General features: G+C 42.1%; 39 protein-coding genes (1 of these 39 cut by a window edge). 26 read left to right on the top strand and 13 right to left on the bottom strand.

Annotated elements, in window-relative coordinates; all coding sequences use genetic code 11:
• The first annotated feature begins 30 nt into the window (after window positions 1–30).
• From lpxC to SALWKB2_RS11460, 5 genes are all read left to right on the top strand, one after another.
• Window positions 31–948, top strand: coding sequence for a UDP-3-O-acyl-N-acetylglucosamine deacetylase (gene lpxC, locus SALWKB2_RS11480; RefSeq protein WP_025331817.1), 918 nt, complete (start codon window positions 31–33; stop codon window positions 946–948).
• A gap of 102 nt (window positions 949–1,050) precedes the next feature.
• Window positions 1,051–1,410 (top strand): hypothetical protein, encoded by a 360-nt coding sequence (locus tag SALWKB2_RS11475; protein ID WP_025331816.1) that lies wholly within the window; start codon window positions 1,051–1,053, stop codon window positions 1,408–1,410.
• Between the two features lie 766 nt (window positions 1,411–2,176).
• Window positions 2,177–12,838: an ESPR-type extended signal peptide-containing protein gene (locus SALWKB2_RS11470; protein WP_025331815.1), complete on the top strand. Its 10,662-nt coding sequence runs from the start codon at window positions 2,177–2,179 to the stop codon at window positions 12,836–12,838.
• A gap of 728 nt (window positions 12,839–13,566) precedes the next feature.
• A complete protein-coding gene (locus SALWKB2_RS11465; RefSeq protein WP_038649888.1) occupies window positions 13,567–14,433 on the top strand; it encodes a patatin-like phospholipase family protein in 867 nt (288 codons plus the stop codon).
• Between the two features lie 42 nt (window positions 14,434–14,475).
• Window positions 14,476–15,681: a CynX/NimT family MFS transporter gene (locus SALWKB2_RS11460; protein ID WP_025331813.1), complete on the top strand. Its 1,206-nt coding sequence runs from the start codon at window positions 14,476–14,478 to the stop codon at window positions 15,679–15,681.
• 14 nt (window positions 15,682–15,695) lie between these two features.
• On the opposite strand, the gene SALWKB2_RS11455 is transcribed toward SALWKB2_RS11460, so the two are convergent.
• A complete protein-coding gene (locus tag SALWKB2_RS11455) occupies window positions 15,696–16,469 on the bottom strand; it encodes a HesA/MoeB/ThiF family protein (protein WP_099048795.1) in 774 nt (257 codons plus the stop codon).
• 100 nt (window positions 16,470–16,569) lie between these two features.
• Here SALWKB2_RS11455 and SALWKB2_RS11450 point away from each other — a divergent pair, with 100 nt between their 5' ends.
• Window positions 16,570–17,139, top strand: coding sequence for an L-threonylcarbamoyladenylate synthase (locus SALWKB2_RS11450; protein WP_038649107.1), 570 nt, complete (start codon window positions 16,570–16,572; stop codon window positions 17,137–17,139).
• 107 nt (window positions 17,140–17,246) lie between these two features.
• On the opposite strand, the gene SALWKB2_RS11445 is transcribed toward SALWKB2_RS11450, so the two are convergent.
• Both SALWKB2_RS11445 and SALWKB2_RS11440 read right to left on the bottom strand, forming a co-directional pair.
• A complete protein-coding gene (locus SALWKB2_RS11445; protein WP_025331810.1) occupies window positions 17,247–18,143 on the bottom strand; it encodes a polyprenyl synthetase family protein in 897 nt (298 codons plus the stop codon).
• Entirely contained in the window at window positions 18,127–18,354 is a 228-nt protein-coding gene (locus SALWKB2_RS11440; protein WP_025331809.1) for an exodeoxyribonuclease VII small subunit, read from the bottom strand. Before SALWKB2_RS11440 ends, SALWKB2_RS11445 begins: the two co-directional genes overlap by 17 nt.
• Window positions 18,355–19,261: 907 nt before the next feature.
• Here SALWKB2_RS11440 and SALWKB2_RS11435 point away from each other — a divergent pair.
• Window positions 19,262–21,151 (top strand): ribonuclease catalytic domain-containing protein, encoded by a 1,890-nt coding sequence (locus tag SALWKB2_RS11435; RefSeq protein WP_038649104.1) that lies wholly within the window; start codon window positions 19,262–19,264, stop codon window positions 21,149–21,151.
• Between the two features lie 280 nt (window positions 21,152–21,431).
• Window positions 21,432–22,544 (top strand): molecular chaperone DnaJ, encoded by a 1,113-nt coding sequence (dnaJ, locus tag SALWKB2_RS11430; RefSeq protein WP_038649101.1) that lies wholly within the window; start codon window positions 21,432–21,434, stop codon window positions 22,542–22,544.
• 536 nt (window positions 22,545–23,080) lie between these two features.
• Here dnaJ and SALWKB2_RS11425 read toward each other — a convergent pair.
• The 3 genes from SALWKB2_RS11425 to SALWKB2_RS11415 form a co-directional block, all read right to left on the bottom strand.
• On the bottom strand, window positions 23,081–23,500 hold the full coding sequence (locus tag SALWKB2_RS11425) for an HIT family protein (RefSeq protein WP_025331807.1): 420 nt from the start codon (window positions 23,498–23,500) through the stop codon (window positions 23,081–23,083).
• Window positions 23,501–23,550: 50 nt separating this feature from the next.
• Entirely contained in the window at window positions 23,551–25,770 is a 2,220-nt protein-coding gene (locus SALWKB2_RS11420) for a UvrD-helicase domain-containing protein (RefSeq protein ID WP_025331806.1), read from the bottom strand.
• Window positions 25,771–26,003: 233 nt separating this feature from the next.
• A complete protein-coding gene (locus SALWKB2_RS11415) occupies window positions 26,004–26,936 on the bottom strand; it encodes a LysR family transcriptional regulator (protein ID WP_025331805.1) in 933 nt (310 codons plus the stop codon).
• Window positions 26,937–27,236: 300 nt separating this feature from the next.
• Between SALWKB2_RS11415 and metE the strand changes: the two genes are divergently transcribed.
• From metE to SALWKB2_RS11760, 9 genes are all read left to right on the top strand, one after another.
• The gene (gene metE / locus SALWKB2_RS11410; RefSeq protein WP_025331804.1) at window positions 27,237–29,510 is read left to right on the top strand and encodes a 5-methyltetrahydropteroyltriglutamate--homocysteine S-methyltransferase; all 2,274 of its coding nucleotides are present in this window, start codon (window positions 27,237–27,239) and stop codon (window positions 29,508–29,510) included.
• 404 nt (window positions 29,511–29,914) lie between these two features.
• Window positions 29,915–30,409, top strand: a complete 495-nt coding sequence (locus SALWKB2_RS12230) for a PAAR domain-containing protein (protein ID WP_025331803.1) — start codon at window positions 29,915–29,917, stop codon at window positions 30,407–30,409.
• A 2-nt stretch (window positions 30,410–30,411) separates the two neighbouring features.
• On the top strand, window positions 30,412–31,272 hold the full coding sequence (locus tag SALWKB2_RS11400) for a DUF6402 family protein (RefSeq protein WP_025331802.1): 861 nt from the start codon (window positions 30,412–30,414) through the stop codon (window positions 31,270–31,272).
• Between the two features lie 292 nt (window positions 31,273–31,564).
• Window positions 31,565–32,008, top strand: coding sequence for a DUF6201 family protein (locus SALWKB2_RS11395; RefSeq protein WP_025331801.1), 444 nt, complete (start codon window positions 31,565–31,567; stop codon window positions 32,006–32,008).
• Between the two features lie 42 nt (window positions 32,009–32,050).
• Window positions 32,051–32,461, top strand: coding sequence for a DUF6201 family protein (locus SALWKB2_RS11770; RefSeq protein WP_144353301.1), 411 nt, complete (start codon window positions 32,051–32,053; stop codon window positions 32,459–32,461).
• A gap of 325 nt (window positions 32,462–32,786) precedes the next feature.
• On the top strand, window positions 32,787–33,230 hold the full coding sequence (locus tag SALWKB2_RS11385) for a DUF6201 family protein (RefSeq protein WP_025331799.1): 444 nt from the start codon (window positions 32,787–32,789) through the stop codon (window positions 33,228–33,230).
• A 42-nt stretch (window positions 33,231–33,272) separates the two neighbouring features.
• Window positions 33,273–33,683, top strand: a complete 411-nt coding sequence (locus SALWKB2_RS11765) for a DUF6201 family protein (RefSeq protein ID WP_143558005.1) — start codon at window positions 33,273–33,275, stop codon at window positions 33,681–33,683.
• Between the two features lie 324 nt (window positions 33,684–34,007).
• Entirely contained in the window at window positions 34,008–34,421 is a 414-nt protein-coding gene (locus tag SALWKB2_RS11375; RefSeq protein WP_025331797.1) for a DUF6201 family protein, read from the top strand.
• 67 nt (window positions 34,422–34,488) lie between these two features.
• Window positions 34,489–34,896, top strand: coding sequence for a DUF6201 family protein (locus SALWKB2_RS11760; protein ID WP_025331796.1), 408 nt, complete (start codon window positions 34,489–34,491; stop codon window positions 34,894–34,896).
• 254 nt (window positions 34,897–35,150) lie between these two features.
• Here SALWKB2_RS11760 and SALWKB2_RS11365 read toward each other — a convergent pair whose 3' ends face one another.
• A complete protein-coding gene (locus SALWKB2_RS11365) occupies window positions 35,151–36,023 on the bottom strand; it encodes a LysR family transcriptional regulator (protein ID WP_051506518.1) in 873 nt (290 codons plus the stop codon).
• 120 nt (window positions 36,024–36,143) lie between these two features.
• On the opposite strand from SALWKB2_RS11365, the gene SALWKB2_RS11360 reads away from it, so the two are divergent.
• Window positions 36,144–36,803 (top strand): NADPH-dependent F420 reductase, encoded by a 660-nt coding sequence (locus tag SALWKB2_RS11360; protein ID WP_025331794.1) that lies wholly within the window; start codon window positions 36,144–36,146, stop codon window positions 36,801–36,803.
• Window positions 36,804–37,096: 293 nt separating this feature from the next.
• Here SALWKB2_RS11360 and SALWKB2_RS11355 read toward each other — a convergent pair whose 3' ends face one another.
• From SALWKB2_RS11355 to bioH, 3 genes are read right to left on the bottom strand one after another with little or no spacing between them, the layout of a single operon-like run.
• On the bottom strand, window positions 37,097–37,987 hold the full coding sequence (locus tag SALWKB2_RS11355) for a patatin-like phospholipase family protein (protein ID WP_025331793.1): 891 nt from the start codon (window positions 37,985–37,987) through the stop codon (window positions 37,097–37,099).
• 23 nt (window positions 37,988–38,010) lie between these two features.
• Window positions 38,011–38,811 (bottom strand): methyltransferase domain-containing protein, encoded by an 801-nt coding sequence (locus SALWKB2_RS11350; protein WP_025331792.1) that lies wholly within the window; start codon window positions 38,809–38,811, stop codon window positions 38,011–38,013.
• On the bottom strand, window positions 38,808–39,560 hold the full coding sequence (bioH, locus tag SALWKB2_RS11345; protein WP_025331791.1) for a pimeloyl-ACP methyl ester esterase BioH: 753 nt from the start codon (window positions 39,558–39,560) through the stop codon (window positions 38,808–38,810). The genes SALWKB2_RS11350 and bioH overlap by 4 nt, the downstream gene beginning before the upstream one ends.
• Between bioH and SALWKB2_RS12605 the strand changes: the two genes are divergently transcribed.
• The 7 genes from SALWKB2_RS12605 to SALWKB2_RS11310 all read left to right on the top strand — a co-directional run bounded on the left by SALWKB2_RS12605 (window position 39,559) and on the right by SALWKB2_RS11310 (window position 45,523).
• A complete protein-coding gene (locus SALWKB2_RS12605) occupies window positions 39,559–40,269 on the top strand; it encodes a ComF family protein (RefSeq protein ID WP_232335960.1) in 711 nt (236 codons plus the stop codon). The genes bioH and SALWKB2_RS12605 overlap by 2 nt on opposite strands.
• Window positions 40,270–40,595: 326 nt before the next feature.
• Window positions 40,596–41,345, top strand: coding sequence for a septal ring lytic transglycosylase RlpA family protein (locus tag SALWKB2_RS11335; protein WP_269146745.1), 750 nt, complete (start codon window positions 40,596–40,598; stop codon window positions 41,343–41,345).
• A 77-nt stretch (window positions 41,346–41,422) separates the two neighbouring features.
• On the top strand, window positions 41,423–42,004 hold the full coding sequence (ruvA, locus tag SALWKB2_RS11330; protein WP_025331789.1) for a Holliday junction branch migration protein RuvA: 582 nt from the start codon (window positions 41,423–41,425) through the stop codon (window positions 42,002–42,004).
• A gap of 43 nt (window positions 42,005–42,047) precedes the next feature.
• Window positions 42,048–42,599: a 5' nucleotidase, NT5C type gene (locus SALWKB2_RS11325; RefSeq protein ID WP_038649096.1), complete on the top strand. Its 552-nt coding sequence runs from the start codon at window positions 42,048–42,050 to the stop codon at window positions 42,597–42,599.
• A 44-nt stretch (window positions 42,600–42,643) separates the two neighbouring features.
• On the top strand, window positions 42,644–43,258 hold the full coding sequence (locus SALWKB2_RS11320) for a Type 1 glutamine amidotransferase-like domain-containing protein (RefSeq protein WP_038649093.1): 615 nt from the start codon (window positions 42,644–42,646) through the stop codon (window positions 43,256–43,258).
• Window positions 43,259–43,473: 215 nt separating this feature from the next.
• Window positions 43,474–44,769 (top strand): signal recognition particle-docking protein FtsY, encoded by a 1,296-nt coding sequence (gene ftsY / locus SALWKB2_RS11315; protein WP_025331787.1) that lies wholly within the window; start codon window positions 43,474–43,476, stop codon window positions 44,767–44,769.
• A gap of 220 nt (window positions 44,770–44,989) precedes the next feature.
• Complete coding sequence (locus SALWKB2_RS11310) at window positions 44,990–45,523, top strand: hypothetical protein (RefSeq protein ID WP_025331786.1); 534 nt, start codon at window positions 44,990–44,992, stop codon at window positions 45,521–45,523.
• Window positions 45,524–45,557: 34 nt separating this feature from the next.
• On the opposite strand, the gene SALWKB2_RS11305 is transcribed toward SALWKB2_RS11310, so the two are convergent.
• From SALWKB2_RS11305 to SALWKB2_RS11295, 3 genes are all read right to left on the bottom strand, one after another.
• The gene (locus SALWKB2_RS11305; RefSeq protein WP_025331785.1) at window positions 45,558–46,670 is read right to left on the bottom strand and encodes a 5-methylcytosine restriction system specificity protein McrC; all 1,113 of its coding nucleotides are present in this window, start codon (window positions 46,668–46,670) and stop codon (window positions 45,558–45,560) included.
• A gap of 13 nt (window positions 46,671–46,683) precedes the next feature.
• Complete coding sequence (locus SALWKB2_RS11300; protein ID WP_025331784.1) at window positions 46,684–48,381, bottom strand: McrB family protein; 1,698 nt, start codon at window positions 48,379–48,381, stop codon at window positions 46,684–46,686.
• A gap of 306 nt (window positions 48,382–48,687) precedes the next feature.
• A complete protein-coding gene (locus tag SALWKB2_RS11295; protein ID WP_025331783.1) occupies window positions 48,688–50,787 on the bottom strand; it encodes a M3 family metallopeptidase in 2,100 nt (699 codons plus the stop codon).
• Window positions 50,788–50,916: 129 nt separating this feature from the next.
• On the opposite strand from SALWKB2_RS11295, the gene SALWKB2_RS11290 reads away from it, so the two are divergent.
• Window positions 50,917–51,346 carry the 5' portion of a gamma carbonic anhydrase family protein gene (locus SALWKB2_RS11290; RefSeq protein ID WP_025331782.1) on the top strand. 98 nt of this gene lie beyond the right edge of the window, so only the first 430 of its 528 coding nucleotides appear in the window; its start codon is at window positions 50,917–50,919; its stop codon lies beyond the right edge, outside the window.

Below are 51,346 nucleotides of genomic sequence, written 5' to 3'. Positions count from 1 at the left end.
TTGCATTATCGGATTGATCAGGAACAGAATATGTTGCAGCGCACATTAGCAAAAAGTATCAGTGTTACCGGAGTGGGTTTGCATTCCGGAGAGCGGGTAAGATTGAGTTTGCATCCGGCTGCATCTGATAGTGGTATCCGTTTTCGCCGCACTGATCTGAACGGAGAACTTGGCCGTATTGTGCCGCTGACTCCTGAACTGATTAACGATACCCGTTTATCTTCTACAGTTGTTACTCCAGACGGTATTCGTATCGGCACCATTGAGCATATTATGTCGGCATTCGCTGCCTATGGAATCGACAATATCATTGTTGAGCTCAATGCACCGGAAATTCCCATTATGGATGGTTCCAGCCTGCCTTTTATTTATCTTTTGCAAGATGCGGGTGTTATTGATCAGCCTGCTGAAAAAAAATTCTTACGTATTAAACAGCCGGTAATGCTGTCGCAAGAAGATAAATGGGTAAAATTTGCTCCGTATGAGGGGTTTCAGGTTACTTTAACCATAGATTTTGATCATCCGGTATTCAATCGCAGTAATCAGACTTTCACGATAGATTTTGCTGGACAGTCGTATGTTGATGAAATTTCCCGCGCACGGACATTTGGTTTTATGCAGGAAGTAGAACTGATGCGCAGCCATAATCTGGGGCTGGGCGGAAATCTGAGCAATGCAATTGTAATTGATGATACAGATGTGCTTAATCCTGAAGGCTTACGTTATCCTGATGAATTCGTACGCCATAAAATTCTGGATGCAATTGGCGATCTTTATACACTCGGACATCCGATTATCGGCGCTTTTGAAGGTCATAAATCCGGCCATGCGATTAATAATGCATTATTGCGGCAATTACTGGCACAGCCCGAAACGTATGAATGGGTAACATTTCCGCATGACCGGCAGCTGCCTTCTGCCTTCCATCATCTGCCTCAGGCTGCCTGATATTTGCGTACAGATTATGTTATACTATTTTAACAATACTATCAGATTAACCGACCGGACAATTATTCTCCGGTTTAATTAACTATTCCGGGATATAAAAGAATGGACTATCAAGCTGTTGTAGCGCAATTACTTAACGTAGAAGGTGCACTGGCGGCGGCAGTGGTTGATTACGATAATGGTATGCTGATGGCTGGCAATGCTATCAATAAAATTGATCTGGAAATTGCTGCTGCCAGCAGTACCGAAGTTATCCGCTCTAAAATTAAAACTATGCAGATGCTGGAGCTGAATGACGAAATTGAAGATATACTGATTACCCTCGGGCAGCAGTATCATCTGATCCGGCCGCTGAAAAAACTTGGCAGCCTGTTTTTGTATTCTGTACTTGATAACAGCAGGGCTAATCTGGCTTTATCCCGCCGGGCTCTGATTGATGTTGAAAAACAAATGGAACAATAGAATTATTTTAATAATTTTAATTAGAAAATCAAAATATTATAATTAAAATTGTTAGTTTATTTACTATTGATGGCGTGTTTTTTGTAACTCAGATATATCATTATGCTGAGAATTATTATATTGTTTATAATTACAAATATATTAACACTGCATTTTGTTTTTAGAGTAAATACATTTGCCAAACTGAACGTTGTTAATAAAATCTATATTTTATTTACTTCCAGTATAAGCAAAAAAATAATGTGTACTTGATAAATAAAAAATGAAATCATTTTTTAATTACATTGCATATAATTGTAAATAAAATTTCTGTTTCAGTAATATAAAAAAGTAACTGATACCAGATAAAGAAAATATAACTATTAACTTAAGTTTCAAACATGAAATGCTAATTTTTGTATTATTCTAATTAAATTTATTCTTTGTTCAGAAAATTTTATTTAAAATAATTCATATTTGCTCTTTCAGACAAACTGCAACTATTATTGTTGTGGTGTTAATAAGACAATAATAATATCTAAACAAAGTATTTAATAAACATACATATATAAAATTAAAAAAAATAATCTGATAAAAATTCAATTGCTTACTCATAAAAAAAAATCATAAGCCAACAGTTTTGTTAAGTGTTTTTCTATGTTGTTTACTACATGCAAACAAATATTTATGTTATATTACTTAAAGATTTATCTTAATTTTTAACTTAACTTTATTAAGTTATCCAAAATTTGTTTTACGGCATGATTTCTAAATCAGGAGTAACCAATTGAATAAAATATATCGTGCTATATGGAATGAAACGACCCAGACTTGGGTGGCAGCTTCCGAACTAGCTAAAAGCAAAACCAAGTCTGATGCAGTCTCTTCTTTACCTGCTAAAGGTATAGTAAGCAGAAAATCCAGATTTAGTTCTATTTTTAAACTGAGTCTTATAGCTTCAGTTTTAAATATGTCTTTATTAATACCTAATTCTTATGCTTCGAATTCAGGTTTGGTTGGTGGTAAAAATGTTGGTAGTGGTGGCGCAGATCAACCGAATTATCCTGGCGAAGCAAGCCATGGTACAGTCATTTTTACTGGTTCAGCTGATGCTTGCGGAGCTGATGAAGTTACAGGCAGAGGGAAACCTGGTCGAACTATAGTCGGAGAGGAAGTAAGTGCTTTAGAAGAATACTTGCGCTTTGCTACAGATCAACCTTTTAGTGGTAAAAATCCTTACGGAATAACCAATGGCAGTGTTTCTCAAACTGCGGCTGCACAGCAAGGTACCAGTACAGGAGGTAATCCAAATAAATTGCCTGTTGCTTATGGTGTTTATTCTTTTGCTTCAGGTTGTGGTTCATATACAACTGGTAACTACTCAACGGCTTTTGGTACTAATGCTACAGCTACAGCTGGTGGTGCGATGGCTATCGGCACAGCAGCACTGGCTTCGGGACGCGCATCAATTGCTTTTGGTGTCAGTGCACAGGCTACCGGTGTATCCAGTGTGGCTTTGGGTTCAGTAGCTTCATCTGAAGGAGTAGGCAGTGTGGCTGCCGGTCTGATGTCTCAGGCCAGTGCAGACGGAACTGTAGCATTGGGTGTACAGACACAGGCTAAAGGACATTCTGCCATTGCTATTGGTAATTCTGCTCAGGCAACTGGTCAACAGGGTATAAGTATTGGTTCAGCCAATAATGTAACCGGGAAAGCCTCAGGTGCCATTGGCGGTTCTGCAGCAACTACTTTGTATAATAGTAAAGATGGTACTCAGACAAAAGCAGCTAGCGGTGCTACTATAGTATCCGGTGATAATACCTACTCTTTTGGTAATCAGAATGGAACGATTACTGCTGATAATACAGGTATATTTGGTAATCAGAATACAATTGAGACAGATCCTGCCGGTTCTGATAAAGCCAATGATATAAGAATACTGGGTAACAATAATACTGTTTCCGCAAACGGTACAGGTGCTATGATAGTGGGTAATGCTGCTAAAGTTAGTGCTGCAAATGCCTTAGCACTTGGTAATAGTACCCAGATTAGCGGAGCCAATGGTGTAGCTATTGGTTATAATGCCAACGCCAGTATTGATGATGGTGTAGCTTTAGGTAAAGATTCTGTTGCCTCTACTAAAAAAGGAGTAACCGGATATGATCCTGTTACTGGTACACAAGCAAAGGATGTCACTTCATCTGCTTGGAACAGTAAAGCGGGTTCTGTCGCTGTTGGTAATGGTTCAACTGTAACCAGACAAATTACAGGTCTGGCGGCCGGTACTTTAGATACTGATGCAGTTAATGTGGCGCAGTTAAAAAGTGCGCAGAGTTTTGTATCAAGCAGTTTATCTACTCTGACAGACTCAACATCCACATCAATATTTAACCTTAATAGCAGTTTATCATCGCTAAATACTTCTACCAGTACATATATTAATAACACAGAACAGAATTACCAAACTTTATCTACTTCTGTGGATAATCGGTTTTCCATAGCTGATACTAATTACAATAATTTAAGTACGACAACTGCTACTAATATTTCAATTTTGCAGGAAGATGCATTACAGTGGAATTCAAAGGCACAGGCTTATGATGCATCTCATTTAGGAAAAGGACCTGCAAAAATTCTAAATGTTATGGCCGGTGATGATAGTGCGCCGGGATCAACTGATGCTGTTAACGGCGGACAGTTATATACTACAAATTCGTTATTAAGTTCTTTATCTAGTACATCAATAGGTTCTATTAGTAGTGCAATCTTTAAATTTGAAACAGTTTCCGGATCTGTCAGCTCAGTACTGTCTTCTACGACTGAAAAATTCAGTCAGTTGTCTACCGCTACTGCTTCCAGCATTACTCAGTTAAACCGTGATGCATTGCAGTTGAAAAATGGTATCTATGATGCCAGCCGTGATGGACAAGCGCAGAAAATTACCAATATAGCTGCTGGTGATACTAGTTCAGCCACATCTACGGATGTGGTTAACGGCGGACAACTGTTTAATACTAAATCCGATATCAACAGCCTGTCTACTATGACCAGTACTAGTCTGAAAGACGCAGATAATAAGAGAATAGCTGTTTCTCAGTCTGTATCAAATGCTATTGGTATTACTAATAAAGCTATTTCATCACTGGCTATATCAACCAGTGACTCTATTGCACATCTCAGCGACGTAACTTTACAGCTGAAAGGTGATGTTTATGATGCCAGTTATGCTGGCACGAACCGTAAAGTAACTAATGTTGCGGCTGCTGATATAAGTAAGGCTACATCCAGTGATCTGGTTATTGGCGGGCAGTTATATACAACTAATAAAAATCTTGATAATTTAACATCAACAACAGCAGAGCAATTATCAAAGGCAGGTTCTGATTTAACAAGCATATCAACAGGTATTGACTCTAATATTAAGACTGTGTCTAAACAGCTTACTGACAATATCAATACTACAGAAACTGATACTACTAACAAACTGAATACAGTTAGTACAAACCTGAGCAATTTGCAGAATTCTGCTTCAACATCTATTAAAGATCTGAGAAGTAATGCTCTGCAATGGGAAAACAACGCTTTTAGTGCTTCACGTGGCAATACCCCGCAAAAAATTACTCAGGTAGCGGCTGGTGATATTACATCCAGTGCTTCTACTGATGCAGTTAATGGCTCCCAGCTATATACCACTAACTCAAATCTGACTAATTTATCCACTACTTTTAATACTGAATTGGGTAAACTGTCAGATAAAATCAATGCTTCATCTTCTGACGAAATTGGTAAGCTGTCTGATATGGCTAAAGCTATAAATACTCAGGTTACCAGTCTGCAAAACAATGCACTGCTGTGGAATGACAGTACAGGTGCATATGATGCTTCTCATGATGGTAATAATCCTGGAAGAATTACCAATGTACTATCTGGTAGTATTGCTAAGGGATCAACTGATGTAATTACCGGTGGTCAGTTATTTAGTCTTTCTACAGCCACTGAAAGCAAACTGCAAGAAGTGACGGATAGCCTTAATACCGGTCTGACTAACAGTAAAAATCAAATAGACAGCGTAAGAAAACAGGCATTGCTATGGAATCAAAGTAAGACAGCTTATGATGCCAGCAACCAGCAAAATGGTACTGAACAGAAAATTACCGGTGTTGCAGCTGGTGATATATCAGCACCCAACTCTTCTGAAGTGGTTATCGGCGCGCAGTTATACACAACTAATTCTGTTCTGAATTCACTTTCTTCATCTACTTTAAGCAGTACGAACAGTCTTAGTACTGCTTTAGACAGCACTTCCAAATCAATGCTTGATAAGTTTAATAGCGATGTGCAAAGCAGTCAAAATGATATTACGGCACTGAAAAATAATGCTCTGCAATGGAATAGTAATGTTAATGCATACGATGCTAAAAATCAGCGTATTACCAATGTAAAAGACGGAGATCTCGGAGAAAGCTCAACTGATGTAGTAACCGGTAAACAGTTGTATAGTATTTCCAGCTCTACAGAATTAAGTCTGCAGAGCCTGTCCAGTTCGCTGGATGGTCTCTCTGCAACAGGTCTGAAGAAATTGTCTACAGCTCTCAGCGATGGTTTAAGTAGTGCCAGATCTGACATCGGTGGTTTACAGCAGGATGCTTTACAATGGAAAGATGGTGCATATGATGCGAGCCACGGTGTTATAAATGGCACACAGCGTATTACCAATGTTAAAGATGGCGATTTGAGTGGTACTTCCAGCGATGTAGTAACCGGTAAACAGTTATACGATACCAATAATGATGTCAGCAATCTGTCTTCCAGTCTTACTACTAAATTGCAAAATCTGACCAGTTCAACCTCCAGCAGTCTGGACGCGCTTTCAACTGATTTAAATAAATCACTGAACTCCGGTCTGAGCTCTCTTTCTTCTGCTGTTGATAACCGTCTGACTTCTACTAATGCCAGCTTAAATACATTACAGAAAAATGCTCTGCAATGGAATGGTAAAGCTTATGATGCCAGTCATGGTGTAGAGGGCGGAAAAGAAAGAATTACCAATGTTGATGATGCTGTATTGCTTGAAGGTTCCTCTGATGTGGTAACAGGTGGTCAGCTGTACAATACCAATACTACTGTCAGCAGCTTATCTACCACACTGGATAGAGGGATAAAAAGCATATCCACAAGCACTGATACCCGTTTAACTGCTTTGTCTGATAACCTGAATAAATCATTGTCATCAAAGATAAATGAACTTTCATCGACTTTAGATAACGGTCTTAATCAGGCAGATACCAGTATAAGATTACTGCAGAAAAATGCTCTGCAATGGAATGGTAAAGCTTATGATGCCAGTCATGGTGTAACGGGCGGACAGGAAGTAATTACTAATGTTGCTGATGCCGATTTGTCATCAAATTCAAGCGATGTGGTAACCGGCGGTCAGCTGTTTAGTACTAATAGTCAGTTGAGTAATTTATCCGGAACTGTTGACCGTAGTATAAACTCGCTTTCTTTATCGACATCAACTGGTGTGAGCAGTCTTTCTACTGCTCTGTATGAAGCTGCCGGTAAACAAATAAATAGTCTGTCTACAAGTTTTGATCAGCAATTGACTGTTGCTAAAGCCAGTGTTACATCACTGCAGCAAAATGCACTGTTGTGGAATAATGATTTAAATAATGGTAAAGGTGCCTATGATGCCACTCATAACGGGCAGGCTCAGCGCATCACAAATGTACTCAATGGAAGTGTACAAGCCAGCTCCAGTGATGTGGTTACCGGTGATCAGTTATTTACGACCAACAGTAATCTCGGTACTTTGTCTGGTAGTGTAAGTACTACATTCAGTTCTTTATCAAATTCACTGAGTGATATAAACAACGACAAGCTGACTGAATTGTCAGGAAAGCTGCAAAGTACTAATGATGAGCTTCGTAAGCTGAGTACAACAACATCGGATTCTTTGAAAAGTACTAATACCAATCTTGGTTCATTGCAGCAAAATGCTCTATTATGGGATAATAAACTGAATGATGGTAAAGGTGCCTATGATGCTAGTCACAACGGTATTTACCAGCGTATTACCAATGTTGCTGATGCCGATTTGTCATCAAATTCAAGCGATGTGGTAACCGGCGGTCAGCTGTATAAGACCAATGCTAAAGTCAGCAAACTCTCCGATACTATAGGCTTAGTTTCTAATAGTGTTGTAAATGGCCTAAGCAGTCTTTCTTCATCGTTGACAGAAATCAGTAATAATAATCTGTCCAGTCTTTCAACTGGTTTGAATGAAACCCGTAACAGACTGACTGATCTGTCTGAGTCAACGTCCAGCAGTCTGAAAGTAACTGGTTCTAAAATAAAATCATTACAGCAGAATGCATTGCTATGGAATGATGATATTGATGCGTATAATGCCGGCCATGGCATAGCAAATATGCCTGGTAAAATTACCAATGTAGCTGATGGACTAATCAAAGAAGGTTCCAGTGATGTAGCTACTGCCGGTCAGCTGTATACTACCAACACCGCGATTAGCAGTCTTTCCACCAATGTTAGTTCCGGCTTTGATAACCTTTCGACATCTTTGAGTACTATTGCTAAAGCCGGCGGTATCACTAGCCTGTCTACTGTTACGGAAACTGTAAGTAGTAAAGTAACTCAGTTGCAACAAAATGCATTGCAATATAATAATGAACCGGGAGTGGGAGGTTATGATGCCAGCCGAGCAACTGGCAAACCGCAAAAAATTACCCGGGTTGCTGAAGGTAATATCAGCGATAGTTCAAGTGATGTCATTACCGGTTCGCAGCTGTATGCAGTTAATACAGAATATTCTGCCGGTTTGAACAGTGTATCAAAATCAGTATCTACTGGTTTAACTTCTGTTCAGGATAAACTAAACAGTTTATCTAATGACTGGCCGGAAAAATTTAATAACCTGTCTAATAGTGCTTCTACCGGATTAGGCAATCTGTCTACGATAGTATCAACTTCTATCAGCAGCCTGTCTGTAAGTACTTCAGGCAGTGTAGCCAGTCTGTCTACCAGTACCTCTACGGGGTTGAGCAGTTTATCTGTCAGTGCTTCAAACCAAATTGCCAGTTTGTCTACTAGTACTTCTTCAGGATTAAATAATCTGTCTGCGAGTACTTCAACAGTACTGGGGAAATTAGGCAATACAGTAAGTACTGCTGCCAGTAATGTTGCCGGATTACAGAAAGATGCACTGCAATGGAGTGAGGAAGCCGGTGCGTATAGTGCAAATCATGGAACTGGTAAGGCACAAAAAATTACCAACGTAGCTGCCGGTAATGTAGCACCGGATTCAAGCGATGCTATTAATGGCAGCCAGTTCTTCCAATTGTCCAGCTCAACATCAACAGGGCTGAGCAGTCTGTCAACCAACCTGAGTAAAGTAACCAACGATCAGTTAAGCAGTTTGTCTACTATTACTGGTGATAATCTGAACACTGTGAATCAAAACGTATCCAGTTTGTCAAGCGGACTGAATACTGTTACTGAAAAGGTTACTGCATTGCAGGCTAATGCACTGCAATGGGATAAAGTAACCGGTAATTACAATGCTGAGCGTGATAGTAAAGCTCAGAAGATTACACAGGTAGCAGCAGGCTCGATAATGGCAGATTCTACCGATGCAGTTAACGGTGCACAGATGTACAGTTTGTCAACCGGTACTGCTGACAGTGTCAATAAACTGACTGAAAATCTGAATAAAACCAATTTAGGTTTAGGTTCACTGTCCACAGCAACAAACACAGACCTGAAAAATCTGAAAGACAGTTTGAAGAGCACCAACGATGGACTGACTCAGCTGTCATCCAGTACTTCAGGCAGTATACAGAGCATTAGCACCAGTCTGGACACACTGACTACTTCTACAGCTAACAGCCTGCAGGCTCTGGACAAAGGTCTGAAAGATACCAGCAGCAGCGTATCCACATTGCAGGCTAATACCTTGCAGTGGAACGCAGGCAAAGGTGTTTATGATGCCAGCCGAGACGGCAGTGCCAAAGTTCTGAGTGGTGTGGCAGCAGGAGCAGTGAGTGCAGAATCCACAGAAGCGGTTAACGGCGGACAGCTGCACAGTCTGTCTACGGTAACTGTAGCAGGACTGAACAGTATCAGCACCGGTCTGAGCAATTTGTCAGAGTCTACAACTACCGGCCTGAACAATCTGACAAATAGCCTGAACAGCACAAATCAGACTCTGACTACATTGCAGGCAAATACATTGCAATGGAAAGGCAGTGCCTATGATGCCAGCTATAATGGTACAGCGCAGCGGATTACCAATGTAGCAGCAGGCAATATAGCATTGGATTCTACAGATGCAGTAAACGGTGGTCAGCTATTCAGTCTGTCCGGCTCAACATCAACAGGGCTGAGCAGTCTGTCAACCAACCTGAGCGCAGTAACTAACAATCAGTTAGGCAGTCTATCTTCTATTATTAGTAATAGTCTGAGCACTGTGAATCAAAACGTGTCCAGTCTGTCATCCAGTCTGAATGATACTAATACTAATGTAGCTGAATTACGGCAAAATGCTTTGCAGTGGAATGGTGTAAGCAGTGCCTATGATGCAACTCGTAGCGGTCGTGCGCAGAAACTGACCGGAATTGCCGGCGGGGACATCAGCCCTACATCAAGTGATGCGGTTAACGGTGCGCAGATGTACAGTCTGTCAACGCTGACTCAGAAAGGTCTGGGCAGCATCAGTACTGGTCTGAGCAATTTGAGCAGTGTTACCTCATCTGCTCTGGATAATGTAAATAGAAGTCTGGAGTCACTGTCCACAGAAACTCATACAGGACTGAACAGTGTCAGCACCGGTCTGAGCAGTTTATCAGAGTCTGCGACTACCGGTCTGAACAATCTGTCAGCCAGTCTGAGCAGTGCGAATCAGAATCTGACTACCTTGCAGCAGAATGCATTGCAGTGGAACAGCACACTGACTGCTTATGATGCCGGCCATAATGGTACAGCGCAGCGGATTACCAATGTAGCAGCAGGCAATATAGCATTGGATTCTACAGATGCAGTAAACGGTGGTCAGCTATTCAGTCTGTCCAGCTCAACATCAACAGGGCTGAGCAGTCTGTCAACCAACCTGAGTGCAATTACCAATAATAAGTTAGGCAGTCTGTCTACTATTATTGGTGATAATCTGAACACTGTGAATCAAAACGTGTCCAGTCTGTCATCCAGTCTGAATGATACTAATACTAATGTAGGCAATCTGCAGAAAGATGCATTGCAATGGAACAGTACAATTAGTGCCTATGATGCAACCCGTGGCGGTCGTGCGCAGACACTGACCGGAATAGCCGGCGGGGACATCAGCCCTACATCAAGTGATGCGGTTAACGGTGCGCAGATGTACAGTCTGTCAACGCTGACTCAGACAGGTCTGAGCAGCAGCAGTACTGGTCTGAGCAGCCTGAGCAGTGTTACCTCATCTGCTCTGAATAATGTAAATAGAAGTCTGGAGTCACTGTCCACAGAAACTCATACAGGACTGAACAGTGTCAGCACCGGTCTGAGCAGTTTGTCAGAGTCTACGACTACCGGTCTGAACAATCTGTCAGCCAGTCTGAGCAGTGCGAATCAGAATCTGACTACCTTGCAGCAGAATGCATTGCAATGGAAAGATGATGGTACAGGTCACAATACAGGCTTTTATGATGCCAGTCATAATGGTACAGCGCAGCGGATTACCAATGTAGCAGCAGGCAGAATAGCAGCTGATTCTACAGATGCAGTAAACGGTGGTCAGCTATTCAGCCTGTCCGGCTCAACATCAACAGGGCTGAGCAGTCTGTCGACAGTAGTTTCATCCACTGTTATTAATGAAATCAGCACTATAAGCAGCTCCCTGTCTACCGGCTATGAAAGTCTGTCACACAGCCTGAGTACGGCAACAGACAATCTGCAACAGCTGACAAACATCACCAGCAGCAGTCTGAGCAGCTTATCAACTGTTACAAGTACAACTCAGAAAGATGTGTCAGATCTGAAAGAGAAAGCACTGAAATGGAATGATGATAAAGGCGGATTTGATGCAGGAAGACCAAACAATCTGACCCGTGATCTAGGTTTAGGTAAGATCTATAACGTGGAAGATGGTGAGATTGCAGCGGGTTCGCATGAAGCAGTAACCGGTGGACAGCTTTACGACATAAAATCCAATCTGTCTGCTCTGGCAACATCTACATCATCATCACTGAGTTCATTAGACGAAAAAGTGAATGGTATCTCGACAAGTAATATTATTACTAATATCACTAATCTGACCAAAAATGCATTGCAATGGAAAGATGATGGTACAGGTCACAATACAGGCTTTTATGATGCCAGTCATAATGGTACTGCACAGCGGATTACCAATATTGCAGCCGGTAATATAGCTCAAGGTTCTCTTGATGCGGTTAATGCCGGTCAGTTGTGGACGGTACAAAGCAGCCTGAGTACTCTGTCAACTAAAGTAGATACTCTGCCGACCGGAAATATTTCTAGTGACGCATTGACTAGCCTGTCAACAGCAATCAGTGCCAGAACAGCCAGCCAGCTTGCTTCCATAGCAGCCGGTCTGGGTAGTTCATATGACCCGAATACAGGTCTCAGTAAACCCAAATATGATAGCACTACTCCGACAGGAGGTATTGCATCTGCTGATAATGTGGCTGATGCCCTGCAAAATGTTCAGAATTATGGTACTAAGTTTGCGAAGATCAATTCTGCAAAAGCTGCCTCAGTTGCACAGGGTACTGATTCTATCGCAGTAGGCGGAGCAGCTATGGCCAGCGGAACATCGGCAGTTGCAATCGGTGATTCTGCAAGTGCTCCATCAGCCAATGCTGTGGCACTGGGTAGTCAGGCTAAGGTAACACAGACCGGAGGCGTAGCACTTGGTGCGGGTTCAGTAGCGAATACGGCAGCCGGAAAAGAAGGCTATATTCCGGTAACGGCAACGTCACAGCAGGCAGCAGCGATCCGGGCAACAAATAGTACGGAAGGTGCGGTATCTGTAGGTGATGCATCGAAAGGTGTATATCGTCAGATAACCGGAGTTGCAGCAGGTACGGCTGATACTGATGCAGTAAACGTGGCTCAGCTTAAAGGTGTTAATAATCAGATTACTAACGTCAATAAGTATGTAAACAAAGTAAATGAACGTGTTCAGCGTACAGAACGCCGTGCATATTCAGGTACTGCATTGGCCATGGCCTTATCCGGCGCTTATCTGCCTTCTCTGAATGCCGGTGAACAGGCTGTCGGTGTGGGTGTAGGTACTTATCGTGGCTATACCGCAGTCGGTGCTAACTATAAAGCCATCAGTAACAGCGGTAATATCGGCTGGGGTGCTGGTGTTTCTACTACAGGCAAGGAAGTTGGCTTTAATGCTGGTGTCGGCTTCAAATGGAGCAACAACTAAACTATCTTTGCTGAATAGCCAGACTAACTTCCGGATTTATCTGAATCCGGAAGTTTTTTATGGTTTGAAAAATGTACAGGTATGAAGTATTACTGTTGTGAAATATTTGGGCTGATGAGTACGGATATTGAGCTACAGACCGGCAATTATAAAATTTAATCTTTGCAGATGATTGCAAGAATATAAATTGATAAGCAGTTCACTTACTCAGGTACACTACTGCGGAATAAGCTATTGCTCCGGTTGATAATGGAATACGTTTTGCTCAATATATTAATTCTGGCAAAGCAGTTTCCGGTTATAAAAGTAATCAGAACGTTTTACTGTACTGTTCAGGTTGAAAAAAATTGTATTCCGGGTTGAGAATACTGGATTTTACATAGTATACCGGTCTTTGATGCGGCACAGATGCTGCTGTAAATGCTTTTTTGTGATGAATTATGTCTGCGTGCGCATTCGCGGTATACGAAGTAACTGTCTGAAACTGATTTGGTACAAAAAATTTGCCGATTAATCCAGTAATTTAAAATTAATAAATTCTGCAGGTATGTCTCTGGCCATTGAATATTCGTGAGCTGTTGTCGTACTGCTTACTGGCAGACTGGTTTGCAAGTGCAGAAGATATTAATAATAGGTATTACCTGCCAGTAATTTTATTGATTTACTATAGTCAGTATTATATATTTAATAACATTAAAATATTATTATATAAACATAGGAATGCCAACATGCATGCTGATCAGCAGACAGCCGGAAAGCAAACTGCACTGGTTGTAGAAGGCGGTGGAATGCGTGCTGCATTCAGCAGCGGTGTTACTGATGCCTTCTTACAGGCAGATTTTAACCCGTTTAGTTTACTGGTCGGAGTATCTTCCGGAGCCAGTACTATTGCCAGTTATCTGGCCGGACAGGAAGGGCGTAATCTGGCTATACTGCTTGATCAGTCCTGCCGGCCGGAATTTATCAGCTGGTCACGCTTTATCCGTGGCGGCGACCTGATGGATATTGACTGGTTGTGGCAGGTTGTACAACAGGAAAATCCGCTGGATTGTGAGCGTATGTTTGCACGACAGCGTGATTTCAGAGTTGTTTTAAGTAATGCTGTTAGCGGTGAGCCGGAGTATGCTGTGGCTCAGCCCGATTCTTTTCTGGAAGTACTGCGTGCTTCGAGTTCAATTCCGTTTATGATTCGTAAACCGGTAGCAATTGGCGGAGGATTTTATTTTGACGGCGGAGTAGCTGATGCCTTGCCGGTACAGTGGACTCTGTCTCAGCCGGACATCGGTTGTGTGATAGTAATTCGTACCAGAGCGCACAATTATGTGAAGAAAGGTAGTCTGGGTGACAGTCTGCTGGCAAGGCGTTTACCTGTCAGCGGGTTTGCTCAGGCATTACGGCAGCGAGTAAAGCATTATAATACTACCCTGACATGGATGCGGCAGCCTGAGAACTGCCGGTATATTATTGAAATTAATCCTCCGGATGATGGCAAAATGGCCGGACGTCTGTGCCGGGATGCCGGCCGTTTACGCTACAGTTATGCAGCCGGTCTGGAATGCGGCCGTGCATTATTGCAGCAATGGCCGGTAAATTAATAGTTTTTTGCCTTAAAGGTAAACGAGTAATTTGGTGAAGTAATGAAAACGGATTCGACTGTATCGAAAACACAGCACCGGCTTAGTCTTTTTGTTGCTATTCTGGCTTTGGCATTTGTTTTACGCGGCCCGCTGACTGGTGTGGGTCCTCTGTTACAGAATATTCAGACGCAGCTGCAGATAAGCAGTACGCTGGCCGGCATGCTGACTACGGTACCATTGCTGACATTTGGTCTGTTTTCGATTTTTATCCCCAGGCTTGCAGCACGTCTGGGCTCGGAGCAGATGGTCTTTTTTGCTTTGTGGATATTAACGCTGGGGCTGGTGCTGCGCTGTGGTTCCGGGCTGTTTCTGCTGCTGACAGGCACGACTTTGCTCAGCTGTGCCATTGCTGTTGGCAATGTACTGATTCCCAGTATGGTAAAGCAGTATTTTCCGTTTAAAATGGGACTGGTTACCGCATTATATGCACTGGTGATGAATATGGGCGGTGCGGCCGGTTCTGCTTTAAGTGCCCCGCTTGCTCACAGTAATCTGTGGGGCTGGCGCGGTGCTCTGGTAATCTGGGTACTACCGGCGCTGGTGGCCATGGTTATCTGGTGGCTGCCTTTTAAAGCGGCCAATGCAGTGCCCAAGGCGGCTGTACGTGCACGTCAGGTAAAGATACACCTGTGGCGTAATCCGCTGGCCTGGCAGGTAACGCTATTTATGGGATTTCAGTCGTTTCTATTTTATTCTACAGTTAGCTGGCTGCCGCAGATTGTAGCCAAAGCCGGTGTATCAGCAACGGAAGCCGGTGGCTGGCTTGGGCTGATGCAGCTGGTGATGATACCAACCAATTTGCTGATACCAATTTATGCAGCCAGATTAAAGCAGCAGCACTGGATAGGGTCGATGTGCGGCGTGGCTTTAATTTTGTCGGTATTATTGCTGATGTCGCCATGGCGCAGCTGTTATTTTCCGGCAGTGTTGTTGCTGGGGCTGGGCATCAGCGGGGCTTTCTGTCTGAGCATGATGTTTTTTAGTTTGCGCAGCAGCAGTGTTACTGAAGGAGTGCTGTTATCCGGAATGGCACAAACCTGTGGCTATCTGTTTGCGGCTGTGGGACCGGTACTGATGGGCGCTCTGCATGACATGATGCATTCCTGGTTTCCGGCATTGTGTCTGATGTTTATTGCCGCGGTCGTTATTACTGTGTCTGGCTGGAATGCCGGTAAAGATCGCAAGTTATCTGATTTTCAGGAATAAAAATATCCACAGTTTTATCCACAAATTTCTGTGGATAAAACTGCCTGCCCGCATACCGGACAATCCGGATTGGCAGCCAGCTGCAGGCGCTGCCATTGAAAAGAACAAGCGTCAAAACAGTGTAGCCAGCAGCCGTCAGGGTGAATACCGGCAATTATCTGCAATGCTTCACTGGCCTGTGCCGCGCCCATAATACCGAGTAAAGGTGCAAAAACTCCGTTTTTGGCACAACTGGCACCTTCATCATTCATTTCTCCTTCAAACAGGCATTGATAGCAGGGGCCGCGACCATCACGAAAATCATATACTGCCAGCTGACCGGCAAATACCAGTGCAGAGGCCGAAACCAATGGTTTGCGTGCACGGAAACAGATCTGATTAATCAGCCGGCGGCTGGCAAAATTGTCAGTACAATCCAGAATGATATCGGTATGCTGAACCAGTTGCTCTAACAGGCTGGCATCTGCTCTGGCTACAATGGATTGTAATTTAGTCTGCGGATATTGTGTCTGTAGCTGCCGGCACAATATCGCGGCTTTTGCCTGACCGATATCTTTATCATTAAACCAGAACTGGCGTTGCAGATTACTGATTTCAATAGTGTCGTTATCCACAATGGTAATATGCCCTATTCCGCTGGAAGCCAGATAAGTCAGAGCCGGATGTGCCAGGCCGCCGGCACCGATTACCAGAGCACGGGCAGCAAGAATTGCTTCCTGTCCGGCAATATCCAGCTTATCCAGTAATATATGACGGCTGTAACGCAATAGTTGTTCATCAGTAATCATGATTGTCTCTGGTGGTTGAGTGGCTGTGACCGGTACAGGTGTAGTCTGGTTTATTCTGCCCTGCTATTATAATAGTTTAGTCTAGTTTCTCAGAATATTTATGCGCCATCCTGCCCGTCCGTCCGGCCGGTTTTTATATCGTCTGCGCAGCCATCTGCATCGTGGCGGTTTGATTGCTTATCCTACAGAAGGCAGTTATGGGCTAGGCTGTCTGCCTGATTGTGTGCCGGCGGTGCGTAAAGTCATTGCATTGAAAAAGCGACCGCAACATAAAGGGCTAATTGTTATTGCTGCTGATTTTACTCAATTACAGCCTTTGCTCGCACCTTTGTCCGCAACCGATATAGCGGCTGTCAGCCGGCAGTGGCCGGCACCCAGAACTTTACTGTTACCGGTACGCAAACAGGTTTCATCTGTGTTACGCGGGCGTGGTCGGCAAACTCTGGCCGTACGGGTTCCGGACTTGGCAACTGCCCGGTTTTTATGCAGAGCAGCAGGTACAGCGCTGGTATCTACTTCTTGTAACCGGGCGGGAAAAAAAGCTTGTTGTACAGAGCGTGAAGTCAGACGCCAGTTTGGAAAACAGGTGATGATTCTGGGCGGGCGCACCGGCGGAAGAAAGCAGCCCAGCCAGATTATTGACTGGGCTTCCGGTAAGCGGCTGCGTTAGTTATTTTATGAATAAGCTGATCTGTAAATAAGTTATATCTGTCATTAACTGAATTACTGCGCAGACAATGTTTATATATTTGTAGTTTGCTGTTGCTTAGCGCATTTTTAATGATTGCGGGCAACGACAAATTGCGCCAGTGCGCGAAGATGAGATGCACGCTGGTCAAAATCGCTTAAAGCATCAATAGCCTGTTGTACCAGATTTTCTGCATACTGGCGTGCTGTAGTCAGCCCCATCAGACTAACGTAGGTAGGTTTATTAGTCTGGGCATCTTTTCCGGCGGTTTTACCCAGTGTGCTGCTATCCTGCTCGTAATCCAGTACATCATCAATAACCTGAAAAGCCAGACCCAGATGAGCGGCATAATGGTCGAGTGCGATTAATGCCTGCTGGCTGATATCCTGACAGCAAAGTCCGCCCAGTGTAACTGCTGCTCTGATCAGCGCACCTGTTTTCAACTGGTGCATGTGTTCCAGTTCGGCCTGATTCAGACCTACACCTACGCAGGCTAAATCGATAGCCTGTCCGCCGGCCATGCCATGACAGCCGGCAGCCTGTGCCAGAGTCTGTATCATTTGCAGCTGACGCGCAGCTTCCAGACCGGTTGGCCGGCTCAGCAGGCTGAATGCCATACTTTGCAGGGCATCACCAACCAGTAAGGCTGTTGCCGGTGTATATTGTATGTGACAGGCCGGTTTTCCGTGACGCAGACTGTCGTTATCCATCTCCGGCATATCGTCGTGCACAAGCGAATAGATATGTATGCATTCGATTGCAGCCAGAGCATAATCTGCGGCTTCTGTAACCGCATTACCCAGCTCGGCCGCCGCCAGAACCAGCATCGGCCGCAACCGTTTACCGCCATCCAGCGCCGCATAGTGCATGGCTTCAATCAGTGGTGCGGGAAGTTGTCCGGTCGTGGGAAATAATCGGGTTAATGTCTCTTCTGTATGTGTCTGTACGTGTTTTTGCCAGTCGGCAAAATTACTCCCCTGTTTCAAGCTTCAGCTCCTTTAATTCACCATTATCCAGTACCTGTAGTTTTTGTTCTACCTCAGCCAGCTTCTGCTGGCAGTATTGCACCAGTTCCTGACCATATTCATATGCAGCCAGTGATTCTTCCAGCGGAAGATCATTGTTTTGCATGGATTCAGTTATTTTTTCCAGTTGCTGGATAGCTTCTTCATAGCTTTTGGGGGTTATTTTCTTCATATTATAGGTCTTTACATGAATTTATGGCTATTGTAACACTCGCACTATGGCTATTGCTGCGGATATCTGTATCATACAATTAGTCAGAATCAGCTGATAACCGGATGAAGTATATTTCAGTTTGTGTTATTAAAAGTAATGTGCTTATATAATCAGTAATAATATTTTTATATGCAACAGAATTTATTCATGTAATGAATAATAATACAGATATTTTATTCAGATAAAGGCAAATTTAAATCAATATTTGCTTCTCTAGATATAGAAATTGTTTTTTTAACCGTAAGAATAAAAAGTTATTTGTAAAAATTAATATATTCATATATTAATTATATAAATTGTTATCTGATGCTGATGTTTGAAATAGCAGGCGGAAAACAGTTTTATGTAAAAAAATCAAATAAATTTTGATTTTTTGTATTATTTTTTTAGCATATGTTTTAATTTTCGGTAATACTTACTATTGTTGCCGGTTGTACGGTGTATAACTTTATATGTATCGAAATATTTCCAGCATATTATGCTTTTGGAGTTTTTTAAAATTAGTTCATTATTATGGATTTTATTTGTCAGCAGGTATTTTTTTGCTGTTTATTTATCTGGTTTTAAAGCATAATGTTGTTCAAAGCATAATTATATTGTGCTAACTTTAAGTAATTGTTTTAATGGAAAATTAAAACATAGAATTATTTAATTTGTATGATTTGACAATCGGATATATGCAAAACAGGGAAGCCTGAGGAGGAATAATGGTGAACTATTTATACAGATACGGTTGTCTGGAACAGAGTAGCAGAGCAGGCATAGAAGCGAAGATTGAGTACTGTCGTTTATAATCGAATAAATAGTGGTTTCTGAATCTGTTTTACAGATTACTTGAGTAGTTTCTTTGTTTTAAGTAGGCGTTATGGGTAAACAAATTTTTTATGAGGAGTCAGGTCAGTTTAAAGTAGCGGAAATAGTTCAGGAAAATGATGCTACTTTTCTGGTTAATACACAACATGGTAAGCGGGCAAAAATCAAGGCCAGCCACGTTTTTCTGGTGTTTGATGGTGATGCTGCGCAATTTTTACAACAGGCTGCTGAAGCAGCTGCCGGTATTGATATCAGTCTGCTCTGGGAAGCGGTAGGCACTGAAAGTGAATTTACCGCAGCCAGTGCAGCCAGTGAATATTTTGGCAATAGCAGCGGGAATATTGAGCTGGCAGCCACACTGATGGCTCTGTATGCAGCGCCTATGTATTTTTACAAAAAAAATAAAGGTGTATTTAAAGCTGCGCCGGCAGAAACATTACAGCAGGCGCTGGCAGCCATTGAACGGCGCAAACAGCAGGAAGAACAAATCAATGGCTGGATACAGGAATTGCTGGTCGGTCGTCTGCCGGATGAAATTGCTGCTGAAGCCAAAATGATTCTGCATGCACCTGATAAACAAAGTCTGAAATACAAAGCAGTGGTCAAAGCTGCTGATCAGAAAAAAACCTCACTGTTTGCCCTGCTCCAGAGTGTTGGTGCAGTACCGCCTCTGCCTGAATATTTTCTGGATGGTTTTTTACTTACTCAGTTTCCCAAAGGTGCGGATTGTGGTCATTATCCTGTACCGGTTATGCACAATCTGCCAGATGCCGATACCTCAGTACGCGCATTTTCCATTGATGACATTGAAACCAGTGAGGTAGATGATGCATTCAGTGTGCGAGACCTGCCCAATGGCAACAAACTGGTCGGAATTCATATTGCTGCCCCGGCTCTGGCAATAGATGCTGAGTCTTTGCTGGAAAAGCTGATATTTGAACGTTTAAGTACTGTGTATTATCCCGGCGGTAAAATTACCATGCTGCCGGATAACTGGATAGCTGCTTTCAGTCTGGATGAAGGAGCAGCACGACCGGCAGTCAGTCTGTATGCTGAAATCAGTCCGCAGTTTGAAGTAATACGTTATGAATCACGAATTGAATCGGTGTATATAGACTGTAATTTACGTATTGAAAATATTGAGCAGGCATTTCAGCCTTTGCAGCCGCGCAGCGATACTGAAGCTTTTGCACATCAGCATGAAATGAACTGGTTATATGATTTTGCTGTGGCCAGAATGCAGGCGCGGGGTAAATATGATCCGGAACGTTTACCGCAGTACGATTATGGAATTAAGCTTGGGACAGATAATACTGTACATATCAGTGTGCGTGAACGCGGAGCACCAATTGATACGCTGGTCAGTGAACTGATGATTTTTGCCAACAGCACCTGGGCGCAGATGCTGGATGAGGCTGAAATGGCGGGATTATTCCGTGTACAGCCTACCGGCAGAGTACGGATGAGTACTCAGTCTGAACCGCATATTGGTCTGGGGCTGAAACATTATGCCTGGTTTACTTCACCACTGCGCCGTGCTACTGATTATATTAACCAGAAGCAGCTAATTAGTTTACTGGATCCGGACGCAGAGCCACGTTTTGAACCGCAGGATGCCATGCTGTTTGCGGTATTGCGTGATTTTGAGTCGGCTTATGCAGCCTACAATGATTTTCAGCGCCATATGGAAGCATACTGGAGTCTGATATATATTCAGCAAGAACAGTTGCAGGAGCTGACCGCTCAGTTAATACGTGATGATTTAGTACGTATTGAAGGCCTGCCACTGGTAAGCCGTGTCAACGGTGTACCGGTTGATGCCATGCCAAAATGCCGGATGAAGGTATCGATAACCGGAATCGATCCGATACAGGTAAGTGTCGGATTAAACTATATTAATGTTTTGTTGCCGGCAGATAATGCCAGCCAAATATCCGGTTGAATTATTTAAAGTGTTTTGAAGGTTACCTGATGGATGGTACATGATTTGATTGGTTACTTTGCTGACAGTATAAATATACTGGTGTGACCGTTAATTCTTTGTCTGTCTATTTGTTTTCAGGCCGTATATTGTGCTTCGGTCAAAAATAACTTTTACTTAAAACCTTGTTTTTATACATGCAGCCCATATATGGGTTGCATTTCTATTATCTATCCGGTTTTGCTGTTCAGGCATCCTGCTGTTTAAGAGCAGGTTGCCTGCAAACCTTTGGAATAAAATTATGACTGAAGTAGATTTTTATGAAGTACTGGGTATAAGCCGTACTGCAGGGGATGAGGAAATCAAAAAAGCTTATCGTAAGCTGGCCATGAAATACCATCCTGACCGTAATCAGGGCGATAAAAACGCCGAAGAAAAATTTAAAGAAGTACAGCGTGCTTATGAAGTATTGTCTGATTCTCAAAAACGTGCTGCTTATGACCAGTTTGGACATGCCGGTGTAGACGGCAATATGGGTGCCGGAGCCGGCGGCTTTTCCGGCGGTTTTGATTTTGGTGATATTTTCAGCCAGATGTTTGGCGGCGGAGCCGGCGGACGGTCGCAGCAGAATAATCAGGGCGCTGATTTACAATATAATATTGAAATCAGTCTGGAAGAGGCTGCGCGCGGTATTAAGAAAAAAATCACTATTCCTACTCATGAAGAATGTGATGTCTGTCACGGCAGTGGTGCTAAAGTCGGGACTTCAGCCACTACCTGCAGCATGTGTGGCGGCAGTGGTGTCGTTCACGTACGGCAGGCCATTTTTCAGTTACAGCAGACCTGCCCGACCTGTCACGGCAGTGGTAAACAGATTAAGGATCCGTGTGTTAAATGTCATGGCGACGGACTGGTAAAAACCCGCAAGACTGTTGAGGTTTCTATTCCGGCCGGTATTGATGACGGTCAGCGTATCCGCCTGAGCGGTGAAGGTGAACCCGGTAAGCATGGTGCGCCTGCCGGTGATTTATATGTGATGGTGAACGTGCGCCCGCATCCGGTCTTTGAGCGTGACGGCATGGATTTGCACTGTGAATTGCCTATCAGTTTTACGATAGCAGCGCTTGGCGGGGAGGTTGAGGTGCCTACGCTGGATGGTAAAGTCAAACTGAATATTCCGAAAGAAACACAAACCGGTCGTCGCATGCGGGTACGTGGTAAAGGAATTAAATCTGTACGTTCGGCTGCTGTGGGTGATTTATATTGTCATATCGTGGTAGAGACACCGGTAAATCTGACCGATCGTCAGCGTGAATTACTGGAAGAGTTTGAAAAAATCTCTACCGGTATGGACCGGGCTCAGACGCCGCGGCAAAAATCATTCATGGACAAACTGCGTGATTTATTTGAATAAAATACGAAAGTACCACAGTTCAGAAGTGTTTATTCCGGATGTATGAATAATTAATACTGGTTATACTGTGTAAAAACCCGCAGAGCATAATTTTTCTGCGGGCTTTTGTTATCAGAAGAAAAGATACAGGCCGGTTAAGGCCTGCTTCTGCTGAAACCGGCAGAAAAAAATGATTTGTCGCATTTCCTGTTGATGAAAAGCGTAAGCAGGCGTTTTAGTGAATTAAGTTCCGCTAAATATGCAGGATATGGCTAGTCTGTAATCACAAAGGCGTTTAAGCTGAAACTGACTGAACAATTTAATCTGTATTGACCAGGAAATAAATTATCGCTCCGTTTACCGAAAGGTGCAGGAGCGACAGGGAGATTTGGTACAACAACTGAATGATTGTGGACAAATTTGTAGTATTTAACTGGATAAAAATCAGTCTTTATGCTTAATTCCTTATAAAACAAGGGTTATAGCATAATAAATACTATTTATTTTACTGATTATCTGTGGATAATTCTGTGGATAATTATTGAATCAAAAAATGGTCAGGCCAGTTCTGCACGTAATTGTGCAGCCAGTTGCGCCAGTTCTGCCTGATCAGCAGCCACACTTTCATGTTTACCCAGTTCATGGATATGTCCGGGAATCAGATGAATGTGATAATGAAATACAGACTGACCGGCCTGTTCGCCGGACAACTGTAATTGCACAACGCCATTACGATGTAACACTTTACGTTGCGCATTAATAATCTTTTTGGCTGCACTGAATACGGCAGCAAGGTAATCTTGCGGCATGTCAGTTAACTCTATTGCTTCACATTTAGGAATCACCAGTACATGGCCGCGTGCCTGTGGCATCACATCCATAAAAGCCAGTGTCTGCTCATCCTCATAAACTTTATGGCAAGGAATTTCACCACGGATAATTCGGGCAAAAATATTGTTACTGTCGTATTGTTGCATGACTGTCTCCTCTCAGGCTTTTGCTTACCAGCCGTTACCTGAGCAATTGTTTAAGAAATAATACTTAGCTTGCTTTTGGCAAATACGGTATCCAGCTCTTTAATCCCCTGTTTACCGAAATTGATGGTCAGGCGTGCCCCTTCAGCTTTCCGGGTAGCATCTATGATGACACCTGTGCCGAAACGTTCATGATAAACATTCTGTCCCAGCTGAAAGCCGTCAAAATCCGTACTCTCCTGTGTTTCTGCCAGTTTGCTGCGGCTGTGAAACGGATTGGTTCGCTGCGTTGACTGTTGCCGGGCTATCAGAGAGTTTCTGTGAGCAGACAAATATTGCAATACCTCTTCCGGTATTTCATCCACAAAGCGTGATGGCAGGGCAAAATGCGTTTGTCCGTGTAACAGGCGTTGTTCTGCCATTGTTAAATACAGGCGTTTTCGTGCTCTGGTGATGGCTACATACATCAGGCGCCGCTCTTCTTCCAGCCCGTCGCGTTCGGCCATGCTGTATTCACTGGGGAATAAACCTTCTTCCAGCCCTGTCAGAAATACACCATCAAATTCCAACCCCTTGGCTGCATGCACAGTCATTAACTGCAAGGCATCTTCACCCTGACCGGCCTGATGCTCTCCTGCTTCCAGCGAGGCTGTACTTAAAAAAGACAGTACCGGAAATAAAGGATCGTTTTCATCATACTCAGGTTCCATATCAAAACCGGATTCCTGCGGTTTAAATGCCACTGCCGCATTCAGTAATTCTTCCAGGTTGTTGATGCGTTCCTGCTGTTCACCTTTCTGGGTACGGTAGTGTTCCATCAGACCGCTATCATAGATGGCAGCAGCCATCAGTTCCTGCAGAGAAACTTGCGCAGCCTGTTGCTGTAAATTTTCAATCAGGCGGATAAAAGCAGCAATTTTACTGTTTTTCACTGATAAACTGATGGCCGCCTGCCATAACGAAGTATGAGCTTCATTGGCTGCCGCCTGAATGTTTTCAACACTCCGCGCGCCGATACCGCGTGCCGGTACATTGATTACCCGTAATAATGCATTATCATCATTGGGGTTAACCGCCAGACGCAGGTAAGCCAGTGCATGTTTGATTTCCTGACGCTCATAAAAGCGCAGGCCGCCATAAATTTTGTAAGGTATACCGGCGCGGAACAGAGCCTGTTCCAGAACCCGCGACTGGGCATTACTGCGATACAGTACAGCCATCTGCATATAATTCAGCCCTTCGCGGTGTAAAGCCTTCACTTCATCAACCACAAACTGCGCTTCTTCAAGATCATTAATTGCCTGAAGCACACGGATTTTTTCGCCATCGCCGGCCTGAGTGCGCAGATTTTTACCCAGACGGCTGGCGTTGTGTGCAATCACCGCGTTGGCTGCTGTCAGAATATTGCCTACCGAACGGTAATTTTGTTCCAGCCGGATGGGTTCGCCAACATGAAATTCATTCAGAAAGCGGGTCATATTGGCTACTTCGGCACCGCGAAAGCGATAAATACTCTGGTCGTCGTCTCCCACGGCGAAAACTGCTGCATGCTCTCCGGCCAGTAATTTTAGCCATGCATACTGTAATTTATTTGTATCCTGAAATTCATCAATCAGCACATGATTAAAACGGTTCTGGTAATGATTGCGCAATATTTCATTACTCTGCAGAATTTCATAACTGCGTAACATTAATTCCGCGAAATCCACTACCCCTTCATTCTGGCACAAACTGTCATAGGCGGCATAACATTCAATCATTTGCCGTTCATGCGGGTCGCGGGCCGATAAACGCGAAGCACGCAATCCGTTTTCTTTTTGTGCATTGATGAATCCTTGCAGACTGCGCGGTGAGATAATTTCTTCAGCAATATTCAGTTGTTTGAGCAAGCGCTTGACTACAGAAAGCTGATCACCCATATCCAGAATCTGAAATGTTTTGGGCAGTGATGCTTCCTGATGGTGCAGTCGTAAAAACCGATGGCACAGTCCGTGAAATGTCCCCAGCCACATCGCCCGTACCGAAACCGGTAACAGCGTGCTCAGGCGCAATTGCATTTCTTTAGCCGCCTTATTGGTAAAGGTAACGGCCAGAATGCTGTGTACACTGGCCTGACCAGTCTGCAATAACCAGGCAATACGTGTGGTTAGTACTCTGGTTTTACCACTTCCTGCACCCGCCAGTACCAGTGCCGGTTGCGCAGGCCAGGTAACGGCGGCTAATTGTTCACTATTAAGACCAGTCAGCAGACCGGCAGAAGATAAAATTTCCATAGCGCTTATTGTAGCTGATTAAGCCTGAAAAATCGCTTTGAAAAATATGCTTATGGCTTATTTTATACAGCACAAGAAGATTTATCTGACATCTGCACAAACTGAGCTTAAGCAGGACAATGGATGTTGCGTAAAATTCTGGCTGACGATACCAAAAAAGAGCAGAGCAAAATATCAGCGCTTTGCCGAATATCTGCCCTGCTCCTTTAATAAATCAGATTGCCGGTTGCAGACTAGTCCGGCGTGCTGAGCGGGCTGAGTCCGGGTAAGTCGGCAAAGCTGCGTTCGCGCACAATCTGGCAGAAATTATCCAGATAGCTTTTATTACTGTCTGTTTCGCGCATGGCGGCATACAATTCACTTTGCAGCGGTATATCGCCAATCTGCCGTGCTACTACATAGCCTTTTTCCAGATACGGCATAACAGTCCAGTAAGGCAAAGCAGCAATGCCGCGCCGGCTGGAAACCAGTTGAATAATAGCTATCGTCAGTTCACTGTTACGCCGTGCCGGCTGTACCCCGGCCGGTTTTAAAACCTTACGCAGTAAATCCAGCATATCATCCGGTACCGGATAGGTGATCAGTGTTTCATTCTCAAAATCCTGAGCCTGCCATACACTTTTAGCCGCCAGCGGGTGATCCTTCGCGCAAATGCCGACCATTTCATAGGCAAACAATGGTTGAAAAATAATCCCCGGCTGCGGAGCATATTCGGATACGATTGCCAGATCAGCACGGTGAGTCAGCAATAACCCAACCGGATCGGCCTGAAAGCCGGAAACAATATCCAGCTCTACTTTAGGCCACAGCGCCCGGAAAGCATCCATGGCCGGCATCAGCCAGTCAAAGCAGGTATGGCACTCTACCGCTACCCTCAGCTCCCCTGCCTCACCTTCAATTATCTGCGCCATATCCAGCTCTGCTACTGTAACCAGCGGCGTGATTTCTCGTGCCAGCTGTAGCAGCCGCATACCTACCGGAGTAAAGTGAATCGGGTTGGATTTACGTTCAAACAGAGGGGTACCATAAAACTGTTCCAGAACACGAATCTGGTGTGAAAGTGCAGACTGGGTCAGAAAAACCCTTTTTGCCGCCATCGATACGCTGCCGGTTTCTTCCAGAGCCAGCAAAGTGCGCAGATGGCGCAGTTCAATAATCGACTCCATGTATTCCGCCTTTGATGAGTATTTTTAACTACAAATTCAAGTTAAAAAATTCATAAACAGCCAGACTGCTTATAAATATCATTTATATGAATAGAACAATAATTACCTTACTGATAGCCAGTTATCTATTTACAAACCGGACACCTGTATACCATATCATACTCTTGGATTACACTAGTCTGAAATATAGTATTAAAAAAATTCATACAGAACTGCAAAATTTATCGCTTGTCGTAATGTCATAACTCACGCACACTGGCCGTTATTGAAATCCATCATTCGTAATAGGGAGAAACAAATATGAATACATTCCATCTGTCTGGTTATCCGCGTGTTGGCGCCAAGCGTGAATTAAAATTTGCCGTTGAAGCATTCTGGAAAGGCGCAAAAAGCGAAGCCGAGCTGCGCCAGACAGCGGCAGATATCCGCCAGAAAAACTGGGCAACCCAGATTGCCGCTGGTGCCGATCTGCTGCCGGTAGGTGATTTTTCATATTACGACCACGTACTGGATACACTATGTGCACTGGGCGCCATTCCGGCACGTTTTGGTTTTGACGCAGATAAACTGACCCTGTCTCAGTATTTTGAACTGGCACGCGGTAATGCCAGTCAGGTAGCCATGGAAATGACCAAATGGTTTGATACCAACTACCACTATATCGTACCTGAATGGCATCAGAACACCAGTTTCAAGGCCAATGCAGCCAGTCTGATTGCCCAGATAGAAGAAGCCAAAGCCACCGGACATGATATTAAACCTACACTGGTGGGTCCGCTTACTCTATTGTGGCTGGGTAAAGAAAAAGATGCCGGTCATAATCGCCTGGAATTATTGCCGCGTCTGCTGCCTGAATATCAGAAACTGTTACGTGAACTGGCCAATGCCGGTGTTGACTGGATTCAGATTGACGAACCGATTCTTGCCGTAGATATTGCCCGTGAGTGGCTGGATGCCTTTGCTCCCACTTATCAGGAGCTGGCGATTACCGGTACCCGTATTATTATCGGCACCTATTTTGGCAGCGTTGCCGAACATATTAATCTGCTCAAAAACCTGCCGGTTAACGGTGTACATATTGATTGTGTGCGGGCACCTGAGCAACTGGCTGAATTTGCCAATGCATGGCCGGAAAATAAAGTATTGTCAGTTGGTCTGATCGACGGACGTAACGTATGGCGCGCCAATCTGCGTGAAGTAATAGAACTGCTGGCGCCGGTAGCTACTCAGCTGGGTAATAATTTATGGATTGCGCCGAGTTGCTCACTGTTGCACAGTCCGCAGGATTTAAGTGTAGAGGAGAAACTTAACCCTGAAATCAAAAACTGGCTTGCCTTTGCTGCCCAGAAACTACAGGAACTGGGTATCATCAAACAGGCACTGGCACACGGTAAAGATTCCGTACAGGAAGCTCTTGCCGCTTCTGATGCTGCGGCTGCCGGACGCAAAACCAGTAAACTGATTCATAATGATAAAGTTGCACAGCGCGTAGCCAGCCTGCGTGAACATGCCGACCAGCGCCATAGCCCGTTTGCACAACGGATTGAAAAACAACAGCAATGGATGAATCTGCCTTTGCTGCCAACCACCACTATCGGTTCATTTCCGCAAACACAGGAAATTCGTCAGGCACGCGCCACCTTTAAAAAGGGTGAACTGAGCGCTGCCGATTACGAAGCGGCCATGAAAAAAGACATTGCCTACTGTGTTGAGCAGCAGGAACAGCTGGATATCGATGTACTGGTACATGGTGAAGCTGAGCGCAATGATATGGTTGAATACTTTGGTGAGCAGCTGGATGGTTACTGCTTTACTCAGTATGGCTGGGTACAGAGCTATGGTTCCCGCTGTGTTAAACCACCGATTATTTTTGGTGATGTGGCACGCCCGAAAGCCATGACTGTTGCCTGGTCTTCTTATGCACAATCTCTGACCAAACGTCCGATGAAAGGTATGCTTACCGGACCGGTAACCATGATGAAATGGAGTTTTGTACGCAACGATGTACCATTAAGTCTGGTGTGCAAACAGATTGCGCTGGCACTGAACGACGAAGTACTGGATCTGGAAAAAGCCGGTATTCGGGTTATTCAGATTGATGAACCGGCCATTCGTGAAGCCTTGCCGCTGAAACGTGCGCAATGGGATGAATATCTGGCCTGGGCATGTGAATCATTCCGCCTCACTTCCACTGATGCGGATGACAGCACTCAGATTCATACACATATGTGCTATTCTGAATTTAATGATATTCTGCCGGCTATTGCCAGCATGGATGCTGATGTAATTACTATTGAAACTTCCCGTTCTGATATGGAATTACTGGATGCTTTTGTTAAATTCAGCTATCCGAATGATATCGGCCCCGGTGTATATGATATCCACAGCCCGCGTGTGCCTACCGAAGCCGAAGTCGAACATCTGTTGCGTAAAGCACTGAAAGTCATTGATCAGCGTCGGTTGTGGGTAAATCCGGATTGTGGTCTGAAAACACGCGGATGGCCGGAAACCAAAGCAGCACTGGAAGTTATGGTTAATGTAACCAAAAAACTGCGTGCAGAATTAACTGCATAATTCAGATTTAGCTTATCACACCGCCCCGGTTTGCCGGGGCGGTTTTGTATGCTCGATTGGTAGAATATACCAATAATATTTTAGTTAATTTTACTTTTAATCAAACAAGATAATCAGGCATCTGTATGTGCTTATAAATTGGAATATATCTGAGTAAATACTCAGTTCATCATATAAATACATAATTTATGCATATATCATTAAATATTACTGATTTCCGATAAAATATTTATCCAATATCAGACAAACCCTATTCATTATTATTTACAATGAGTAAAAAAATTTAATCTAACTCAATTAATATAAACTACTAATAGTTTACTATTGTTGTAAATTTTATTTATTAATAGAATTTTAATTGTCATTTATCTAATGAAAATTTTTTAAATACTTGGGAGATAAAGTTGGCTAAAGGATATTTTTTAAGAGTTGGGGATCGTACGACTTGTGGCGGTAAAATTATCAGTGGTGACAGTATGATCTTATGGCATGGTAGTGCTGCCGCATGGGAGGGCGATTGGGTTACCTGTGGAAGACATAGCGGAACCTACCGTATTACCGGAGGAGTCGTCAATATGTTTAATCCATCAAAAAAATTAGCTGGTTCAATCAGCAGTATCAGTACTTGTCCATGTAAAGCACGCTTAATTCCTTCCATAACTGACAGCTATATTGAAGACAGACTATCTAAATCTGTTAGCAGTATGCCGTATTCCCGCAGCTTTCATATTAAAACCCCTGAAAACGTTAATACTTATGGTGTGGCTTATGCTATCAAAACGGCTTCAGGTATCATAACGGGAGAATCAAACTGCGATGGACATATGCATACCGTACAAACTTCGCAGCCTGAGCAGATAGAAGTAAGCTATTTAGTTCAAACTGAGATAGGGATGTAATTATGGCAGAATTAAAAACCCATACTATGAAATCAGCACCCAAGACTAATCTGAATGCAGATATTTTTACCTTAGACCAGATTCCTGCTGCTATGGATAAAATGGGCTGGAAAGTTGCACCACAACTGATGCGGCACTGGTTTAGCGGAAAACCGGCTAAACCTTTCACTGACAAGACAAAAAATCTTTATGTAAGAGGACCGGCAATAAATATACCGCCAGAACATGTAAATGATTCTATTGTAAAAATGCAATGGGCAAGGCAATTTAAACCCGTGCAGAAGGGGCTTGATCATTTAATGAAAAATTGGGCAAATAAAAAAGGATTAGTAGAACTAAAAAAAAGGCTTATTCAGAATAATGGTATTCTCGAAAGACATACAGATGTTAAAAAGCTTGATACATTTACATATGTAAATTCTACTCCAATTGGAGACTATTACCTCGGCTTTGGAGAGACCATTAATGATTATTTTGGTGCGATAGGCAAGGCAACTTTAAAAGCTGTACCTCATGGTTATCAGGATAAATTTCACGGGGAAAATGTCTTTATTACTGAAGCTATCGGTTTTTATATAAAAGATACCTATGATTTTCTCGGTAATGAATTTTTGGGTGTCTGGCATAAAGATGGAGTACTTAACAAAAAACAGATGCTACTATATGTAGGCTATCAAGGAAGTCAAGATTGGGTAAGCATTGCTAATATGAATATGCAGTGGGCTGCGCAAGTTTATAATAGTGATTTCAGGAGATGGCAGCAAGTGAGAAATACCGGTGTTGATTTTATGGTTTTTTCAGATGTTCTCTGGCTTCCTCCTCTAGGAAAGGATAGGCGTATTTATTTAAATATTAAAAAATAATCTAGAAAGATTTTTTCAACTTTATGGGTGGTTTTGATTTTCTGTATTTTTTACAGGAAATTTAATTAGAATTTTTTAATCCTATGCTGAATACTGAAAGAGAATGTAAATTAATTATTTATAACCATTTCTGCAAAGTTGGAGCTTTTTAGTTTGGCTGTTTCCTGAATAGATATTGATGCCGGGTTTAAATCTTCCGGGAGTGATGAAAAATATTTAGCTGTTAAAAAAAAGTGATGGTTATGATGATATTAATATCAATATCAAATTAAACAAAACCATAGGAAATATTATGAAACATAATATCCATATATTTTTTGAAAATATACTACGCAAAAATGCTGTATTTAAAAAAAATATATTAGTGCTAATTATGGTGCTGTGGTGGTGGTTTTTCTCGTCCTCCAGTTTTTATGGTGATTTTAATCTGTGCGATACAATAAACGGTTTGGATGGTGAATATTACATAAATGTATATGAGCATCTGCCAACAACCCCGCTGGCGGTTTATGAATTGATACAGGGGAAGCGATATTTTTATGTTTTATATAACAAACAAGGTAAGAAAATATGGCATTCCCCCCATTATGCTTATCTATACGATAATGTAAGTCCTTTGTTTATTCCTACTAAAGACAGTAAATTATTAAGATATTCAGAAGAGGACTGGAGTGACGCTGATATAAAAAATAAAATCAAGGAAGTATACGGTGATATAGAGCATAATCAGCATTAAAGATGGAAACCAGTCTATAATAAAAGTATGGGGCGATGGATTATGAAAAAAAGTATAAAATGGATAAAAATGATAGGTTATTTTGCATTTTTCTATTGGCTGTGTCTGTTTTCGTCATCCAGTTTTTACGGAAATTTTAATCTTGACTCAACAGTAGAAAGTGAAGATGGTGAGTACTATGCCAATATATACAAACATCTGCCCACTTCACCAATTTCAATTGTAGAAATATTAGGTGGTAATAAATACTTCGTCGTTTTATACAATAAAAAGGGAGAAGAACTATGGAGATGCTCTTATTTTGAATATCTTAGTGAAGACACGATAATATATCAAGAAATTTTTTTCCCTGATAAAACGGGAAATAGTTTTCTATTTTTTACAAATCATGGTATAGATGGACAAGATTTTTCTACAACCATACGTAATCATAAAGTAGTGTCAATCAAGTAATTTAAACCGGGTTAGCAAAATATTTGGATGCAGGATAGGATTAAGTCGATTTAACTCAAAAATCAAACGAGATAAAATATTAAATAATAAAAGCTCTTTTTTTGATTGCATATTTTATATCATAACAAATGACAAGAATTTATTTTATACGATAAATATTTGTAGTAAGTTGGAGCTTATTCAGTTTGGCTGTTTCCTGAATAGATATTGATGCCGGATTAAAATTTTCCGGGCGTGATGAAAAATATTTAGCTTTTTTAGAAAAAGTGATGGTTATGATGATATTAATATCAATATCAAATTAAACAAAACCATAGGAAATATTATGAAACATAATATCCATATATTTTTTAAAAATATACTACGCAAAAATGCTGTATTTATAAAAATTATATTAGTGTTAATTATGGTGATGTGGTGGTGGTTTTTCTCGTCCTCCAGTTTTTATGGTGATTTTAATCTGTGCAATACAATAAACGGAGAGGATCGTGAGTATTACATAAATGTATATGAGCATCTGCCAACAACTCCATTGGCGGTTTATAAATTGATACAGGGGAAGCGATATTTTTATGTTTTATATAACAAACAAGGTAAGAAAATATGGCATTCCCCCCATTATGCTTATCTATACGATAATGTAAATCCTTTGTTTATTCCTACTAAAGACAGTAAATTATTAAGATATTCAGAAGAGGACTGGAGTGACGCTGATATAAAAAATAAAATCAAGGAAGTATACGGTGATATAGAGCATAATCAGCATTAAAGATGGAAACCAGTCTATAATAAAAGTATGGGGCGACTGATTATGAAAAAAAGTATAAAATGGATAAAAATAATAGGTTTATTTGCTTTTTTCTATTGGCTGTGTCTGTTTTCGTCATCCAGTTTTTACGGAAATTTTAATCTTAATTCAACAGTAAAAAGTGAAGATGGTGAGTACTATGCCAATATATACAAACATCTGCCCACTTCACCAATTTCAATTATGCAAATATTAGGCGGTAATAAATACTTCGTCGTTTTATACAATAAAAAGGGAGAAGAACTATGGAGATGCTCTTATTTTGAATATCTTAGTAAAGAGGCAATATTATATCAAGAAATTTTTTTTCCTGATAAAACGGGAAATAGTTTTCTATTTTTTACAGATCATGGTTTAGAAGGACACAATTTTTCTACAACCATACGTAATCATAAAGTAGTGTCAATCAAGTAATTTAAACCGGGTTAGCAAAATATTTGGATGCAGGATAGGATTAAGTCGATTTAACTCAAAAATCAAACGAAATAAAATATTGAATAATAAAAGCCCCCTTTTTTGCTTGCATATTTCATATCATAACAAATGACAAGAATTTATTTTATACGATAAATATTTGTAGGTAGTTGGAAGTTATTCAGTTTGGCTTTTTCCTGAATAGATATTGATGCCAGATTTAAATCTTCCGAGAGTAATGAAAAATATTTAGCTTTTTAGAAAAGTGATGGTTATGTTGGTATTAATATCAATATCAAATTAAACAAAACCATAGGAAATAAAATGAAACATAATATCCATATATTTTTTAAAAATATACTACGCAAAAATGCTGTATTTATAAAAATTATATTAGTGCTAATTATGGTGATGTGGTGGTGGTTTTTCTCGTCCTCCAGTTTTTATGGTGATTTTAATTTGTCCGACACAGTAGAAGGAGTGGATGGTGAGTATTACATAAATATGTATCAGCATCTGCCAACAACCCCGCTGGCAGTCTATGAATTGATACAGGGGAAGCGATATTTTTATGTTTTATATAACAAACAGGGTAAGAAAATATGGCGTTCACCTCATTATGCTTATCTAAGCGATGGTGGTATACATTCTTTTATGCTACCGACTAAAAAAAGTAATTTATTAAAATATTTTGATGAAGGCAGAAAAATAGTTGATATAACAAATAAAATAAATTAAGTATACGGTAGTATAGTGCACAATCAGCATTAAAAATGGATATAATAAAAGTATGGAGCGACGGATTATGAAAAAAAGTATAAAATGGATAAAAATAATAGGTTTATTTGCTTTTTTCTATTGGCTGTGTCTGTTTTCGTCATCCAGTTTTTACGGAAATTTTAATCTTTATACAACCATAAAAAGTGAAGATGGTGAGTACTATGCCAATATATACAAACATCTGCCCACTTCACCAATTTCAATTATGCAAATATTAGGCGGTAATAAATATTTTATTGTCCTATATAATAAAAAGGGAGAAGAGTTATGGAGAGTATCTTATTTTGAATATATTAGTGAACAAGTAATGTATGAAATGATATCTTTTCCTGATAAAACAAATAATGATTTTATTTGTGCGACAAATCATGGTTTAGAAGGACACGATTTTTCTACAACCATACGTAATCATAAAGTAGTGTCAATTAAATAATTTAAATCGGGTTAGCAAAATTCTTGGATGATTATTTATTTTTGTTTCATTTATAAAAAATCATCTTAGCTTAAGAAGTTTCTTAAATGTAGGGCAGTAAATATAAACTCTGGTTTAACTGATATAGAGGATATACAAGTATCAATAAAGCAATACCAGATGAATCAATCATTAAAATACCGATGAAACTAATTTGTAGATTGTGAAGTTAGATATATTCATTTTGATATCGCTGATATAACAAATAGCAGCAACTAAGACATGGCATTAACCACAAATTCTATAAAAATATTGTGTTTTGACGGCCGTTGCCTGTCGGCTGTATAAAGCAGATGTACTTCTTTTGCCGGTGGTAAAAAATCTTGTAATATGGGGAGTAATTTATTTTGTCTGATGGCATCGCTAAGCATGGATTCGGGCAACATAGTAATACCCAGTCCTTCAATTGCGGCTTTTGCTAATACCAGAGTCTCATTGCTTTGTAATGAACCTGATATAGAAACATTAACTTTTTTTCCATTTATCATAAATGGCCAAAGGTAATCATTTTTATTTGGATTCATATACTGATAAATAAGACAATTGTGCTTCTCTAAATCCTTTGGTACAGACGGAACACCATGCTGAGCCAGATAACTGGGAGAAGCAGCAAAAGTGAGTTGATAGGGTTTTAATTTTCGCGCAATTAAACCTGAATCAGCTAATTGGCCAATACGGAACACAACATCAAAATTGTCCTGAACCAAATCTACATAGCGATCACTTAATTGAATATCAACTTCTACTTTCGGATAGCGTTTCATAAAATCGCTGATTACCGGTATTAAATTGTAATAACCATAGCTTACGGGAGCACTAATTCTTAAATTGCCTTTTGGCTCTTCACTGAATTGTTGTGCAAGTACTTTAGTTGCCTGGATTTCAGCTAAAATAGTTAAGCATTTCGGGTAATATTGTTTGCCGAATTCTGTCAGATTTTGTGATCGTGTGGTTCGGTTAAGCAGTTTTAATCCTAAATAATTTTCTAAAAATGCTATGTATTTAGCAATCATTTGCGGTGATGTATTTAATGAAACGGACGCTGCGGCAAAAGAACCGGTTTTTACGGTCAGAATAAATGCTTGCATACATCGGAATAAATTCATATTGCAAACTTTCAGTTGTTAATCAATCAATTTTATTTGTATTTATTGCCTTTTAATTTGTACTGATAATACAGCGCACTATTTAGAAAAGGAAATATTACGATGAAAAAGATTGGCATTATCGGAGCAGGATTTATTGGTCAGGCCTGGGCAAAGCTATTTATGCAGGCAGGCTATCAAGTGATGGTGAGTAATTCCAGAGGGAAAAATACATTGTTCAGTGTGGCCAGCAGCATAGGCTGTGAAATTGGAAGCCAGGAAGAAGCTATTGAGTTTGCAGAAATTATTCTGATTGCTATTCCATTTAATAATTATCTGCAACTACCTGCTGAATCAATGAGTAATAAAGTAGTATTAGATACCATGAACTATTATCCCGATCGCGACGGGCACTGGCCGCAATTAGATAAGCGCGAAATCACAACCAGTGAATTGGTTGCTCAGCATTTTTCGAAATCCAAAGTGGTTAAAGTTTTTAATGCGATTCTGGCAAGAGATGTTATTAAAGATGCCAGACCAAACGATAAATTAAACAGAAGAGCCATTCCTGTGGCAGGCAATGATTTAACTGCTAAACAAACTGTATTTAAAATATTGGATCAGGTCGGTTATGATTTTGTTGATGCCGGTCAGCTGTCTGATAGCTGGCGATTTGAGCGGGCTAAGCCTGCTTATTGTGTTCCGTTAAATATCCGGCAATTACAAGAGGCACTGGAGCAAGCCCAAAGAAATATTGATTTACCTGAAAATTCATGGAAATAAAAAAGTGAATGTTACTAAGATATAAACAGGCTTCATTATTCTGCTATTCTGATTGAATTTGGTAATTAAACAAATTAAAAAGCCCGTAATAATCGGGCTTTTTATAAGTTATATTTAATTCAGAAATAGTATTCGGTTAGCTTTTTTGCTATCTGCCAGTAATCTGTTCTATGGTAAAAATTCATTAAATCAGCGGTTATTCAATTTGCAATATTTTAATTAGTATTAACCAGAATAAAAACGCAGACTGCCACACAGGCAGTCTGCACAGATTACTCACTGTTTTATATGGTTTAGTTAACCTGATATTTTGCCAGTGCCGCACGAATTTGCGGTAAGGCTGCTCTGGCAGCCTGTTCACCCAGCCGGATAGCCTGAGTTTTCTGGTCAAAACCGCCTACTGTACCCAGTTTCTGTACCTGAGGACGGATTACGACCTGAGCTTTGCTCAGTTCGCTGTTCAGGGCTGATGCGCTCATGATATTCAGGCTCTGGTCAAGATAAGAAAAAAATCCCTGACTGGTCAGACGTGCCGGTTTAGCAGATATATCTACAGCAATAACTACATTGGCACCCAGCTGTTTGGCTGCTGTGACCGGTACCGGAGCAACCAGACCGCCATCGACATAACTTTTATTGCCGATTACTGTGGGCTGAAAAACATTGGGTATACTGGCCGATGCGCGTACTGCCTGTCCGGCATTACCGCTGTTGAAAACAGCCATGCGGCCGGTACCGAATTCAGTAGCCACTGCGCCGAAACGGATAGGAAACTGCTGAATCGGTTTATTGCGAACTTTGTTGTTGATGTAATCCTGCAGTTTTTGTCCTTTGATAAAGCCGGATGTAGACAGTACCGGATCAACTAAATCGGTTTTATTCAGTATTTCAGCCTCAAGCTCCAGCCTGTCGGGACTCATACCGGAAGCATACATGCTGCCAACCAGCGCACCGGCACTGGTACCGGTAACAACCCGTACCGGAATATGGTTTTCCTGTAAGACTTTAATTACCCCTATATGCGCAAAGCCTTTAGAAACTCCGCCTCCAAGCGCCAGCCCGATAACAGCGCGAGGTTTGGCCGGAGCAGGAGGGGTAACCGGTGTGGTGTTTTTGCAGGCAGTGATGGTAACGAATGTAGTAATAATAAGTATGCTATTACGCAATAATGCCGAGAATTTCATATTATATTAATAATGTTCGGATTCTAAATTGTAGATGAGGGATAAAATTGTACTGGTGCTGTATTGTCGGGCAGTACCTGTTTTTTAACACCGTGTCCGTACACCAGCTCAAGTGTAACATTTTGAATATCATTGCTCTGCCATGCATTAGCCAGAATACGAACTGCATCGATTTCACTGTTAAATTGCAGACTTTGCCATAGTCCGGCTGTGCGCATGTCATCAATAAAGCGCTCTGCATTGGTGTATTGCAGAGTCAGCATATCCATGTCTGTTACCGGATCATAAAAACCGTGCTGAAACAACATGTCCCCAAGATCGTGCATATCGATCAGATTCGGTGTTTTCACTACTATACCCTCTGTACGCCAAAGTGTCATGACTTCTTTCAGGGTATCCGGACCAAAGTGGCTGAAAAAAAGCAAACCATCCGGTTTTAAAGCGCCGGCCCAGTTTTTGATAACAGCCACGGGATCATTCTGGTGAATCAGACCAAGGTTACTCCAGACCATATCAGCAGACTGGTTGCCGGGAAGCTGGTCGGAAACGGTTTGTGCAGGCAGATTGCTGTGGAGTTTTTGCCACCAGTTTTGCTTGGCTTTGCGAATAATCTGTGCTGCCTGTAAATAAGCCTCGCGACTGTCATACTCCTGAAAATGCGCATGCGGATAACGCATGCTGAGCAAACGGTAACTTTCATCACCGTCTGCTGCTGCGAGGATAATCTGTTCCGGCGGTTGTTTCAGAATACACAGACGTTCATCCAGCGTAGCGGCCAGATGTGCATGGAGAAACCAGTCTGGCTTGTGTGGCAGAGTTGTCATGTGTGTCGCTCCCAAAATTGGCACAGTGCACGGGCAAATTGATCAGGATGGCTTAAAAACGGTGTATGTGCAGCCTGTGGCAGGAGGCACCATTCGCTTTGCGGCAGCCGCTGATGAATGTATTCACCCATACGTGGCGGGGTAATGGCATCGCGATCACCATAAACCAGTAATACCGGACAGTTTATGCTACTGAGTAAAGGGCGTAAATCAGCCTGTTCTAACGCATGCAAAGCCGCGTTAAGAGCAGCAGGCGGTCCATACTGACAGATAGCCGGTATCAGGCTGTTAACACTGGCTTGTGCTGAAGTGTCTGCATACAGCATCTGTAATTGTAGAAACTGCTGCATGTATTTGGGATAATCTTCACGAAATTTATCGGCCATAATATTGAGGCTGGTACGTTTCAGCCCTTGCGGATAATCGCTGTCGGCCAATAGTCTGACCAGACTGGCAGTCAGACACAGTGTGGCTACTTTCTCCGGATAGCGGGCAGCCAGAGTCAGTGCCACCATCCCGCCCAGTGACCAGCCAAGCAGATGTGCAGGAGCCATAAGCTGTGCGGCCAGCTGGTCTGCAATACTGTCTATACTGAAATTGCCGTTAAACGGTGCACAGCCATGCCCGGGCAGGTCCGGGGTATACCAGTTTTGTTGCCATGGGGCTGGCAGATATGCTTGTAAAAGGTCGAATATATGGTGGTTAGCGCCCCAGCCATGTATCAATAACGTTTGCGAAGGTGTGATCATGAGTATAACTTCATTGCTTACTTCATTCTGGCACGCCTGCATCGGCGCACCGCACTGTTTATTATGCCACGATTGTGCGGATGTCTCAGGTTTGTGCCGGTCATGCAGGCAGGATATGGCTGCTTTGCGGCGTTCTGATACTGATATCTGTCTGCGTTGCCGTGCCGGCGGGCTGACAGCCGGAGTGTGTGAACAGTGCGGCCAGAAGTGGCCTTTTACAACCTTATATGCCAGTTACCGTTATGCTGCACCATTACAGCAAATGCTGCGTGCATTTAAGCATCAGCGGCAGCTTGCTTTACTGGATACGCTGGCAGCACTGATGCTGGCACAGCCGCCGCAGTGGCTGGAGAAGGTAAAAATAGATGCTGTACTGGCTATGCCGCTGAGCCGCAGGCGCCTGTTTGAGCGTGGTTTCAATCAGAGCCAGTTACTGGCTGCAATCATTGCCAGGCACTATACCTTGCCGGTAGTGACACCAGACTGGATAGAGCGTTGTCACCGGCCACCGCAATCAACTTTAAAAAAATCAGCACGTTTGCATAATGTACGCGGTGTATTTCGCCTTAATAGCGCAGTTAAAAAACGTAACTTGTTGTTAATAGATGATGTTGTGACCACCGGCGCAACAATTTTCGAATTGGCTCAGACCCTTAAGAAATCAGGTGTTGCGCAGGTTTATGTCTGGACACTCGCACATCCGGAATGAAAAAATCTTTGACAGACTGAAGTCTGTTTGGCATAGTGTCGCCCAGTTAAATACCTGATTCAATTGTTAACTGCATTACAACCAAGGCGATTTTGCCGGTTAGTAAGCGATTTTCAGAACCCGCCAGTGTGCTGTTTTAATCACAGCCGGTGTTTGTTCTTGCCAATTGAGGCACCAGCCTCTTCTGCCACATTTTAAGTGGCTGCCACTGTTTTTTGCTGTCTTAGTAGAAATTCAGTCTTTACCGGACTATGTATTGTTTACCCGCAAATGGTAATTGCGTGTCTGGTTTTTGCGTCTTTTACTCAAAGAAACGGAAATACGGTTTGATCAGAATTAAATTGTTATTTATTAGTGTTGCCATGGTACTTGGATTGAGTGCGGCATATGCCGGACCATCAGGTAATTTGTCTGCACCAGTTTATCATCCCAAAAAATCAGTATCTAATCTTACAGTAGTACCCGCAGAGCATCTGCATAAAACAGCTAATCTTAGCTATCAGGTAGCGGGCAAACGTTATTATCCGCTACAAAAAGTGGCCAGTTTCAGTCAGGTAGGTAAAGCTTCCTACTATGGCAAAAATTTTCATGGCCGTAAAACTTCATCAGGCGAGCGCTTTGACAGCCAGATGCTGACAGCCGCCCATCCGACTTTACCTATCCCCAGTTATGCACGGGTAACCAACCTGTCCAATGGAAAGACAGTGGTTGTACGTATTAATGATCGCGGTCCCTTTCATGCTAACCGGGTAATGGATGTGTCCTATGCTGCCGCACAGCAGTTAGGGTTTGTACGTGCCGGTACTGCTCAGGTACGGGTAGAGCAGATTCTGCCCGGAGAGCGTCTGCAACCGGCAGGTACCAGTGGTAATATTTACGTGGATCTGCAGAAATTTGACAGTAAGGAGCAGGCTCAGAAATATCTGAAAACCACTTCACGTCATTTACAGAGTGCAGGAAGCGAACAGCAGGCTAAGCTTGTGAAAGTTCAAAACAGCTATGTTGTCCGCATGGGTCCGTTTAAACAGCAGCAGCGTGCCGATGAGGCCAAAAAATCAATGCTGACTGTATTGTAAAATTGCTCAAGCTCAGAAAAAAGCCCGTGATATGATGCACGGGCTTTTATATATCTGGCTGTTGGGAAGGGAATATCATGATTAGCCGTTTACGCGGAATCATATTGGAAAAAAATCCGCCGGTAGTGGTACTGGATGTTCATGGCGTAGGCTATGAAGCTCAGGTTTCCATGCAAACCTTTTATACTTTACCGGCCGCAGGTGAAGAAACTGCACTGTATACTCAGCTGGTCGTGCGTGAAGATGCTCATCTGCTATTTGGTTTCGGCTCCCGCGAAGAACGGGAAACATTCCGTGCATTAGTAAAGGTAAGCGGTATCGGAGCCAAAAGTGCTCTGGGTATTTTATCCGCACTGACCAGTGAGGAGCTGGCTGCTGCTATTGCTACTGAAGATATTAAACGTCTGACAGCTGCACCAGGCATCGGTAAAAAAACCGCCGAACGCATGGTACTGGAATTGCGTGGCAAACTTGCCGCCGCCAGTGATGATGCTACCGGTTTGTTTACACAGAATACAGCCGGCAATAACGAAGATATTATTAATACATTGCTTGCTTTAGGCTATACCGATAAAGAAGCCCGTACTGCCTGTAAAAATATACCGGCAGGTACGGATGTCAGTGAAGGTGTACGGCTGGCTTTAAAAAACATGCTATAAATTAATTTGCTTTATAATCATATACGCCACCACGGGAATTTGTATGGCATCTAAATTGATTTTGCTTGATCAGGATGGTGTTCTGGCCGACTTTGAGCAGGGAGTAAGACAACTATGGCAGCAAACCTATCAGCAACCGCTGCCTCTCAAAGAACGCAGACATTTTTACCTGCGTGATGATATGGCTCCCGAATTTCACCGGCAACTGGCGCAAATTTATAGCAGTAAAGGTTTTTTTGCTTCATTACCGCCTATGCAGCATGGTATTTCAGCAGCTAAGCGCCTGCTGGAGGCCGGCCATGATGTGCGTATTTGTACCTCGCCTATACAGGATTATCACTATTGTGTATCCGAAAAATTTGACTGGGTATGCCAGCATCTGGGTGAAGACTGGATGCAGCGCATAATTCTGACCAAAGATAAAACCTGGGTGCGCGGCGATATTCTGATTGATGATAAACCTCAGATAAGCGGCAGTCTGGTGCCGCAATGGCAACACTGGATTTATGATCAGCCCTATAATCGGCATCAGACTGAATTGTATCGGATAAACTGGGAACAACCGGAAACATGGTCTGAATTACTAAATAATTAAGTTCGGTGACCGGACTATATAAAACAGAGAGGCTGGAAACTACAATGCAAACAATTTTTTTAACATCTTACATTGCCGGAACCGGTCAGAAGCTTGCCGATTTTATGCAGAACAATAAAATTAACAGCAAACGTGTCCTGTTTATCCCTACAGCCGGTAATGTTGAAGGCTACACAAAATATATAGATGAAGGTAAATCAGTATTAACACAGCTTGGATTGAAACTTGATTTACTGGATATCGCCACAGCGGATATCCGCCAGTGCCATACAGCTTTTTCGGCAGCAGAAATTATTTGCATAACCGGCGGTAATACATTTTATTTATTGCAGGAACTGAAAAGAAAAAATCTTGACCGGCTGCTTGCTCAAAGAATTGCTGAAGGCTGCGTTTATATTGGGGAATCTGCCGGTGCAATTATTCTGGCAGCAGACATAGAATATAATAAAATAATGGATGACAGCAGCCTGGCTCCGGAACTGAACAATTATACAGGTTTAAATTGCATCGATTTTTATCCTCTGCCGCATTATATTGATGAACCTTTTGTCCAGTCAGCCCGGCAAACCTATGCAGAATATAGTAAACGTTTGAATTTGGTAACTTTTAATAACTCTCAGGCTATTGTTGTTATTAATCATAACTATGTGGTGGTGTAAATTCAGAGCTGTAAATACGCAGCCAGCCCAGTTTGTTCTGTCTGATTTTTAACCTGTACAGAAGTACTTTAAGGCAAAACTATCTGAATAAAATAAATAATAGTATCGCAGCACATTATCAAATAAACCTCTGTAAGCTACAATAGCACAATTATTCCAATGCCAAAGATCGGTTGTGATTCAGCTTTGGCCTCATATCGTATTCAGGAAAGCCCATGTTTGGATTTTTTAAACGAAAAAAAAATACTGAGCCAGTTGCTGAACAGCCCGTACCGGCCCCTCACCAGCAGGAAAACTCAGAACAATTACAGAATATAGCTGATGATTCTGCTCAGGCTGAAGTAATACCGCAGCCTGAACCGGCTATCAGTGATCCTGTTGCAGAAAAAACTGAGCAGGCCGACACCGCTTCTGTTCAACCTCAGGCCGAAACGGAACAAGATATTATTGTACCCACAGCAGTAGATGAACCGGCAGCCATTGCTGTAACAGACGATACTGCCTCATCAGTTCAGACACCTGTCGCTACTGAAAACACAGTTGTGATAGCTGCTGAGCCGGATACAGTGAGTGAGCAGACAGAAAAACCGGCTAAACTGAGCTGGACTGCACGGCTAAAACAGGGGCTGAGCAAATCCCGCAATCAAATGGCCAAATCTCTGGCTTCAGTGTTTGGCGGCGGTAAAATCGACGAAGATTTGTATGAAGAACTGGAAACCGTATTGCTTACCAGTGATATGGGAATTGAAGCCACAGAAAAACTGCTGGCGCAGGTGCGTCAGCGGGTTACCCTGAAAGGGCTGAAAAACGGAGATGAGCTGCGCAGTGCTCTGAAAGAAGCCCTGTATGAATTACTGTTGCCACTGGATCAGCCACTGATTTTACCGGATGATAAAAAGCCCTTTGTGATTATGATGGCTGGTGTGAACGGTGCCGGTAAAACTACCAGTATCGGTAAACTGGCGAAATATTTTCAAAGTCAGGGTAAAAGCGTGCTGCTGGCTGCCGGTGATACCTTTCGTGCAGCAGCCCGCGAACAATTGCAGCAATGGGGTGAGCGCAATAATGTCACCGTGATTGCTCAGGCTTCCGGCGATTCAGCAGCAGTCTGTTATGATGCTCTGGAGGCGGCCAAAGCACGCGGTATTGATGTGGTACTGGCAGACACTGCCGGTCGCCTGCCTACTCAGCTGCATCTGATGGAAGAAATCAAAAAAGTAAAACGCGTCCTGCAAAAATCCTTGCCTGATGCTCCGCATGAAGTCATGCTGGTACTGGATGCCAATGTGGGTCAGAATGCCATCAATCAGGTTGTAGCCTTTGATGATGCGCTCGGATTAACTGGTCTGATTGTTTCCAAACTGGATGGTACAGCCAAAGGCGGTATTCTCGCGGCACTGGCAGCCAAGCGACCGGTTCCGGTACGCTTTATCGGCGTAGGTGAAGGTATTGATGATTTACGCCCGTTTGATGCCCGAGCATTTGTAGATGCATTAATTGAGGATGAATAATAAAATGTCAGATAAAAGCCGGCTATAAGAATGAATAGACGGCTTTTTACTATTTCAGTATAAACTGATGTTTTCGAGAAAGTATAATTATAGAAATAGCAGCCGGAACATTGAGCAGAATGCATCAAAAATACTATAAGACTCAATTAGTCTTACCATACAAATTTATTGATAGTAAAATAAATTAATAAAGCAGCTAATTATTAAAGTGGAGATACAAATGGCCGAAAATGAAACTAGATTAAACAACAACTTATTCAAACAACATCAGAAGTTTGGTTTCGATATCATGGAGTATCTGGCTGATTTTTTTGAAAAAGCGGAGTTAGAAGAAGTTGATGAGGAGGCCGTAGACAGTGTAGATGGTTGTTATCAGCAACTAACTTTTCCTGATCAGTCTTCTATTCGTTATACTTCCTGGAATAATGGACAGCCGTTTTACGTTATTTTATTTAACTCACGCGGTGATTATATTTTAGAGTTGGACTTAACCAGACTGGTTTGTATTGAAGACAGATTTACCTGGTATCTGGCCAAGCCGGTTAATCCTGAGTCAAGAGAAGTGTTAGCAGCACATCTGGACTTGGTACAGATTCCTTCTGATTATAGAGCATGGGTAATTAATCAGAAAAAAATGTTGAAACAAGGTGAAAAGGTTAATAAAGAAGGTTTTTTACTGGTAAAAGATAGTAACTGGAAAGAATTAGTAGAAAAACTGGCTGCTCTTATTCAGGTATATCCAAAAAATACGTGATTGGCGGATAGGTAATCAGGGTAGATAATCTAAATTATTTATTATTGGTAGGTATACAATTACACTGACTTAATAAACGCAGAAGATTTTTTCTGATTAGTTTGGAATCTTCCTGTAAATTGATGGTAGAAAATCTGATTGTGTGGTTTTGAATAATGACATGTTCATTTATGTTCTCATCAATAGCCGGATACAGTAACATCCCGGTTGCATGACAAGATGGGGCATCAGTAGTGTTTTCCTGACTTCTCAGGTAGGCATAAAGCTGATAAATATGTTCACTTTTAAACTTATCCTTTTTAGAACGTGATTGTCGAACAATAGAGGTACATTTTGTATCGATAATCATACGATGCTGACAGGCAGTGTGTTCAATAATTAAATCTGTTTGCATATCGGGCAGAAATTTATTTATATGGTTACTTGCAGACTCCTGCTGCCAGGATAACTGTTTGCCGGAACTGATTTTCCATCTGCTGGCAGGCAGATTAACCCGGGCAAAGCCTATTGTAGCCTTTTCAAATAATTGCCGTAACCAAGTATCAGTTTTATTAATTTGTTCGGCTGACTGCACACCGGCCTGTTCTGTAGGAATAGCCATCTTAAAAATAAGACGGCATAAGGTGAGTAAATATCTATCCTGTGTGCCGGACCGATCAAAATAGTCGGCTTTGAAATCATAATGAGTTGACTGGCCTATTTTCAGTGTATTAAAGTGGCTGATAATTTTCTGACATCGGATTTTTAATTTTTCATCCTCTATCAGAGGCAATAAAGTGTGAGCGGCTGCATGAATATAGCGGTTTTTTGGTGTATCAATAGTTAAAACCTCAAACTGACATTGTATTCTGCCTTTTTCCAGTAAATGCTGTCGTACTGTAGCAAGAATATCTATTTTTCCTCTGACACGATTCAGTATTTGCGTCTGTTGTATATATCCGCAGGATAATGATCGCATGAGTTTTTCAGTAACATCACAATACAATTTGGCAGCCAGCTTAATCAGATCTTCAGGATTATTTTCCAATTGAATCCGTTGCTGTTTACCCAGACTCCGATATAAATTAGAAGCATAAAGTAACAATAACCAAATATTTTTAATCGGTATCTTGGCTACTGTAGTACTGGTTTCTTGCTTATTAGACATATATATTTTTTAATTAGTTGTTTTGCTGTAATAATATATCCTTGGCTTCCTTAATTTGCTCGGTTCCACGAAACCAGTATTCTTCCAATAAAGGCATAATTTCAGTTTTAACGATAGTGGTAAACCATTTATCAGCTTGATCATCTTTTATGCTTTGACTGGTGGTCAGGTAGCTGTGTCCAATGGTAAATGCAGGACCAAGTGCTTGGTCATCGCTAATTTTTTTATTCAGTTCAATCATACAATTTTGCCATTTCTGTAATTTTTCCTCTGAAATACCTGATTTGTCTTTCATATAATCCAGCCACTTATTACCGAAATTTGGCTCTAGATCAAAAAATGCAAAGCGGCGCCGCAATGCAAAGTCAACCATAGCCAGAGAGCGGTCAGCAATATTCATGGTACCAATGACATACAGATTATCCGGAATATAAAAGCCTTTTTCATTTCCATAGGTTAACTCCAGTGCTTCCTGAGGATTACGTTTACTGGCTTCGAGCAGTGTTAACATTTCTCCAAAAATCTGTGCCGGATTTCCGCGATTGATTTCTTCAATAACAATCACATAGTTTTCGTCGGGATCATTTTTTGCCTGATTGGCTATATTAAGAAAAGGGCCGTCAACTAATTCAAGTTTGCCGTCGCTGGAAGGGCGATAGCCCCGGATGAAATCCTCATAGGATGTATTCGGATGAAACTGGATTGCTTTAATATTGTCAGAATTACGATAGCCAATGATAATACTGGCCAATCGCTTCGCCAGCCAGGTTTTACCGGTACCGGGCGGTCCTTGTAAAATAATATTTTTCTTTTCTTTTAATTTTGTCTGGATACTTTCTAATTTATCTTTGCTGATGAAACAGCCTTCTTCTATTAAATCATTCAGAAGATAAGGTTTTCTGGGTATATTCTTTTGGCCTGGATTTTCCTCACTACTAATATTATTTTTATTTGACATATCTGAATCATAACTTGCTAATTTATATTGACCATTATGATTCAAAAAAATCAAAATATGTTTATCACTTAATTCCTGAAAGGTTCGGCTGACGCTGAATTCTATTGTGTTATTTTTCGGAAATTGTTCTTGCAATAGATGTTTATATTCTTGCAGAAATTGTTGACGGGTAAAAATACTACTATTATTTTTTTCACATAATTCCTGAATCAATTCATGTACTATTGTTTGCCATCCGGCTTCATTAAGCTTTTGCTGATTTTGATTATTCATATCCGGGTCATAATTTGTATTATTAAAACGTTCCTGCCAATAAGGCATCTGACAAAATTGATCAATATCCTGAGGCTGATCATTAAAAGTGAAATTAATTAATTGCTCTGATTGCCAGTTGGTATCTTTATTTACCGGCCAGATGGTTTTCAGACTGGTGTAAAAATACCATTTTTTTTCAGGAGTAGATCTTTGCCAGCTGACTTTCAGAGATTTACCATCACCCGGATTTTCAATAACAGTACCGATGGCTTTAATTTGTGTTACCGGCACAGGATAGCCTTTGTTTTCGAAAGGCAGATCAGATATCTGAGGAGAGACGGATTTGATTGCTACCTGATCGCCGGCAGCTATCAAATGAATTTGCTCAATATCCTTCTTATTATTGCCGGCATATATCCATTCATTATTACGAATAAAAATATCACTCCGGTTATTATTTGCCTCTAAAAACCAGTAGTTTTGCTTTGTATTATTCATTTTCCCCATCTTTGTAAATGATTACCGGTTGCTGATGAATCATAACACAGCAATTAAATTAATTAATATTAACTTTAAATGATATTAGATATGATTAATGTTAATCATAATAAAGTTTAAATACAAACTTTTTTGAAAATAACATTTATAGACAATAAAAAATAGCTTCCGATAAAATAATTAGCTGTGATATACGTAGATGCCGATAAGTTATCTTTTAATCTGAATGTTTTATTATATTTTAATTCAAGAAATTGCCATAAAAAACGCGATGTAATCATCGCGTTTTTTATTCTTTACTGAAACTCAGGCAGCTTCATGAAAGCCGCAGTGACGTAACAGTGCATCGATTTGCGGTTCACGGCCGCGGAATGCTTTAAAGGATTCCATCGCTGGACGGGAGCCGCCGACAGCAAGTACTTCGTGCCAAAAACGTTTTCCTGTTGCCGCTGCATCTGCTTCTTCTTCAAAAGCAGCATAAATATCTGCAGAAAGCACCTCTGCCCAGCTATAGCTGTAATAACCGGCAGAATAACCACCGGCAAAGATATGGCTGAAAGAATGAGCAAAGCGGTTAAAATCTGGCTGGGGCATCACGGCTACCCGGCGGCGTACTTCCTGCAAGGTTTGCTGCCAGTTACAACCCGGATGGCTGTAGATTTCCATATCAAACTGAGCAAACTCCATCTGGCGCAGCATCCACAGCCCGCTCTGGAAGTTTTTTGCAGCCAGCATTTTCTTATAAAGCTCCTCAGGCAGTACCGCGCCGGTATCCTGATGGCAGCTCATGCCGGCAAGCACATCATATTCCCAGACAAAGTTTTCCATAAACTGGCTGGGCATTTCCACTGCATCCCATTCCACGCCATTGATACCGGAAACTCCCAGTTCATCTACCTGAGTCAGCAGATGATGCAGGCCATGACCAGTTTCGTGGAACAGAGTCAGGATTTCTTCGTGGCTCAGGCGTGCGGTATTGCCGGCTACAGGCGGCGTGAAATTGCACACCAGATACGCAATAGGTGTTTGCAGCTGGCCGGCATGATCGCCTGTTATAAAACGACGGCGGCCGCGGTAATCATTCATCCATGCACCGCCGCGCTTACCGGCTCGTGCATACAGATCCATATAAACGCCACCGATGATGGTTCCGCCCTGTTCAAGTTCGTAATAGCGAACATCAGGATGCCATACCGGTACCTGTTTTTCGATGAAATGAACGCCATACAATTTATCAATCTGGGCAAACAGACCTGCGAGAACGCGATCAGCCGGAAAATATTTTTTTACTTCAGTCTGGCTGAATGCATATTTAGCCTGACGCAGTTTTTCACTGGCATAGGTCATATCCCATGGCTGTAAATCATCCAGACCGAGATGTTCTCGTGCGTATGTTTTAACTTCAGCCAGATCTTTTTCAGCAAAAGGTTTGGCCCTGCTCGCCAGATCCTGAAGAAAGGTCATCACCTGTTGCGGTGTATCAGCCATTTTGGTTGCCAGCGATAATTCTGCATAATTTTGGAAACCCAGTAACTGAGCTTCGCGTGCGGCAATCTGCAGAATCCGGTTGATATTGGCGGTATTATCCCATTTAGCCTCGCCAAGCTCACTGGCCCGGGTTGAATAGGCATGATACAGCTGCCGGCGCAGTTCGCGATTGTGGGCATATTGCATTACTGCCAGATAATGCGGCATTTGCAGCCCGATTTTATAGCCGGTTTTACCTTCTGCCTGTGCCGCTGCGGCAAACATGGCCAGTGCCTCTTCTGTTAATCCGCTGATTTCGCTATCTCGTGCAAAGTCGGCATCTGTGCTGGTCTGACCGGATGTATTTTCCTGACCAGCCAGTTCTGCGCCATTAGCAAAATACAATGCAAATGCATCAGTGGCGTCCAGAACATTCTGACTAAAGGCTGCGGAAAGCTGCGCACCTTCTGCCTGTAAGGCTGCAAACTCCACCTGTTCCTGTTCCGGCAGCTCGGCACCGCTGAGAACAAAATCTCTTAAATCATGGTTCAGTTTGGTTTGCTGTGCCGGGCTCAACTGTGCATATTCTGCACTGGCTTTGATGCTTTTAAAGCGCTCATATAAGGCAATATCCTGACTGATCGCAGTAAAGAATTCGCTTACTTTAGGCATCAGTGCATTATAGGCCGCACGTAATTCAGGTGTATCTGCCACGCTGTTTAGATGGGCAACAACACTCCAGATACGACCAACACGTTCAGTAATACTAGTTAAAGCTTCTACGGTGTTATTCCAGCTGGCATCAGGCTCAGCTTTCAAGGCGGTGATAGCGGCAGCAGCCTGCTGCATAGCTTCGGTCATTGCCGGCTCAATATCTGCAGCCTTAATGGCATCGAAACGGGGTTCACTATCCAGATTCAACAAAACATTTTCAGACATAGTATTCTCAAGAGAAAAATACCTGTAAATTTGCGGTTTTTCAGGTAAATCGGGTGGAAAGAGCAGGAGCTTATATTTATCTTCTGCTATAAATAATATTGCATAATGTAACAGGATAAGGTCAAAAACATGAAAAACAATATTCGTTCTTATTTAGATACGCAACCACAAATTGCCGATAGTTGTTATATAGATGATATGGCTGTGGTTATCGGGGATGTAATTTTGCAGGAAGAAGTATCTGTGTGGCCGTTTGCGGTGATTCGCGCAGATGTGAACAGTATGCGTATTGGTGCCAGAAGCAATATTCAGGATCACTGTATGCTGCATGTCAGCCACAAAACAGCAGCCAAACCGGATGGCTCACCATTGGTGATTGGTGAGGATGTTACTGTAGGTCATCATGTTAATCTGCATGGCTGTACGATTGGTAACCGGGTGCTGGTGGGGATTAATTCGATTGTTCTGGATGATGCGATTATTGAGGATGATGTGATGATTGGTGCCGGCAGTCTGGTACCCCCGCGCAAACGTCTGGCGAGCGGTTATCTGTATTTGG

This window comes from Snodgrassella alvi wkB2 (assembly GCF_000600005.1).
Taxonomy (GTDB): domain Bacteria; phylum Pseudomonadota; class Gammaproteobacteria; order Burkholderiales; family Neisseriaceae; genus Snodgrassella; species Snodgrassella alvi.
Note: the sequence above shows the minus strand (reverse complement) of the source record. Positions and strands in the feature narration are given on the sequence as shown.

Coding starts and splice junctions, on each gene's coding strand:
- lpxC (WP_025331817.1), top strand. CDS start 31: ATGTTGCAGCGCACATTAGCAAAAAGTATCAGTGTTACCGGAGTGGGT.
- SALWKB2_RS11475 (WP_025331816.1), top strand. CDS start 1,051: ATGGACTATCAAGCTGTTGTAGCGCAATTACTTAACGTAGAAGGTGCA.
- SALWKB2_RS11465 (WP_038649888.1), top strand. CDS start 13,567: ATGCATGCTGATCAGCAGACAGCCGGAAAGCAAACTGCACTGGTTGTA.
- SALWKB2_RS11460 (WP_025331813.1), top strand. CDS start 14,476: ATGAAAACGGATTCGACTGTATCGAAAACACAGCACCGGCTTAGTCTT.
- SALWKB2_RS11455 (WP_099048795.1), bottom strand. CDS start 16,469: ATGATTACTGATGAACAACTATTGCGTTACAGCCGTCATATATTACTG.
- SALWKB2_RS11450 (WP_038649107.1), top strand. CDS start 16,570: ATGCGCCATCCTGCCCGTCCGTCCGGCCGGTTTTTATATCGTCTGCGC.
- SALWKB2_RS11440 (WP_025331809.1), bottom strand. CDS start 18,354: ATGAAGAAAATAACCCCCAAAAGCTATGAAGAAGCTATCCAGCAACTG.
- SALWKB2_RS11435 (WP_038649104.1), top strand. CDS start 19,262: ATGGGTAAACAAATTTTTTATGAGGAGTCAGGTCAGTTTAAAGTAGCG.
- dnaJ (WP_038649101.1), top strand. CDS start 21,432: ATGACTGAAGTAGATTTTTATGAAGTACTGGGTATAAGCCGTACTGCA.
- SALWKB2_RS11425 (WP_025331807.1), bottom strand. CDS start 23,500: ATGCAACAATACGACAGTAACAATATTTTTGCCCGAATTATCCGTGGT.
- SALWKB2_RS11420 (WP_025331806.1), bottom strand. CDS start 25,770: ATGGAAATTTTATCTTCTGCCGGTCTGCTGACTGGTCTTAATAGTGAA.
- SALWKB2_RS11415 (WP_025331805.1), bottom strand. CDS start 26,936: ATGGAGTCGATTATTGAACTGCGCCATCTGCGCACTTTGCTGGCTCTG.
- metE (WP_025331804.1), top strand. CDS start 27,237: ATGAATACATTCCATCTGTCTGGTTATCCGCGTGTTGGCGCCAAGCGT.
- SALWKB2_RS11400 (WP_025331802.1), top strand. CDS start 30,412: ATGGCAGAATTAAAAACCCATACTATGAAATCAGCACCCAAGACTAAT.
- SALWKB2_RS11395 (WP_025331801.1), top strand. CDS start 31,565: ATGAAACATAATATCCATATATTTTTTGAAAATATACTACGCAAAAAT.
- SALWKB2_RS11770 (WP_144353301.1), top strand. CDS start 32,051: ATGAAAAAAAGTATAAAATGGATAAAAATGATAGGTTATTTTGCATTT.
- SALWKB2_RS11385 (WP_025331799.1), top strand. CDS start 32,787: ATGAAACATAATATCCATATATTTTTTAAAAATATACTACGCAAAAAT.
- SALWKB2_RS11765 (WP_143558005.1), top strand. CDS start 33,273: ATGAAAAAAAGTATAAAATGGATAAAAATAATAGGTTTATTTGCTTTT.
- SALWKB2_RS11375 (WP_025331797.1), top strand. CDS start 34,008: ATGAAACATAATATCCATATATTTTTTAAAAATATACTACGCAAAAAT.
- SALWKB2_RS11760 (WP_025331796.1), top strand. CDS start 34,489: ATGAAAAAAAGTATAAAATGGATAAAAATAATAGGTTTATTTGCTTTT.
- SALWKB2_RS11365 (WP_051506518.1), bottom strand. CDS start 36,023: ATGCAAGCATTTATTCTGACCGTAAAAACCGGTTCTTTTGCCGCAGCG.
- SALWKB2_RS11360 (WP_025331794.1), top strand. CDS start 36,144: ATGAAAAAGATTGGCATTATCGGAGCAGGATTTATTGGTCAGGCCTGG.
- SALWKB2_RS11355 (WP_025331793.1), bottom strand. CDS start 37,987: ATGAAATTCTCGGCATTATTGCGTAATAGCATACTTATTATTACTACA.
- SALWKB2_RS11350 (WP_025331792.1), bottom strand. CDS start 38,811: ATGACAACTCTGCCACACAAGCCAGACTGGTTTCTCCATGCACATCTG.
- SALWKB2_RS12605 (WP_232335960.1), top strand. CDS start 39,559: ATGAGTATAACTTCATTGCTTACTTCATTCTGGCACGCCTGCATCGGC.
- bioH (WP_025331791.1), bottom strand. CDS start 39,560: ATGATCACACCTTCGCAAACGTTATTGATACATGGCTGGGGCGCTAAC.
- ruvA (WP_025331789.1), top strand. CDS start 41,423: ATGATTAGCCGTTTACGCGGAATCATATTGGAAAAAAATCCGCCGGTA.
- SALWKB2_RS11325 (WP_038649096.1), top strand. CDS start 42,048: ATGGCATCTAAATTGATTTTGCTTGATCAGGATGGTGTTCTGGCCGAC.
- SALWKB2_RS11320 (WP_038649093.1), top strand. CDS start 42,644: ATGCAAACAATTTTTTTAACATCTTACATTGCCGGAACCGGTCAGAAG.
- ftsY (WP_025331787.1), top strand. CDS start 43,474: ATGTTTGGATTTTTTAAACGAAAAAAAAATACTGAGCCAGTTGCTGAA.
- SALWKB2_RS11310 (WP_025331786.1), top strand. CDS start 44,990: ATGGCCGAAAATGAAACTAGATTAAACAACAACTTATTCAAACAACAT.
- SALWKB2_RS11305 (WP_025331785.1), bottom strand. CDS start 46,670: ATGTCTAATAAGCAAGAAACCAGTACTACAGTAGCCAAGATACCGATT.
- SALWKB2_RS11300 (WP_025331784.1), bottom strand. CDS start 48,381: ATGAATAATACAAAGCAAAACTACTGGTTTTTAGAGGCAAATAATAAC.
- SALWKB2_RS11295 (WP_025331783.1), bottom strand. CDS start 50,787: ATGTCTGAAAATGTTTTGTTGAATCTGGATAGTGAACCCCGTTTCGAT.